Here is a 50056-nt window from a genome sequence, read left to right as displayed (position 1 = left end):
TCAACAAGGGTTAAGAACTCCACTTTTCAGGGGCAACCTCACTTTTCGGGTTGACCGCCAGGTTGCAGTGCACGCCGGCTGTCACGCTGTGCAGCTTGGGCGTGCCGTCTTTGACGGACGCCTCGACCACATAGGCCACCACCGACTCGAACGACTCGTGCACCGCCACGCCCCAGGCGCGGCCTGCGGCCAGCTTCTTCTTGCCGTAGCCCGACTGGGCCACGGCCAGTTGCAGGGCGGCCTTGTGGCGCGGGTGCTTGTCGCCTATCAGGGCCAGGCGGTAGGCCACCGGGTCTTGTTTCGTGGTGCGGGCCACTTCGTCGATCAAGGTCTCCATGGCGTAGGCCGTGTGGGTGGAGCCCACGCTGCGCCACCACAGCACGGGCACATTCACATCAGGGTGGTGCACCGACAGCTTCATGGGCACGTCGTAGGGCTCCTTCATGCCCTCGGTGGTCGTGGCGTCGATGCCGTTCTTGACCATGAAGGCCTCGAACGGCGAGCCCTTGGTGATGGACTGGCCGACGATGGTGTGGTCCCACGCCAGGATTTTGCCCTGTGCGTCAAAGCCGATCTCGGCACGGTGCACATGCATGGGGCGGTAGTAGCCGCCCTTGATATCGTCCTCGCGGCTCCACAGCGTGCGCACCGGGGCGTTGATGCCCGCCGTGCGCGCCGCCTTGGCCACGCCGCAGGCCTCCACCACATAGTCGCTGGTGGGAATGGCGCGGCGGCCAAAGCCACCACCGGCCATCTGGACGTGTACCTTCACGTTCTGCGGCTGCAAGCCCAGCGTCTTGGCGGCGGCCATGGCGTCCAAGCCCGGCATCTGGGTGCCCACCCACAGCTCGGCCTGGTCACCATCGAGTTTGACGGTGCAGTTCAGCGGCTCCATGGGCGCGTGCGCCAGATAAGGGAACACGAACTCGGCGCTGATCTTGTGGGCAGCGCCCGCCAGCGGCGCCATGTCGGCCTGCATGGCCACGTTGCCGGGCTTGGCGGCCAGCTCGCGGAACTGCGCCAGCAGCGCGGTGGAGTCGGGCTTGGAGACCGCGCTGGTGTCCCATTCCACCTTGAGCGCATCACGCCCCTGCTTGGCAGGCCAGTAGCCGTCGGCCACGATGGCGACGCCCTCGCCGCCCCGGTCGGTGGGCACGCGCAGCACGGCTTTCACGCCCTTGATGGCTTTGGCGGCACTGTCATCCAGCGACTTCAGCTTGGCGCCGAACACCGGCGGGTGCGCCACTACAGCCGTCAGCATGCCGGGCAGGCGCACGTCAATGCCAAAGGCCTGCTGGCCGCTTGACTTGGCCTTGGCATCGAGCCGGCCCGTGGGCTTGCCGATCAGCCGGAACTGCTTGGGGTCCTTGAGCGTGACCTTTTCGGGAACGGGCTGCTTCATGGCGGCTTCGGCCAGCGCGCCGTAGCCCAGCTTTTTGCCACCGGGGCCGACGACGAAGCCCTTGCTGGTGCGCAGCGCCGATGCGTCCACGCCCCACTGCGCGGCAGCCGCCGCCACCAGCATGGCGCGGGTGCGGGCGCCCAGCTCGCGGTATTGGGTGTAGGAGTTTTTGATGGAGTTGGAGCCACCGGTGAGGTGCATGCCAAACGCAGGATCGACATAGGCCGGCGTGGCATCGCCGTGCACGCTGCGCACCTTGCTCCAGTCGGCATCCAGCTCTTCGGCCAGGATCATGGGCAGGCCGGTTTGCACGCCCTGGCCAAACTCCAGCCGGTTGATGGTGACGGTGACCGTGCCATCGGCGTCAACGCGCACAAAGGCCGAGGGCTGCTCAAACGGCTTGAGACCTGCGGGCGCAGTGGTTGCCGCAGCGCTCTGCGCGCCAGCCACCAGTGGAAACGCGCCCAGCGCAAAGCCCGACGCTGCCGACAGCTTGAGAAAGGTGCGGCGTGCCACGCCGTCTGGCGCATCGAACGCTCCTGAATCAGTAGCGCCTTGCGCTTTCTCCATAAGCGCTTGAAGGTGTTTTGGCATGAAGCGGTGTGCCTGACCGTGCAGGGCGTTGGAATCGAAGTGCATGGTTTTCTCCTTCAAGCCAGGGTTTTGGCAGCGTCGTGGATGGCGGCGCGGATGCGCACATAGGTGCCGCAGCGGCACACGTTGCCCGCCATGGCGGCGTCAATGTCGGCGTCGGTGGGCTTCTTTTGGCCTTTGAGCAGCGCGGTGGCGCTCATGATCTGGCCGCTTTGGCAGTAGCCGCACTGCGCCACATCGTGCTTCACCCAGGCTGCGTGCACGGCCTGGCCCACCTTGTCCTGGGCCACGGCCTCGATGGTGGTGATCTTCTGGCCCGCCGCCGCCGAGATGGGCGTGATGCACGAGCGCACCGGCGCGCCGTTCAGGTGCACCGTGCAGGCGCCGCACAAGGCCTGGCCGCAGCCAAACTTGGTGCCAGTCATGCCCAACGTGTCGCGCAAGGCCCAGAGGATGGGGGTGGATTCATCGGCGTCCACAGCCGTGTCTTTGCCGTTGATATTGAGGGTGGGCATCGTGGGTTCCCCTGGGGGAAAGAGGTAATTCATGGGGTGCACGCAGGGGCGCGCATTCAGCCAGCATGGCACATTACGCCTTTTGTGCATCCCTGCGCTCGCAGAAGGTTACTTGGTGCATCGGCTGGGCCGCCTGCCTGCACATGGGCGTGCACAATCGTGCCAATGACCACTTCCATTGCCGACCTTCGCAAGAGCTACGAGCGCGCCGAACTCAACGAAGACGCCTCGCACGCCGCCCCCCTGCAGCAGTTTGACCAGTGGCTGAAAGAAGCCATTGCATCCGAAGTGCCCGAGCCCAACGCCATGACCGTGGCCACCGTGGGCAGCGACCTGCGCCCGAGCACCCGCGTGGTGCTGATCAAGGGTTATGACGAGAGCGGCATCGTCTGGTTCACCAACTACGACAGCCGCAAGGGCCGCCAGATTGCCGGCAACCCGTATGTGGCGCTGCAGTTCCACTGGGTGGAGCTCGAACGCGTGGTGCGCATCGAAGGCCTTGTGGAAAAGGTCAGTGACGAAGAAAGCGACGACTACTTTGCCAGCCGCCCGCTGGACTCGCGCATCGGCGCCTGGGCCAGCCCGCAAAGCCAGGTGATCGCTGGCCGGGGTGTGCTGGTGGCCAACGCGGCCAAATATGGCGCGCAATTCATGCTCAAGCCGCCCCGTCCGCCGCATTGGGGTGGCTACCGCCTGAAGCCCGACCAATGGGAGTTCTGGCAAGGCCGCAAAAGCCGCCTGCACGACCGACTGCGCTACCGCCAGGAAGGCGACGCCTGGGTGCGCGAGCGCCTGGCGCCCTGAACCACATCACAGCCGGGCCGCCAGCAGCAGCGCCACCGGCACCGTGACCAGCGCCAGCGCGGTGGACACGGCAATGCTGGCGGTGACCTCGTCCTGCGCCACCCCGTAGCGCTGGGCGAACAGGAACACATTGGCGCCCACCGGCAGCGCCGCCGTGGCCACCATCACGGCCAGCGACAGCCCCGACAGGCCCAACGCCCACCCCAATGCGCCCAGCAGCAGCGGGTGCACGATGTTCTTGACCAGCGCAATGCGCAGCGCGGCCTTGAAATGCGTGCCCACGGTGCTGAAGGCCAACGTCACCCCCACCAGCAGCAGCGCCAGCGGCCCCAGTGCCTGGCCCAGCAGTTGCAGCGGCTTGCCAATCACCTCGGGCACCACCAGCCCGGTCTGGGCAAACAGCAGGCCCACAATGATGGGCAGCGGCACCGGGTGCACGATGCCACTGCCGATGGCCTGCAACACCGTGCGCAGCATCGAATGCTGCGGGCCTTCGCCCGATCGGGCGCGTTCGCGCGCCTGCGCCAGCTCGAACACCACCGTGGCGGCCGTCAGCAAAATCAGCGAGTGCACCGAAATCAGCGTGAACAGCGTCACCAGCCCCGCCTGGCCAAACACCAGCCCCACCAGCGGCACGCCGATCATGATGGTGTTGCTGAAGGTATTGGCCAGCCCCCGCGCTGCCGCCAGACTGCTGAAACCCAGCACCCCCAGCGTGGCGACAAAGATCAGCCCGGCGGCGGCGAAGTAAACGGCCACGGGGCCAAAGTCGAGGTCTTGCACCCGCACCGTGCTCATGGTGCGAAACAGCAGCGCGGGCGTGAGCACCATGAACACCAGGTTGGACAAGTCCTTGACCGATGTGGCCCGGATCCAGCCGCGCCGCCCCACAAAAAAGCCCAGCGCAATGAACAAAATGACCGGGATCAGGGACGCAAAGACGGGAGAGTTCACGGTGTAGCGGGCGCGGTGCGCTGAAAACGACGGGATCAGCCCGGCACCCTGCGTGTGCCGTAACTATTGTTTTGATAGCTGGTAGCGCTTATCCATCAAGCGCTAGAGGCTATTTTGACTCAAAATTCACAACCACGCGGCCAACACGGCGCCGCCCACACCGCAGACCAGCACCACCGCCCAGGGCGGCGCGCGCCAGAACACCAGCGCCACAAACGCGGCCAGCGCCAGGCCAAAATCACCGCCGCTGTGGATGGCGCTGGTCCACACCGGGTTGTAGAGCGCCGCCAGCAGCAGCCCCACCACCGCCGCGTTCACGCCCCCCAGCACCGCCTGCGCATGCGGGCTGCGCCGCAGGGGCGCCCAAAACGGCAGGGCCCCGACCACCAGCAAAAATGACGGCACAAAAATCGCCACCAGGCACACCACCGCCCCCAGCCAGCCGCCCGGCCAGACCTGCATGGACGCGCCCAGAAACGCCGCAAACGTGAACAGCGGCCCCGGCACCGCCTGCGTGGCGCCATAGCCGGCCAAAAACGCATCGGCCGACACCCAGCCCGGCCCCACCACCTCGGCCTGCAGCAGCGGCAGCACCACATGGCCGCCGCCAAACACCAGTGCGCCCACGCGGAAAAACGCATCCACCATGGCCAGCAGCGAACCAGGCCACAGGCGCACGGCCAGCGGCAGCAGCACCAGCAAGGCGGCAAACACCACCAGCAGCGCGGCCCCCGTGCGGCGGTGCAGCGGCACCAGCAGGCCATCCGGCACGTTGATGGCCGTTTCTGGCGTTGCCGCCCTGCCCCGCCCAAACAGCCACCACCCAGCCACGCCCGCTGCCAGCATCACGCCCACCTGGCCCCACACACCGGGCACCAGCAGCACCGCGCAGCAGGCCAGCGCCATTAGCGTGACCCGCGCGCGCCCCACGCACAGGCTGCGTGCCATGCCCCACACCGCCTGCGCCACCACGGCCACCGCCACCACCTTGAGCCCATGGATGGCGCCTGCGGGCAAAACGGCATGCCCGCCCGCCAGCCCCAGGCCGAACAAGGCCAGCACCAGCGCCGACGGCAGCGTGAACCCCAGCCATGCGGCCAGCGCCCCCGGCATACCCGCCCGCATCAGCCCCAGCGCCATGCCCACCTGGCTGCTGGCGGGGCCAGGCAAAAATTGGCACAGCGCCACCAGGTCGGCATAACTGTGCTCGGTCAGCCACTGGCGGCGTTGCACGAACTCATCACGAAAGTAGCCCAGATGCGCCACCGGACCGCCAAACGACGTGAGGCCCAGGCGCAAGAAAATCCAGAACACCTGCCAGGCACCGGTGTGGACAGGGGGCGTGGCGGCCGTTGCCGGCGGGTGTTGAGGCATGGTGGTCAATCAGAACCCTACCAATGCGCAATGCGCCGAGGGGGACACACGCCCATCGCACCCAGCATGGGCTGGGCCAGCGCGGTCAAGCCGCCACCTGAACCGTTTCGATCCGGTTTCTGCCGTTTTTCTTGGCCGCATAGAGTTGCTGATCCACGGCCTCGATGAAGCTGGAGGGTTTCATGTGGGCGCCTGGCGTGACGGTGCCAACGCCGATGCTGACGGTGATGCGCTGATCCAGCGGCGATTGCGCGTGGGTGATGGCTTGCTTTTGAATCAGCCGCTGGCAGCGTTCGGCAACTTTCAGTGCCACCGAGGCATCCGCTTGCGGCAACAGCACAACAAACTCTTCGCCGCCAAAACGCGCAACCAGGTCGCGCGGACCATCGAGCGCCAGGCTCAGCGTTTGCGCAATCTCGATCAGGGCTTTGTCGCCGCGCACATGCCCGTAAAGATCGTTGTATTGCTTGAAGAAATCGATGTCGAACAAGAGGATGGACAGCGGCTGCCCGTTGCTGCGTGCGCTTTCCCATTCCACTTCGAGACTGGCATCCAACCTGCGCCGGTTGGCAATGTTCGTCAACCCGTCCTTGAATGAAAGCGCCTCCAGCTCTTTTTGCAGAACGAGCAACTTTTCTTCGGTCTTTTTGCGTTCGCTGATGTCAAACATGAAGCCAATCAGCGCGTCGGGTTCACCGTTTTCATTGCGCACCACATGCACCACATCACGCAGCCACACGTAGCCGTTGTCCTTGGTCAACGCCCGATAGTCGGCTTCATGATCGATACCGGCCTGGGATTGCGCTACGCAGAAATTCACCACGTAATCGCGGTCCTCGGGGTGCATGCGGGTCGCCCAGTCTTCTACGGTCAGCCAACTTTCGGGGCTCCAGCCCAGCAGCGCTTCGATCTGGGGGCCGATGTAGGCAAACTTTTTGGTAGCCCAATCAATCTTCCACGGGATGGCCTTGGTCGATTCCAGAAGGGTTCGGTAAACCGCATCGTCTTTGCTGAGATCGCTCACGTCGGACATGTTCAATCCATCCTGGTCAATAAGGCTGAAATTATTACTTACATTTTGTCGGGTATCACAGAACGTCTGCTCCTCTCGATTTCAGGGATTCAGGGGACTGGCCCCCAGCCACACGCCGCTGCGCAAGCCCTCGGGCAACTGCGGTGACCACACCTGCGCGCTGGAATCCCAGGTTTCCTGCTGCACATTGAGTCCGGCATACACGCCGTAGCCATGGCCCGCGCGGATGTCTTCGCCCGCACACAGGCTTTCGCCGGCCTTGATGGCGCCCTGGGTGTGAATGCATTCGCCCGCCTTGATGCCCCAGCCCGCCTCCAGGTGCGCCACGCCGGTAATGGCACCGCCCACCACAATGCCCTGCCCTGCCCGCAGGCTCTCGGCCCCTGTCAGGTGGCCGCCCACGCGCAGGCCCTTGCCGCACTCCACCAAACCATCCACGATGAAGTCTTGCCCCACAAAGGCGCCGCCTTTCAGCGACAGCTTGCCGTGGCACACCACATCCCAGGCGGCGCGCAGGTCGCCCGCGCAGGTAATGTTGCCCCCAACCTCCACGCCCCAGTCTGCGCGCACGTCGCCGCCCGCCTGCAGCGTGCCCTGGCTGATGATGCTGCCCGCCACGCGGATGTCCTCGCCCGCCACGATGGCGCGCCCCGCCCGCAGGCCACCGCCCGCGCGGATCGACCGCCCGGTCTGAATCACTGTGGTCACGTCGATGGAGCCACGCACTTCCACCGTGCCGGCAAACACGATGGCCTCGGCCTCCAGTGCATCCACCGCCAGCACTGCATTGGTGGGGCCAAACTGGCCCAGCAGCCAGCAGGCGTCTTCTACGCGCCCGGCATTGACCAGCGTGTCCAGCGCCTCCTGGTAGCCGCTGCCGTCCGCCACATGGCGGCTGAACCAGCGAAAGCCGTCCGCACACGGGCTCTTGGCCCGCAGAAACTTCTTGGTGAATTCCATGGCCATCACTCCGTGCGCAGCGCGGCGGCGGCTACGAAAAACTGGACGCACGAAGCGAATAAGGCGCAGATGGGCGTGGTGCCACCAGCAAGGTCTTGGGGGTACATGAGAACGCATCTCCTGAAGGAGCGGCCCGGCGTGCGCTACAAAGCCACCGGCCGCCATCGCGCTGGGCTGGTGCCCGGCGATGGATGTTCTGCGCAAATGTGAGGGAAAGAAGGTTTATCGCCGGGCTGAGGAATGTGCGACCGGCTTGTAGGGCCAGATCTCACGCACCACGGCGCCCCCGCCCACACACAGCCAGCCGCGCAGGGGGCCTGACTGGAACAACGCGGGGGAGTGGGAAAGCATGGGGTTGGATGGTATCAGCGCATAGGTATCGCACTGGATTGGGTGGGTTATTTAGAAATGATTGAAAGCATGCGAGGTGGTTGCGAATGGCATCGGCCAAGAATTCAGTCGAGCCCTAGCCAAAGTGACGGCATTTTTTACAGTCAGGTTGCCGAAAAGTCTTTTTTTGTGGTTGCGTTCATTCAACTCGTTGATTTTATTGATTTATTTTAATGTGGAACGTTTGTTGCTTGATCAGCACACGTTGTCAATAAATATTCGACTGAGCCCAGCGGAGTTGATCATCCAGCGAGGGTGAGGGTAATTTTTCACCCGAAATTCTTTGGCAATGGCGCGTTGTGTTCTTTTATGAGGCGACCAAAATCATGAAAAATTTTACGAACGTAGCTACTAGGTTTACAGCTCTAACGAATCACCACGAACTCCGGCTGAGTGGTGCTTTCCGGAAGATCGTTGGGTATTTGGTCGCTTTACTTTCTTTACTTTGGCTCGCAGCCCTGCCCATCGGGGCGTCAGCAGCAGTTGTTTCTTTTACGCCATCCCCCGTGGGAGGAAACCAATGGATGTATGCCTATTCGGTCACCGTTGCCCTTGGTGAGCCCCGTGTTGAGGAATTTACTATTTTTTTTGACTCAACGCTCTATCAAAATCTCGTTGTTTCGGCAGCGCCTCAGGATTGGGATCCATTGGTCATTCAGCCCGATTCCGGGATACCGTCAAACGGTTTTTTCGATGCGCTGGCGTTGATCGATGGCATCAGCCCCGCAACCTCATTGGGCGGATTCGCCGTTTTATTTGATTTCCTGGGCACGGGATCACCGGGAGCACAACGGTTTGACATCGTCGATCCCACGACATTCGTAACACTGCAGACTGGATTTACCTCTGCAGCGTCGGTCGTACCGCCAACTTCCGATGTGTCAGAACCCAGCGCGCTGGCGTTGGCCGGTCTTGCGCTTGCTTTGCTACTGGGTTTTCGAAGTCGTTTTACGTCAAACCGCAGTCAGCGAGCCTGTTAATTGGCGTCAAATTCCTGAGGAGATGAAAAATGCAATCCCTTACATCAGCTACGCCAGCGCGCCTTGACCGCTGGGTGCATAGAGTCGCCACGCTCTGTCTCTCTTTAGCCCTTGCTGCGTGCGGCGGCGGTGACAGTGAAGAACTAAAGGATGTTGTCTCAGTTTCGGTGAAGAGCGCAACAGCATCGACCATGGCCGCGCCGGATGTCACCCTGACAAGCATTACAAAATTGAGTGAGACCCGCGTTAGCAGGACGGTGTTTGATTATGTTTTTCAAATCAGTGTCAAGAACAATGGAACTCAAGCTCTCAGCGGTGTTACCGCAACCCTGAAAGGCGTTGGAGCAGGCACGACCATTGTCGATGGCACCGTTCAATTGGGTAATCTGGCGGCGGGAGTTACCGTCACACCACAAGACACGATCACTTTGCGGCAGGATCGGACGGTGGCTTTTAGTCCAGGCGCTCTGAGCTGGACAATCGTGGCCGCTGGACCCGTTGGCGCTGCTTGGGCTGGCATCCGTGAGGACGGCGCGCCAAAACCCGGAAGCGATACCGCCTATGCGGTAGCGACCGACGCATCCGGCAATGTCTTTGTCGCAGGCAAGAGTGAAGGCGTCCTGCCGGGCTCGACCGGCAGCGGGCTGCCCGATCCGTTCGTCGCCAAGTACAGTGCCAGTGGCGATCTGCTATGGATCCGCTCGATTCTGACCCTGCGAAGCGGACTGGGCACCACCGATTCGGCCTATGGTGTGGCCACTGACAGCATCGGCAATGTCTACGTCACGGGCGACACCGTCGATACGCTCCCGGGCGAGACGAAGGCGGGCGGGCGCGATGCCTTCATCGCCAAGTTCGACGGCAATGGCAATCGGCTCTGGGCGCATCTGCTCGGTACGACGGGAACGGACCAGGCGCGAGCCATCGCGGTCGATGGCAGCGGCAACGCCTACATCGTCGGCGCGTCGGACGGACGACTGCCGCTGCAGCCACCAGGAGTCGGCGAACTTTTCATCGCCAAGTTTGACACCAACGGGAGTCGTCAGTGGATTCATCAGTGGGGTTCCGGCGGGGACGGAGCCAACCGGGATGCCAGTAACGGTGTCGCCGTCGACGCGGCGGGCAACGCTTATATGACGGGCTACATCCCGTTCAACTATGCCGGGACTACTCCAGGCGGAAGCGGCGATGCATTCGCCGCGAAATACGACAGCAATGGCAACCAGGTCTGGTTTTCGAGATTCAAAGGCATGGGAAACGACCAGAGCAACGCGATCGCCGTCGCTGGCGACGGCAACACGATATACCTCACCGGACGCACCAACAGCGACTTCGACCTGCCAGGCTTCCCGGCTCAGACGATTTTCTGCTGCGGCACGCCAGATGCATTCATCGCCCGGCTTGACGGAAACGGTAGTTTGCAGTGGATACATAACCTGTCGTCGCCAAGCAGTGGGCCTACCCACTTCGACGACCGTGGTTTTGGTGTTGCGACCGACGCAACCGGCAGCGTGGCATTTATCGCTGGCTACACCAATGGCGCCATGCCGGGTGAGACGTCCAAGGGCTTCTATGACCCGTTCGTCGCGCGCTATGAAGGCAACGGGACTCGCACCTGGGTTCGACAGTTTGGCTCATCGCTGCCGTCCACCGCCGGGATCATGAACCTGTGGGACCACGCCTTCGGCATCGCGCTCGACCCGGCCGGTGACCTGTTTGTAGTGGGGGACAGCATAGGCACGTTCGGTGCACCGAACCCGAGTACCGGCCACGCTGATTGGTTTGTCATGAAGCTGCGGCCTGCAGACGGCACGCTCTACTGAGGCGCCTCGGCATGCAGAGGCCGCTGCAAACGACAAGTCTTTCACAAGCTAACTGAAGGGATCATGGCGACCGCGATCGTCTGCCGGTAAGTTATTCAAGCGATAAAGGCAACCCATGAACGCTTTCTGTTCTTCCCTTTTTCGATTATGGACATCGGCAATTGTCACTGTGGTGCTGGCAATCACATCGCAGGATGTGCATTCGGCAGAGGCACAGGCACAGGCGACGTCGGGATTCTTGACGGGGTTCGCCTGGCACGGCAGGAGTGCGAAGCAGAACTACACACTGCTAACTCATGTGGCTTACGATCCAGACCCTGGCAAGCCGGGCGGTACCGCGTCTTTCGGCATCCTTGAGGGCGGCTTGGTCATGCTCCTGACGCATGCCCGATACGTGCCAACACTCGTGCCCGCTGGTGCTCGTCGCAAGGTCATGACAGCCAAGCCACCGCTGGACGCAAAGCAGTTGCCGCGTTTCATCATGGTCTGTGCCTGGCCAGTGGACGGCGACAAGCCGGGCAAAGCGGTGGCTGGCTATGCCGAGCGTGACGACGCGAATCTGGTCGTACTACCAGAGAAATACGCAGTCGGCTTGACGGTCCAGTGGGTCTCGATTCCGGCCAATCGCGCGCCTGCAGCGTTCACCCAACGCGACTTCTGCGACGAGATCGCAAAAACAGGCAAATCATCGGCTCCGCTGTGGCTACTTGATCACCTATCTAAATAGTTCAAGTCAGACGGAGTTTTCATGAGATCAACGTATCAACTCAGGTATGACATGCGCCTCTCGGCCGCAGTCACAATCTTGTTTTTCCTTCTTGGCTGCGGTCATCTGGCCAGAGCATCGGAATGTCGGACGATCAGATTCAACCCGGGCGCTACCTCGGCAAAAATTCAAGGCGCGGTGCAGCCAGAAGATCAGCAGTGCTTTCGATTTGGCACCGGCAAGGGCCAATCGGTGCGTCTTGCCGTTCAATCCAAAAGCGGGAATGTGGCGTTTACGATCAATGACGTCGCCGACAATAGGGATCGCATCGAGTTCACCAGCGAGAAGAAAGTTTACGAGTTGATCGTGTATCAGAATCTCAGGTCGGTCACACCAGATGACTTCACTTTATCGCTGTCAATCAGGTAGGAAGCGCAAGGAAGTGCGAACGGTTCAAAATACACCGGATTCTCTCAATCGCGCTTCAGATACCACGCAAACGTCTTGCGAAATTTCTCCACCTTCGGCCCCACCACAAACGCGCAATACCCGGCGTTGGGATTGTTCGCAAAATAGTCCTGGTGGTAGGCCTCGGCCGCGCTGTAGTTGGCCAGGGGCTGCACTTCGGTGGTGATGGGCGCGCCAAACAGCTTGTCTTGTGACATCTGGCGAATCATGTCGTTGGCAATGTCGCCGTGCTCGGGGTTCTCAAAATAGATGCCGCTGCGGTATTGCGCGCCCACGTCGTTGCCCTGGCGGTTGAGGGTGGTGGGGTCGTGGGTGTGGAAGAAGATTTCCAGAATCTCCTGCAGGCTGATTTCATCGGCATCGAAGGTCAGCCGCACCACTTCGGCGTGGCCCGTGTCGCCGCCGCACACCTGCTCATAGGTTGGGCGCAGCACATGGCCGTTGCAGTAGCCGCTTTCCACATCGGTGATGCCGCGCACGCGGTCAAAAACCGCTTCGGTGCACCAGAAGCAGCCGCCTCCCAGGGTGATGGTTTGCTGTGTCATGGACGTTTCCTTGCCAAGGTGGATGTGCAGCGCTGCATTATGAATTGACGACGCTGAAGGCGCTCGCTACATTACTAACCAGTCAGTCATTAAAAATGCAAGTACCAACCTCTCCTCCTCCCACCACTGCGGCCAAGCGCGAACGGCGCAAGGAGGCGCGCCCCGGCGAACTCATCGAAGCCGCGTTGGAGTTGTTTGTCGAGAAGGGCTTTGCAGCCACCCGGGTGGATGAGGTGGCGGCGCGTGCGGGGGTGTCCAAAGGCACGCTGTTTCTGTATTTTTCCAGCAAGGAAGAGCTGTTCAAGGCCGTGGTGCGCGAAAACATCGCGGGCCGGTTTGCCGAATGGACGCTGGAGCTGGACGCTTTTGAGGGCAGCACGGACGACTTGCTGCGCACTTGCTACAAAGTGTGGTTGGAGCGCATTGGCAACACCAAGGCTTCGGGCATCACCAAGCTCATGCTGAGCGAAGCGCACCACTTCCCCGAGATTACCCAGTTCTACCAGCGCGAAGTGATGCGCCCTGGCCAGGCGCTGATTCGCCGCATCCTGCAGCGGGGCGTGGACCGCAAGGAGATTCGCCCCCTCGACATGGACTATGCGGTGTATCTGGTGCTCGCCCCGTTGATGTTTCTGATGCTGTGGAAACACTCCATGGGCGCCTGCGTGCCGGACGCCCTCGCCCTGGACCCCGAAAAATACCTGGCCATGCAAGCAGACAACATCCTGCACGGCCTGCATGGGGCGGTGCCCTCCCCTGCCACACCACCGGCCTGACACCATGAAACGCTGGATTCTCTGGGTGACCATCTGCATCGCTGTCGTGCTGGTGGGCGGCGGCGTCTGGCGCGCGCTGGCCGCGCGGCAGGCGCAGCAAAAGGCACTGGCCGAGTCCAGCGCGCAACGCAAAGAAGCCACCCTGGACCTGGCGCCCGGTGAAATGGTCACGGTGCAGCGGCAGCGCATTGCGCTGGGGGTGCCAGTGTCTGGCGCGCTGCGCGCTGTCGAATCGGCCATGGTCAAGGCCCGTGCCGCCGGCGAACTGCAGGGCCTGACCCTGCGCGAGGGCGACAGCGTGCGCGCCGGGCAAGAAATCGCCCGCATCGACAGCACCGAGGCGCGTGCCCGCCTGCGCCAGGCCCAGCAGCAGGCCGATGCGGCAAAGGCCCAGGTGGACATCAGCCAGCGCCAGTTCACCAACAACCGCGCGCTGGTGGACCAGGGATTCATTTCTGCTACGGCACTGGCCACCTCGCAGGCCAGCCTGGAGGCCGCGCAATCGACTTACCAGGCGGCGCTGGCCGCTGCCGATGTGGCGCGCAAGTCGCTGGACGACACCGTGCTGCGCAGCCCGCTGGCGGGCCAGGTGTCGCAGCGGTTCGTGCAGCCCGGTGAGCGCGTAGCCCTTGACGCCCGCATCGTCGAGGTGGTGGACCTGTCCCGGCTGGAGCTTGAAGCATTGCTGAGCCCGGCCGATTCGTTGGCCGTGCGTGTGGGCCAGAAGGCCCGCCTGCAGATCGAGGGTGTGGCCGCCCCCATCGAGGCCACGGTGGCCCGCATCAACCCCAGTGCCCAGGCCGGCAGCCGCACCGTGCCGGTGTACCTTGTCATCGAGCAAGGCGCAGCGACATCGGTGCTGCGCCAGGGCCTGTTTGTGCAGGGCACGCTCGACACCGGCCACGCCGATGTGTTGGCCTTGCCGCTGGATGCCGTGCGCACCGACAAGCCAGCGCCCTATATGCAGGCGGTGCAGAACGGCCGTGTGGTGTATTTGCCGGTGAAAACCGGCGCCCGTGCCGTGGTGGCAAGCGACACGCTGGTGGCCATAGAGGGCGTGCCTGAAGGCACGGCAGTGGTGACCGGGCGCATGGGTTCGCTGCGCGAGGGCACGCCGGTACGCATCCAGAACAGCGTGCCAGCCATGCCTGCCGCAGCCGCAACCCCTGCAGCATCGCGCACTGCGCCCTAGCCCGCCATGTGGTTCACCCAGGTCAGCCTGAAGAACCCAGTGTTCGCCACCATGGTGATGCTCGCCATCGTGGTGCTGGGGTTGTTTTCGTACCAGCGCCTGAAGGTGGACCAGTTTCCCGACATCGATTTTCCGGTGGTGGTGGTCACGGTGGACTATCCCGGCGCCTCGCCGGAAATCGTTGAAAGCGAAGTCACCAAGAAGATCGAGGAAGGCGTCAACTCCATTGCCGGCATCAACGCCCTCACCTCGCGCAGCTACGAGGGCACCGCCGTCGTCATCATCGAGTTTCAGCTGCACATTGACGGACGCAAGGCGGCCGAGGATGTGCGCGAGAAGGTGGCGATTGTTCGCCCCACTCTGCGCACCGAGGTGAAAGAGCCGCGCGTGCTGCGCTTTGACCCGGCCAGCCGTGCTGTGTGGTCGCTGGCCGTGCTGCCCGACGACAAGGCCGGTACATCTATACGAAGCGCCGTGGAGCTGACCACCTGGGCCGAGCAGATTCTTAAAAAACGCCTGGAAAACGTGCGCGGCGTGGGCGCCGTCAACCTGGTGGGCGCCACCAAGCGCGAGATCAACATCTACCTGAACCCGCAGGCGCTCGAAGCGTTTGGCGTGACCCCCGACCAGGTGGTCGCTGCCGTGCGCAACGAGAACCAGGATTTGCCGGTGGGCGCCATCCGCTCGCTGGCGCAGGACCGCGTGGTGCAGATCGATGCGCGCATGCAGCGGCCCGAAGACTTTGGCCGCATCATCGTGGCGCGCAAGGGCACCGGAACCGCAGGCCAGGCCAGCGCGGGCGCGCCCGTGCGGGTGGAGCAACTGGCCCGCGTGCAAGATGGCGCGCAAGAGGTCGAGAGCCTGGCGCTGTACAACGGCGAACGCACGCTGCTGCTGTCGGTGCAGAAATCGCAGGGCGAAAACACCATCGAGGTGGTGGATGGGCTCAACGCCGCAGTCGTCGAGCTGCGCAACCAGTTGCCGCCCGGCGTGCGCCTGGAAACCATTGGCGACAGTGCCCGCCCCATTCGCGTGGCCGTGAACAACGTGCGCCAGACCCTGATCGAAGGCGCTTTGCTCACGGTGCTGATTGTTTTTCTGTTTCTGAACTCGTGGCGCTCCACCGTCATCACGGGGCTGACGCTGCCCATTGCGCTGATCGGCACGTTTTTGTTCATGAACATGTTTGGCTTCACCATCAACATGATCACGCTGATGGCGCTCTCCTTGTGTGTGGGCCTGCTGATCGACGATGCCATCGTGGTGCGCGAGAACATCGTGCGCCATGTGCAGATGGGCAAAAGCGCCTATCAGGCGGCGATGGACGGCACGCAGGAGATCGGCCTGGCCGTGCTGGCCACCACGCTGTCGATCGTGGCGGTGTTCATGCCCATTGGTTTCATGGGCGGCATCATCGGCAAGTTTTTTCACGAGTTCGGGGTCACCATCGTGGCGGCGGTGATGATCTCGATGTTTGTCAGCTTCACGCTCGACCCCATGCTGTCGAGCATCTGGCACGACCCCAGCATCCATGCGCACGGCCAAAAGACGGCGCCTGTCACCTTCTACGACAAGACGATCGGCCGTGTCACCGGCTGGTTTGACCGCGCCACCGATGCCCTAGCCGAGGCCTACCAGGGCATCCTGCGCTGGTCGCTGGTGCACAAGCTGGCCACCCTGGGCATTGCGCTGGCCATATTTGTGCTGAGCGTGTTCATGGTGCCGCTGCTGGGCACCGAGTTCGTGCCCAAGGCGGATTTTTCTGAAACCACCGTCAACTTCTACACGCCTGTGGGTTCGTCGCTGGAAGCCACCGAGGCCAAGGCGGGCCAGGTGGAAGGCATCCTGCGCGAGTTTCCCGAGGTGCGCTACACGCTGTCGACCATCAACACCGGCAACGCGCAGGGCAAGATGTACGCCAGCATCTATGTGCGCCTGGTGGACCGCAAGGACCGCAGCCGCAGCGTGGACGCCATGTCGGGCGTGCTGCGCGAGCGCCTCAAACAGGTGCCGGGCATCACCGTCACCCACGTTGGCCTGCTCGACCCGGTGGGTGGCCAAAAACAGGTGGAGTTTTCGCTGCAGGGGCCTGATCTGCAGGAGCTGGAGCGCCTGACCAAAACGGTTTCCGAAAAAATCCACGGCATTCCGGGCCTGGTGGACCTCGACACCAGCGCCAAGCCCGACAAGCCCGTGATCGCGCTTGATGTGCAGCGCGATGCGGCGTCGGACCTGGGGGTGTCGGTCGCGCAGCTGGCCGCCTCGCTGCGCACGCTGGTGGCCGGCACCACGGTGGGCAACTGGCGCGCGCCCGATGACCAGACCTATGACGTCAATGTGCGCCTGGCCCCAGAAGCCCGCACCACTCCAGAGGACCTGGAACGCCTGCCCTTTGCCTTGGCGGCAGCCGATGGCAGCACCCGCATCGTGCGCCTGAACCAGGTGGCCCGCGTGACCGAATCCACCGGCGCCAACCAGATCAACCGCCGCGACCTCACGCGGGAGGTGGCCGTCACGGCCAACGTGGCCGACCGTTCGGCGGGCGAGGTATCGAACGACATCAAGAAGGCGCTCGACAGCGTGGCCTTTCCACCCGGCTACCGCTACCAGTTTGGTGGCTCCACCAAGAACATGGCCGAGTCGTTTGGCTACGCCATCTCGGCGCTGGTGCTGGCCATCGTGTTTATCTACATGATCCTGGCCAGCCAATTCAAGAGCTTCTTGCAGCCGCTGGCGCTGATGACCTCGTTGCCGCTCACGCTGATCGGCGTGGTGCTGGCGCTCCTGATGTTCCGCTCCACGCTGTCGATGTTTTCCATCATCGGCGTGGTGATGCTGATGGGCCTGGTCACCAAGAATGCCATCTTGCTGGTGGACTTTGCCATCCGCGCCCGTGAAGAACACATCGACGAGGCCGGCCACACCGTGCCCGGCCTGCCCCGCGCCGAGGCCCTGCTGCTGGCGGCCCGCGTGCGGCTACGCCCCATCGTCATGACCACGCTGGCCATGATCTTCGGCATGGTGCCGCTGGCCTTTGCACTGTCCGAGGGCTCGGAGCAGCGGGCGCCCATGGGCCAGGCGGTGATCGGCGGCGTCATCACGTCTTCGCTTTTGACGCTGGTGGTGGTTCCTGTGGTGTATTGCTACATGGACGATCTGGCCCGCTGGGCACTTGCCCGCATGGGCCGCGGCCAGCCTGCCCCCGTGCAGCCTAAAATCAAGGGTTTGTCCTGACCCGCCTTCCCCGGAGAGATTCCATGAACATGCCTCTGAACACGTCTGCCAACATCAGCGACCCTATTGAACAGGCCCGCTTCAACATGATTGAGCAGCAGATCCGCCCCTGGAATGTGCTGGACGCCGACGTGCTGGACCTGCTGGCTGCCGTGCGCCGCGAAGACTTCGTGCCACCAGCCTGCCGCAGCATGGCGTTCATGGACATCGAGGTCCCCCTGCTGGGCAGCGATGCCGAAGAGGCTGTGCGCCTGGGCCACAGCATGCTGCAGCCCCGCGTGGAGGCCCGCATGCTGCAAGACCTGAAGATCGTGCCAACCGACCGCGTGCTTGAAATCGGCGCGGGCTCGGGCTACATGGCGGCGCTGCTGGCCCACCGCGCACAAAGCGTGGTCTCGCTCGAAATCGTGCCCGCACTGGCCGACATGGCGCGCGACAACCTGCAGCGTGCCGGCATCACCAACGCCCATGTGCGTGTGTCCGACGGCTCCCGCGATGCCGTGCCGGAAGGCCCGTTCGACGTGATCGTGCTCAGCGGCTCCGTGGCCAGCATTCCGCAAAACCTGCTGGCGCAATTGCGCGAAGGCGGTCGCCTGGGCGCCATCGTGGGCCAGGACCCCGTCATGCGCTTTACCCTGGTGCGCCGCACCGGTGACCGTTTTGAAACCACCCAGCCCTGGGACACCATGGCGCCGCGCCTGGTCGGTTTTGCCGAACCCTCGGGCTTTTCCTTCTGATTTGGCACCACGGAGTTCTGCATGATCGACCACGTCCGCCCCGCACAGCTGTCCGCCTGGTTTGCGGATGCATCGGCCGAAGGCCAGCCCCTGGTTCTGGACGTGCGCGAGCCCTGGGAGCTACAGACCGCCAGCGTGCGGGCAGACGGGTTTGAACTGGTGGCGATTCCCATGGGTGAGCTGCCCGGCCGGCTGAGCGAACTGGACCCGTCGCGCCCCCTGGCCTGCCTGTGCCACCACGGCGCCCGCAGCCTGCGCGTGGCGGCTTTCCTTGCGCAGCAAGGTTTTGGAACGCTGGCCAACATCACGGGCGGCATCGATGCCTGGTCCCGCGAACACGATCCCCGCGTGCCACGGTACTGAACCGAAGCCGACCGCCGTGTTCCTCCCCCCCTTGCGCGCTGAACGACCTGAAGGACCACCATGACCCCGCTTCGGCTGCTTCCCCTGACCCTGGCACTCACTGCCGCCCTCTGCGCGCCGGCGCAGGCCCAAAGCCTGTCGCAACTGGTGGAAGCAGCGCGCAGCTACGACACGGTCTGGCAGGCGGCCAGGCTCCAGCTGGATGCGGCCTCCAGCCGCGCCGAGCAGGCCCGCGCAGGGCTGCTGCCCAGTGCCGGGCTGACAGCCGGCGTGTCCCGATCCAACACCGAAGTCACCCGCCCCCGGTGGACTTCAACGGCAGCACGCAAAGCGTGGGCGTCAGCGCCTCGCAACCGCTGTACCGCCCGGCCAACCGCATCAATTATCAGCAAGGCCAGCGCGGCATCGACGTGGCCCGCGCCCAGCTGGACGCCGCCACGCAAGACCTGCTGGTGCGCGTCAGCCAGGCTTACTTTGACGTGCTGGTAGCCCAGGACACACTGAGCTTTGTGCAGGCGCAAAAAACGGCGGTCTCCGAGCAACTGGCCTTTGCCAAGCGCAACTTCGAGGTGGGCACCTCCACCGTCACCGACCAGCGCGAGGCCCAGGCCCGCTACGACCTGGTCATCGCCCAGGAAATTGCCGCCGAGAACGACCTGCGCGTGAAAAAGCTGGCGCTCGACCAGCTGGTGGGCATCACCGGCACCCAGCCCCTGCCGCTGGCCCAGCCGGTGCAGTTGCCCGCCGTGCAGCCCGACGACGTGGCCGCCTGGGTGCAAACGGCGCAAGACCAGCAGCCCGGCGTGCGGCAGGCCCAAATCGCGCTCGACATTGCGCGCCTGGAAACCCAGAAGGCCAACACCGGCCACTTGCCCACGGTGGACCTGCAGGCCGGCTACAACATTGCGCGCAACCCTAGCGGCACCGTCACCGCGCCCGGCATGAACAGCCGCACCAACAACGCCAGCGTGGGCGTGGCATTCAACCTGCCGCTGTTTGCCGGCTTTGCCGTGCAAAACCGCATCAAGGAAACGCTGGCTCTCGAAGAAAAAGCCCAGGCCGACCTGGAAACCACGCGTCGCAACGTCGCACAGACCACGCGGTCGGCTTTCTTTGGCGTGCAGTCCGGCCAGGGCCAGGTGCGCGCCCTGGAGGCCGCCGAAGCCTCCAGCCAGAGCGCGCTCGACGCCAACAAGCTCGGCTACCAGGTGGGTGTGCGCATCAACATCGACGTGCTCAACGCCCAAAGCCAGCTCTACCAGACCAAGCGCGACCTGGCGCAGGCGCGCTACAACGTGCTGCTGGGCAGCCTGAAACTGCGCCAGGCGGCGGGGGTGTTGACGGATGAGGATGTGGGGGCGGTGAATGGGTTGCTACGGCAGCAGTAAGAGCGTTGGTATGGTGGGGATCGGAATCCGGGAAATTGGAATCTGACCCCAATTACTCCAGGGCAGGCGCCCGGCGTATCCCACCGAGACATGGTGCGAATATTGATGTAGTTTGCGGCTGCATCCGCGTTTTTCATTATGCCCTCTTCACCCTCCGAATTTTCCCCTTCGTCGTCCCGCCCACCATTGGCTGCGCGCCTGGCCGAATGGCTCCGGCATTTCTGGCCCGCCCCACTGGGCATCGATGGCAAAGAGCACCTGCGCTTTGCGGTTGGCACAGTGATTGGTGTGCTGCTCACGGCATGGCTCAGTCGATGGTGGGCCGAGGGCACTGGCACCGGCCCGTGGATGGTGGCGTCGTTGGGGGCCAGTGCCGTGCTGGTGTTCGGCATGCCCTCCAGCCCGCTGGCCCAGCCCTGGCCCGTGTTGGGTGGCAGCACCCTGTCGGCGCTGGTGGGCGCTGTCTGTTCTGCGGTGATTTCGGACAAGGCCTTGGCGGGTGCCATTGCCGTGGGCCTGGCCATTGCGTTGATGGTGCCGCTGCGTTGCCTGCATCCTCCGGGTGGGGCCATGGCGTTGTACGTAGTGCTGACCTCAGGCGATGGGTGGCACCTCGCGGCCTTCCCGGTATTGTTCAACGTGGTGCTATTGTTGATCGCCGCAGTGGTCTACAACGGTCTGACGGGCCGACGCTACCCACACCCTCAGCGCGTCGCGTCGCGGGTGGCAACCAGCCAGGGCGCTTTCACTGCATCGGACGTGGATGCGGCGCTGGCCCACTACAACCAGGTGCTCGACGTGAGCCGGGCGGATCTGGAGGGGCTGCTGCACCTGGCGGGCCGCGCGGCATTCCAGCGGACCCTGGGAGAGTTGCGCTGCGTGGACATCATGTCCAGCCCGCCTTACGCTGTGGAGGCCGGAGTGTCGCTCAAGGAGGCTTGGGCATTGATGCGGCTGCAGCAAATCAAGGCGCTGCCGGTGGTGGATGCCCAGCGCCAGGTCATCGGAATCGTGACGATGGCCGACTTCATGCGGCTGGCCAATCTGGACACCCACGAAGGGCTGGGGCAGCGATTGCGCACCCTGGTCATGGGGCGGCGCGGCGGGCAACCCCAGGCAGTGGGCGAGATCATGTCCCACCCCGTTCAAGTGGCGCGTTCGGCGCAGCATGCGATGGACCTGGTGCCGCTCTTTTCACAGGGCGGGCACCATCACATTCCTATCGTGGATGACGTGGATCACCTCGTGGGCATCATCACCCAGACCGACCTGGTGCGCATCCTGGCCTCGGCGGTGCACTCTGGCAGCTCTGCTGGGCCGAGGGGGGGATCTGGTTGAGCAGGGTGCCGTGCACAACCCGTGCGTACTGGCCAACATCCACCGTAACCGCGACGCCATCCATGCAGCCTGACCCGCGCGCCTTTTTTGTGGGATGTGCGCGAGTCCGCACATTTGATAGCAGTCAACGCTTGCTGCATAAGCGCGAGCGGCTGATTTCCTCAAGACAACCGAGTTATTCCATTTCTCAATCACCCATGTCGTTGTTGCTTCGCCTTGTCGTGCTGCACAGCACTGCCTGCGGCTTTGCGCCTGGACACGAATGATTTGGAAACTGAACTACAGCGTTTGCGTGACCAGCCTGAAATCTGCGTCTTCCGGATAAGGCTTGATCACAAAGCCCAGGCTGCGCATCAGCTTGAGCATGTTGGGGTTATTGGCCAGCACCAGGCCTTCCATCTCGGCCAGGCCTTTGTCGCGGGCCGCGTCCATGATGCTGAGCATCAGGCGCGAGCCCAGGCCCTTGCCGTTGAAATCGTCGGCCACCACCAGCGCAAACTCGCAGCTCGACTGGTCGGGGTTGGTGACATAGCGCGACACGCCCACGATGCGCTCGGTTTCCGTCACCTCGCCGTCGGCACCCACGGTGCGCTCGCGGAACACGGCCACCAGCGCCATTTCGCGGTCATAGTCGATCAGGGTGAAGCGGGCCAGCATCGAGGCCGGCAGTTCGACCATGGATGAGATGAAGCGGAAATACCGGCTTTCGGGCGACAGGTGCTGCACCAGCCCCTGCAGCATCTGCGCGTCGTCGGGGTGGATCGGGCGCACCAGGTATTCGCCGCCCCCGCGCATGGGCCACAGCTGCTCGTAGCGTGCGGGATACGGCAGGATGGCCAGGTGGCTGAAGCTGTCGGCCCGCCCGCCCGAGGTGTTGGCCGCGTGGTCGATGGCAATGCGCGCATCCACCGCCACGGCGCCGTGCTCGTCCACGATGAGCGGGTTGATGTCCATCTCGCGCAGCTGGGGCAAGGCGCACACCATTTCCGACACGCGCAGCAGCACCTGTTCCAGCGCATCGTGGTTGACCGCGCTGGCGCCACGCCACTCCCCCAGCGTTTCGGCCACGCGCGAGCGCTCGATCAGCTGGCGTGCCAGAAACTGGTTGAGCGGGGGCAGTTCCATGGCGCGGTCGTTGATGAGCTCGATCATGGTGCCGCCCGCACCGAAGGTGATCACCGGGCCGAACGGGGCGTCGGTCACAAGGCCGATGCAGATCTCGCGCCCGCGCCGGGCGCCCGCCATGTTCTGCACCGTCACCCCGTTGATGTGCGCATCCGGTTGCAGGCGCGCCACGCGCTGGACCATATCGGTGTAGGCGTCGCGGGCCGCGGTGCCGCTGTGGATGTTGAGGACCACGCCGCCCACGTCGGACTTGTGGCTGATGTCGGGCGAGTCGATCTTGAGCGCCACCGGAAAACCCATCTGCGTGGCGATCATCATGGCCTCGTGCGCATTGCGCGCAAGGATGGTCTTGGTGACCGGGATATGGAACGCCGCCAGCAGCGTTTTGGACTCCATTTCGGTGAGCACCTTGCGCCGCTCGGCCAGCACGCTTTCGATGACCAGGCGCGCGCCTTCGATGTCGGGCTTGGCCAGCGTGGACAGCGGCGGTGGCGTTTGCTGCAACAGCTGCTGGTTCTGGTAGAACGAAGCGATGTTGCCAAAGGCGCCCACGGCCGCCTCGGGCGTGCGAAAGCTCGGGATGGCGGCGTCGCGCAAAATGGCGCGCGCCGGCACCACCGAGGCGTCCCCCATCCAGCAGGCCAGCAGCGGCTTGCCCATGCGCTGCTTCACCTCGGCCAGCACGGTGGCCACGGCACAGGAGTCCGCGCCGACTTTGGGTGAAAAGATGGCCAGAACACCATCCACCTGCCGGTCTTTGCTGGCCGCCTCGATGGCCAGGCGATAGTGCTCGGGGCCCGCGTCTTCCGACAGGTCGATCAGGTCCGACAGCGACGCCAGGGGCGGCAATTGGGGCGCCAGCGCGCTCGCCGAATCGGGCGACAGCTTGCCCAGGTTGAGCAAAATTTCATTGACCCAGTCGGCCGCCAGCACACCGGGGCCGCCGCCGTTGGTGACGATGGCCAGGCGCTTGCCCACCGGCCGGTAGCGTGACGCCAGGCACTTGGCGGCCGAGAACAATTCGACAAACGAGCGCACGCGCACCGCGCCCGCCCGGCGCAGGGCCGAGTCGAACACGTCGTCGCTGCCCACGATGGTGCCGCTGTGCGTCTGGGCGGCCTCGTTGCCTGCGGGCTTGCGCCCCGCCTTGAGCACCACAACCGGCTTGGCGTTGGCGGCCGAGCGCAGCGCACTCATGAAGCGGCGCGCGTTGGAGATGCCCTCCATATAGACGACGATGCTTTGTGTGCGCGCATCGTGGGCCAGAAAATCGAGCACCTGGGCAATGTCCACGTCCGTGTTCGGCCCCAGCGACACCACCGCAGAAAAACCCACGGCGTTGTTGCGCGCCCAGTCCAGGATCGACGCCGTGAGCGCGCCCGACTGGCACACCAGCGCCAGCGAGCCATCGCGGGCCAGCGGGCCGGCCGCACTGGCATTGAGCTGCAGGTGCGGGCGCTGAAACCCCAGCGAGTTGGGGCCCAGCAAATGCAGCCCCTCGCGGCGCGCTATTTTTTTGAGGTGGGCTGCCTGGTCGGCGTCCATGCCGCTCGACAGCACGAGTGCTGCACGGCAGCCAATGCGCCCCGCCACCTCCAGCGCGGCGGGCACTTCGGCGGGCGGCAGCGCGATGATGGCCAGATCAGACTTTCGCTGCGCCAGATCGGCCAGCGTGCCGCTGGTGTGCGTGTCCACAAACTGCAGGCTGCCGGCAAAGCGCTGCGCCCGCAGGGCCGGATGCAGGGCTTGCGCATACGCGGTCAGCGTTTCGGGTTCATCGGCCTGGCCCGCCAGAACAGCAATGGAGGCAGGCGCAAAAAGCGGCGTGAGGTAGTGTTTGTCCATGGGCTTGCAGCGGCGCGGGACCGCCCATCAATGATTAACCAGCAGATGGGTGTGACTGTGGCACAGCTCGGGGGCCATCGCAAAAAAGCCAAGTACCTGAGGTGACATTGTCAGCGCGGAACCGGAATGGGGCCCGGGCGCGGGCCTGAAATTTGCGCCCCTGCGGGGCCCGTTCAGGGCGCAGCGGCCATGCCCAGCAGCGCCGCGATGGCGGCTGCAGTCTGCCGCGCGGCGCCCCGGTGCTGCTGCATGAACGCCTGGGTCAAGCCACGGGCGGCGGCCAGCCTGGGCGTGTCGGTTGCCAGATCGCAGGCCCGTTTCAGCCCCTGCCCGATATCGGCCACGCGGTGGGCCACGCCCTGCTCGCACGCCAGCGCGGCCGCCTCGGCAAAATTGAAGGTGTGTGGCCCCAGCACCACCGGGCAGCCACAGGCAATGGCCTCGATCAGGTTCTGCCCGCCCAGCGGGGCAAAGCTGCCGCCCAGCAAGGCCACGTCGGCCAGGCCGTAATACAGCACCATCTCGCCCAGCGAGTCGCCCAGCCAGACATCGGCGGGCTCGGGGCCGTCGGCCCACTGGCTGCGGCTCGATACGGTCAGGCCGGCGCTGCGCAGCAGTTGCTGCACTTCGCCAAAACGCTGGGGGTGGCGCGGCACCACCAGCCACTGTACGGGGCCATCCGTTGAAATTGCTTCATTATTGATAGCTGCTTGCGCTTTTCCATCAAGCGCTACAGGGCTTTTTGGCTTCAAGGCAGCCAGCCACATCGCCTCTTCACCTTCGCGGCTGCTGGCGAGCATCACCACCGGCCGGGTGCTGCCTGCGCGCCATGTGCGCCCGCGCGCCAGCTGCGCGGCATCGGGCACCACGTCGAACTTGAGGTTGCCCAACACGCCCCGCACCGGCGCGCCGATGGATCGCAGGCGCTCGGCATCGGCCTGGGTCTGCGCCCAGACGGCTGTCAGGCCGCCATAGGCCGGGCGGGCCAGCGCGGCCAGGCGCTGGGATTTGCGCAGTGATTTTTCATTGAACCTGGCATTGGCCAGCACCAGCGGTATGCCGCGCTGCCGGCAAGCGGCCACCAGATTGGGCCAGACCTCGGTTTCCATCAGGATGCCGATGGCGGGGCGAAACTGGCGCAAAAAACGGCGCACCGCGCCCGGTGTATCCCAGGGCTGCCACACCTGCACATCGCCCGGTATCAGCAGTTTTTCGCCCTCGGCCCGGCCCGTGGCGGTGCCGTGGGTGAGCAGCAGGCGCATGCCGGGCAGCTGCTGGCGCAACGCGGCCAGCAAAATGGCGGCGGCCCGGGTTTCGCCCAGTGATACGGCGTGTATCCAGACAAAGCTGCCCAGCGGGTCCGTGCTGCTTGGGGGGATCAGGCTGTCCAGGGGCCGCGCGTAGTGGCCAAAACGCTCGCCCACCGCGTGGGCATAGCCAGGCTCGGCCAGCGCGCGGCGGCGCAGCTTGCGCAGCAGCAGCGGCTGGGCGGCCCAGGTCAGGGCGGAATACAGCCAGAGTGCGGCATGTGCCATGGGCAGCTAAAAGCGGCGCTCAGTGTGCTGCGCTGCCCACCTGGGCGTCGGGCTTCACGCGGTGCAACAGGGCCAGCATGGCCGCCTCGATGCGCTCCAGCGCCTCGGGCGTGTGGCCTTCAAAGCGCAGCACCAGCACGGGCGTGGTGTTGCTGGCGCGGATCAGGCCAAAGCCGTCGGGCCAGTCCACGCGCAGGCCGTCGATGGTGTTGATCTGCGCCGGGGCGGCAAAGGTGTCTGCCGCCAGGGCCTGCAGCTCGGCCGTGAGGCGGTGCGGCTCGCCCTCGGCACAGGCGACGTTGAGTTCAGGCGTGCTGAAGCTGGTGGGCAGGCCGTTGAGCACGGCGCCGGGGTCGGCGCTGCGGCTCAGGATTTCGAGCAAGCGGCAGCCGGCGTAGGTGCCGTCGTCAAAGCCGAACCAGCGCTCCTTGAAGAAGATGTGGCCGCTCATCTCGCCGCCCAGGGGCGAATCAAGCTCTTTCATGCGCGCCTTGATGAGCGAGTGGCCGGTTTTGTACATCACCGGCTGGCCGCCCGCCGCCGCAATGGCCGGCGCCAGGCGCTGGGTGCATTTCACGTCGAACAGGATGGGCGCGCCCGGCACGCGGCTGAGCACGTCCTGCGCAAACAGCATCATCTGGCGGTCGGGGAAGATGTTGGTGCCATCGCGCGTGACGATGCCCAGGCGGTCGCCGTCGCCATCAAAGGCCAGGCCCAGCTCGGCGTCGCTGGCCTGCAGGGCGGCAATCAGGTCGCGCAGGTTTTCGGGTTTGCTGGGGTCGGGATGGTGGTTGGGGAAGTTGCCGTCCACCTCGGAAAACAGCTCGATCACCTCGCAGCCCAGCGCGCGGAAGATGGCCGGGGCCGATGCGCCGGCAATGCCGTTGCCGCAATCGACCACGATTTTCATGGGGCGGGCCAGCTTGACGTCGCCGGTGATGCGCTGCGCATAGGCGGGCAGCACATCCACCGTGCGCACGCTGCCGCCGGGCAGCAGCTGCCAGCTTTCGGCCTCCATGGTGCGGCGCAGGGCCTGGATTTCGTCGCCGTAGATGGCACGGCCGTTCAGCACCATCTTGAAGCCGTTGTAATCGCGCGGGTTGTGGCTGCCTGTGACCTGGATGCCGCTGGCGCACAGCGTGCTGGCCGCGAAATACAGCAAGGGCGTGGTGACCAGGCCCACGTCGATCACCTCGATGCCCGCTTCAATCAGGCCCTGCACCAGGGCGCTGCTGATGGCGGGGCCGGACAGCCGGCCATCGCGCCCCACCGCCACGGTGGTCTGGCCTTCGGCGCGGGCTGCCGTGCCAAAGGCCCGGCCCAGGCCCAGGGCCACGGCTTCGTTCAGGGTGGACGGCACAATGCCGCGGATGTCGTAGGCCTTGAAAATAGCGGGTGTGGTTTGCACGGAAAGGTCTTTCGCGGGGAAGAAGGGCAAATATCCGCTGCATTGTAGGGGGCGCTCCAGCCCCACCGCAGGGCACAGGCACAGGTCCGAAAACGGCCAGTGCGGCGGCACCGGCGGCCTATCATGCATGCCATGACGCCGCGCAACTCGCCTTCTGCTGCACCGGACGACCTTTCATCCGACGACGGCTGTTACCGCGCCCTGCAGGCCCGGGATGCGCGTTTTGACGGGCGGTTTTTCACCGGCGTCACCTCCACCGGCATCTATTGCCGCCCAGTGTGTGCGGTGCGCACGCCCCGGCGCGAGAACTGCCGGTTCTTCACGCTGGCCGCGCAGGCCGAGGGCGCGGGCTTTCGGCCCTGCCTGCGCTGCCGGCCCGAGCTGGCGCCGCAGGCACTGGTGTGGTCGGTGCAGGACGCCAGCGGCATTCTGGTGCAGCAGGCCGTGCGGCTGCTCGACGCCCCCGATGCGTGGTGCACCGGCGACGAACGCACGGCCACGGTGGCCCGGCTGGCGGCTCGTCTGGGCGTGAGCGACCGGCACCTGCGCCGCATCTTCGAGGCGGCACTGGGGGTGTCGCCGCTGCAATACCTGCAGACCCGGCGGTTGTTGACCGCCAAGCAGTTGCTGACCGACACGCCCATGCCCGTCACGCAGGTGGCCCTGGTCAGCGGTTTTGCCAGCGTGCGCCGCTTCAACGCCGCTTTTGCCCAGCACTATGGCCTGAACCCGACCCAGCTGCGCCGTGGGGGCGAAACGCCCGCCGGTGCTCAGGCGGCCACGCTGCGGCTGGCTTACCGGCCGCCGCTGGACGTGCCCGCCTTGCTGGCCTTTTTTGCCCGCCGCCAGTTCCATGGCGTGGAGTGGGCGGGCGATGCCGCCACCCCTGCCCTGCGCCGCACGGTGCGCCTGCAAAGCCCGGGGGCTGCCGGGCCGCAAGATCACACCGGTTGGCTGAGCGCGCGCTTTGATCCCACCCGCCACCAGGTGCTGGTGCAGACCAGCGACAGCCTGTACCCCGTGCTGCCGCAGGTGATTCGCCGCGTGCGCGCCATGCTGGATCTGGACGCCGACCCGGCGGCCATCAATGCCGTGCTCCACCCCAGTTTTCCCGAGGGCGATGGCCTGCGTGTGCCCGGCGCTTTCGATGGCTTTGAGCTGGCCGTGCGTGCCGTGCTGGGCCAGCAGATCACCGTGGCGGCCGCACGCACCCTGGGGCAGCGGCTGGTGGAGCGCTTTGGCGAGCCCATCGCCACGCCCTGGCCCGAACTCACGCGGCTGTTTCCCGCACCGGCCGTGCTGGCGCAGGTGCCGGGCGAAGCGCTGGGGCAGCTGGGCATCGTGCGCCAGCGCCAGGCGGCCATCGTGGCGCTGGCGCGAGCGGTGGATGCGGGCCAGTTGCCGCTGCAGGCGGGCGCGGACGTAACCGCCACCACGGCGGCGCTGTGCGCCCTGCCCGGCATTGGCGACTGGACGGCGCAGTACATCGCCATGCGCGTGCTGCGCTGGCCAGATGCGTTTCCGGCCGGTGACGTGGCTTTGCAAAAGGCCCTGGGCGTGCAGGCGCAGCCCCATCCTGCCCGTGCGGCCACCGAAGCCTCGCGGGCCTGGCAACCCTGGCGCAGCTATGCCGTGGTGCGCGCCTGGGCGGCGGGCAGCACGGCCGACACCGGCCAAGGAGCGGCTGTGCATCAGCTATTAAAAAAATAGCTGCTTGCGCTTGTCCATCAAGCGCTAAAAGCCAATTTCATCTAATATTCTCTGACCATGCAATACCACCCTTCCACCGTACAGACAAGCACCTCGACCCACCTGGGCACCGTGCGACTGGCCGCTTCTCCACGGGGTCTGGCCGGCCTGTGGTTTGACGGCCAGCGCCATTTGCCCGCGCAACTCGACGGGCCCCATGCCTGGCCGCACGACCCGCAGCACCCGGTGCTGGTTGCCGCCGTCGGGCAACTGCAGCAATACCTGCGCGGCGAGCGCACCCGGTTCGAGCTGCCGCTGGACCTGGCGGGCGGCACGCCGTTCCAACAGGACGTGTGGCGTGCGCTGCTGTCCATTGGTTGCGGCCACACCACCAGCTATGGGGCGCTGGGCCAGCAACTGGGCCGCCCGACGGCCGTGCGCGCCGTGGGGGCCGCCGTGGGGCACAACCCGATCAGCGTGGTCGTGCCCTGCCACCGCGTGCTGGGCAAGGATGGCGCCCTGACGGGCTACGCCGGCGGCCTGGAGCGCAAAAGCGCGCTGCTGCAACTGGAAGGCGCTGCGCTGCGCCCGGCGCGGGCACAGGCACAGGGCGAGGTGGGCGCATGAACGCCCCCGCGCCCCAACCCGTGCCGGCCTGGCTGGGCGAGTTTGTGCTGCTGGCAGCCCTGTGGGGCGCATCTTTTTTGTTCATGCGGCTGGGGGCCGCCGAGTTCGGGCCGCTGCCCACGGCCGGGCTGCGGGTGGCGCTGGCCACGCTGTTCCTGTGGCCCATCCTGCTGCAACAAGGGCAGTGGCCGGCGCTGCGCAAGCACTGGAAGCCAGCGCTGCTGTCGGGCGTGGTGAATTCAGCCATTCCATTCGCCCTGTATTCCTGGGCTGTACTGCACATCACCACAGGTCTGGCTTCCATCCTTAACGCCACGGTGCCCCTGTTCGGCGCCCTCGTAGCCTGGGTGTGGCTGGGCGACCGCATCAACCGCCTGCGCTGGCTGGGCTTGGGCATAGGCTTCGTGGGCGTGGCGCTGCTGGCCTGGCGTGCACCGGGGGGCGCGGGCCTCCAATCGGATGACGCGCCCTGGGCTATCGCTGCCTGCCTGGGGGCCACCACCTGCTATGCCATCGCAGCCAGCTTTGCCCGGCGCAACCTGGTGGGAGTGCCGCCGCTGGCCGCCGCCACGGGTAGCCAATTGGGTGCAGCGCTGGGTTTGTTCGTACCCATGCTGTGGTTCTGGCCCGCGGTCATGCCGGGGCCGCGCGCCTGGGCGGCCATCGTGGCCATTGCCATCCTCTGTACGGGCATTGCCTACATCCTCTACTTTCGCCTGATTGCCCACGCCGGCCCCAGCCGCGCCCTGGCGGTGACGTTTCTGGCGCCGGTGTTTGCCCTGCTGTATGGCGCGGTGTTTTTGCACGAGGCCATCACGCCGTGGATGATCGGCTGCGGGCTCATCATCGTGTGCGGAACGATGTTGTCAACAGGACTTATCGGGACGTCGCCCACTCGGCGGTGAGTCACGGAACGGGCCTAAACTCGGCGCATGGATCTTGTGCCGGACCTCAGAAATCACCTCGCCGCCGAGCAGCAGGCCAACCGTGATTTGCGCCAGCGCGATCAGCAAATGCGCCTGGCGCTCGATGCCCTGGGCGGCGGGCGCTGGGAATGGGACATTTCGCGCCAGAAGCTGGCATGCCATGGCCGCTTTTATGCCGCCTTCGGCATGGAAGCCGCCGACACAGAGGACGCCTGGGAACGCTGGCACACGCGCAAGCATCCGGCCGATGCCGCACGCCTTGCCGACAAGATGGATCGCGCCATGCGCGGGCAGCTCGACACCTACGAAGCCGAGTTCCGCATTCTGGACACGGCGGGCCGCTGGCGCTGGGTGATATCGCGCGGGCTGGTGGACGAGCGCGATGCCGACGGGCGCCCGCTGACGCTGCTGGGCATGGACGTGGACATCACGGCCCAGCGCGAGGTCGAGGAGGCGCTGCGGGCCTCGGAAGCCAAATACACCACCATCTACCAGACGCTGCCCGACCCCGCGGGCATTTCGCGGATATCGGACGGGCGCTATCTCGACGTGAACCCGGCCTTTTGCGAGTTGCTGGGTGAAGGGCGCGACGCCGTGCTGGGACGCACATCCACAGAACTCAACATCTGGGCATCGCCCACTGAGCGCGCACGCATGCTCGAAACCTACCAGCGCGAAGGCCGGGTGGACCGCCTGCCCATGGTGGCGCAGCGCAACGGGGAGCGCGTACCGGGCCTGATGTCGGCGCGCCGCATCGTGGTGGAGGGGGAAGACTGTTTCTTGTTCGTCTTTCACGACATGACCGAGGCGCAGCGCATCAGCGACGAGTTGCGGGCTCTGAACAACCTGCTGCAGCAGGCCGGTCGCATGGCGCGTCTGGGCGCATGGGAGAGTTCGCGCACACCGGGCATGGTGTACTGGTCGGATGTCTGCTATGACATCCACGGCCTGCCCCCAGGTGCCCCGCTGGCGGGTGACTACATCGAACGTTTCGTGGCGCCCGCGTGGCAGGACGCGGTGCACCGCGCATCGCACAACTGCATCCACCGCCGAGAGGAATGGAGCCTGGAGGTCGAAATCGTCCGCACCGATGGCCGCCACGCCTGGGTGCGCACAAGCGGCGCGCCGGTGCTGCAGGACGGCGCCGTCACCGGCATGCGCGGCGTGCTGCAAGACATTGACGAGGCCAAGCGCTCCGCGCAACGGTTGCTCCAGTCGGAAGACCGGTTTTCGCGCATCTTCCACCTGATGCCCTACCCCATGGGCATGACGCGGCAAAGCGACGGTGCCTATGTGGAAGTGAACCCCGCGTGGGAGCAAGTGCTGGGCTTCACGCGCGAACAAGCGGTGGGCAGCTCAGCCATCAAACTGGGTATTTTTGAGGCGCCCGATCGTGCCCGCCTCATTGACGTGGCCCGGCAGGACGGCCAGCTCGACGCCTACGAGGTTCCGATCATCACGCGCAGCGGCGAAGAGCGCACCGTGCTGCAATCCATGCGCGCCACGGAGTTCGATGGCGAAGCGTGCTGGCTCTTCGCGCTGCAGGACATCACCGACCGCAAGCGCAGCGAAGAGCAGGTGCGCGAGCGCGAAGCGCTGCTGTCGCTCACCATTTCGGCCGCCGCGCTGGGGCTTTGGGACTGGGATCTGCAAACCGGCATGGTCCATGGCGATGCGCGCTGGCGCACCCTGCGTGGCGCAGGCACCGACGATGCGGCCGCGCCCGCCGTGCACTGGACGACCGGGGTGGCCGCCGACACGCTGCCCGGCATTTCAGCGGAAGTCGCGCGCCACAGCGCCCATCCTGCCACCCCGTTCGACGCTACCTGGAAAGTGACGCTGCCCCAGGAAGGGACCCGATGGATTCGCAACCTGGGCAAGATCATCGGCCACAACGGCGCCGGCCAGCCCACGCGCATGCTGGGCGTGGCCATTGACGTCACGCCGCAGCGCGAGCAGGAAGAGCTGCTGCAAAAACTGGCCCATTACGACGCACTGACGGGCCTGCCCAATCGCGTGCTGCTGGCCCACCGGCTGCAGGACGGCATGGCCCTGGCCCGCGCCCAAGGCACCCAGCTGGGCGTGGCCTACCTGGACCTTGATGGCTTCAAGCCCGTCAACGACCGCCTGGGCCACGGCGCGGGCGACCGGCTGCTGGTGGTGGTGGCGGGCCGGCTTTCACGCTCGTTGCGCCCGCAAGACTGCGTGGCCCGCCTGGGCGGCGACGAGTTCGTGATCCTCATGCCCGGCCTGGCCACGCACGCCGATGGCGAACGCCTGCTGCAACGCGTGATGGAGAGCATTTCTGCGCCCTACACGCTGGACACCGAGCGCGTGGCGGTGACGGCCAGCATCGGCTACACGGTGTTCCCCGCGGACGACGCGGACGCCGACACCCTGCTGCGCCACGCAGACCAGGCCATGTATGCCGCCAAGCAGGCAGGACGCAACCGGTTTCACCAGTTTGACGCTGCGCAAGAGCGCGCCCAGCGCGCGCAACGCGAACAGGGCCTGCGCCTGCGCGAGGCCCTGGCGCAGGCGCAGTTCGTGCTGTTTCTGCAGCCCAAGGTGGTCATGCAAACAGGTCAGGTGGTGGGGGCCGAGGCGCTGGCACGCTGGCAGCACCCCGAGCGCGGTCTGCTGCCACCGGGCGCTTTTTTGCAGCTGCTGGACGGCACCGAGCTGGAGATTATTTTTGGCCAATGGGTGGTCGAAGCCGCACTGGCACAGCTCGAGCAATTGCTGGATGCAGGGCTGAACCTGCCTGTGAGCGTCAACATCTCGGCCCAGCAACTTCAGCAACCCGGTTTTGCCGCGTGGATGGTGCAGTGCCTGGCCCGCCACCCTCGGGTGGCGCCCTGCCTGCTGGAGCTGGAAATCACCGAAAGCGCGGCGTTGTACAACCTGGCGGCGGTCGCCGAGACACTGGCCACGCTGCGCGCGCTGGGCGTGGTGGTTTCGCTTGATGATTTTGGCACCGGCTATTCATCGCTCACCTACCTGCGCCGCCTGCCGATGGACACGCTCAAGATCGACCAGAGCTTCGTGCAGGGCATGATGGCCGACCCGGGAGACCGGGCCATCGTGCAAGGGGTGATCGGGCTGGCGCAGTCGTTTGGCTACCAGGTGATTGCCGAGGGCGTGGAAACCATCGAACAAGGGCAATTGCTGCTGCAGCTCGGTTGCGCCAAGGCCCAGGGCTATTGCATTGCGCGGCCCATGCCCCTCGGTGCCTTCATCGACTGGACCCGCCACTGGCGACAACCCACGGCGTGGCAGCACCAGCACGTCGCAGAATATTTGATCTAAAAACGGCTGCAGCGCTTATCCATAAAGCGCGAGCAGCTATTGTTTTTGACACGGCTTGTGCCGCGTCGAGCCCGGCGGTCAGGGGCCGACCAGATCTTTGACCTGCTGCAGCGCGGCCGGGTCGTCCATGGTGGTCAGATCGCCCGGATCGCGGCGCTCGGCCACGGCCTGCAGGGCGCGGCGCAGCAGCTTGCCGCTGCGCGTCTTGGGCAGCACGGTCACAAAGTACACGCGCGAGGGCCGGGCCACGGCGCCGAGCTGGCTGTCCACCTGCTTCATCACCTCGCCTTCGAGCTTCAGGCGCGCGGCGTCGTCGGTCAGGCCCGAGGCATCGCGCGGCACGGCAAAGGCCATGGCCACCTGGCCCTTCAAGCTGTCGGCCACGCCCACCACGGCCACCTCGGCGATGTTGGGGTGGGACGAGATGGACTCCTCGATCTCGCGGGTGCCCAGGCGGTGGCCGGCCACGTTGATCACGTCGTCGGTGCGGCCCAGGATGAAGTGGTAGCCGTCGGCATCGCGAATGCCCCAGTCAAACGTGCTGTAGATCAGGCGGCCGGGAATGCTCTTCCAGTAGGTGTTGACAAAGCGGTCGTCGTCGCGCCACACGGTTTGCATGCAGCCGGGGGGCAGCGGCCCTTCGATGGCCACCACGCCCTTTTGGTTGGGTACCGTCAGTTCTTCGCCGTTGCTCTCATCGATCAGCTTGACGTGGTAGCCATACATGGCCTTGCCAGGGCTGCCAAAGCGCGTGGTTTGCTGCTCCACGCCGTTGGCCAGCGTGAGGATGGGCCAGCCGGTCTCGGTCTGCCAGTAGTTGTCGATGATGGGCACCTGCAGGGCGTCGCTGATCCACTGCGCGGTGGGTTCATCGAGCGGCTCGCCGGCCAGCCACAGCGCCTTGAGGGTGGAAACGTTGTACTTCTTGAGCCAGCTGGCGTCCTGCTTTTTGAGCACCCGCACCGCCGTGGGCGCCGAGAACATGTGGGTGACCTGGTATTTCTCGACAATGCTCCACCACACGCCCGCGTCGGGCCGCGTGGGCAGGCCTTCGTACATGATGGTGGTCATGCCGGCGATCAGCGGGCCATAGATGATGTAGCTGTGCCCCACCACCCAGCCGATGTCGCTGGTGGCAAAAAAGACCCCCACGCTCCGCCGCTCGCGCGGGTCGCTGCCCCCCGGGGGGGCCGCGTTTTCACCTTGGGGCGGCCCGGCGGTGAAAACCTCATCGCCCGCCTTGGCGTCAAAGATGTGCTTCATGCTCGCCGCCAGCGCCACGGTGTAGCCCCCCGTGTCGCGCTGCACGCCCTTGGGTTTGCCGGTGGTGCCGCTGGTGTAGAGCGTGTAGCTGGGGTGCGTTGATTCGACCCATTCGCAGGGCACGGTGGTGTTCAGGTGCTTCTCGCGCAGCGCGGCCCAGTCGTGGTCGCGGCCGGCGCGCATGGCCATGGGCGCCAGGCCCCGATCCACCATGAGCACGGCGGCAGGCTTGTGTTTGGACAGCACAATTGCTTCATCCAGCAGCGGCTTGTAGGGCACGCTTTTGCCGCCACGCGAGCCAGCATCGGCGCTGACGATGGCCACGGGCTCGGCATCCTCGATGCGCGAGGCCAGCGAGCCCGAGGCAAAGCCGCCAAACACCACCGAATGCAGCGCGCCAATGCGCACACAGGCCAGCATGGCAAAGGCGGCCTCGGCGATCATGGGCATGTAGATGAGCACGCGGTCGCCCTTCTTCACCCCCAGGCTTTGCAGCACGGCGGCCATGCGCTGCACTTCGGCGTGCAGTTCGGCAAAGCTGTAGCTGCGCTCGGTGTCGGTTTCGGTGGAGATGGCGACCAGCGCCGGCTGGCTGGCGCGGTCTTTCAGGTGGCGGTCGATCGCGTTGTGGCACAGGTTGGTGGTGCCGCCGACAAACCACTTCGCAAACGGCGGGTTGCTGTAGTCGCAGATCTGCTGGGGTTGCGTTTTCCAGTCAATCAGCTGGGCCTGCTCGGCCCAGAAGGCGTCGCGTTGGTCGATGGACTGGCGATAAAAGTCGGCGTAATTGGGCATGGAGCGTCTCCTCGGCATCTCTTGTCCTGCAGGGGATGCAGGTTTTGAATTCATAATTATTCATAACGGGCTTGCGGCAAGCTGACGCACCGAAGTATTCGCTATGCTATTTATTCAATAGCTACCAACGCTTTATAAATAAGCGCTAGAGGCCAAAAAGACCCAAAATCACCAAAAAACCAGCGGCGCTATTTCACCAGCGCCAGAACGTCCTTGAACACCGGGTTTTCGCAGGTGCGCAGCCATTCAAACGCCACCATCTCGGTGGTCACCAGTTCGGCCCCCGCTCCGGCCAGGCGGTCGAAGGCGGCATCGCGGTTGCGTTCGGTGCGCGAGCTGCAGGCGTCGGTCACCACCCACACCTCGAACTCGTCTTCAATCAAGTCGAGCGCGGTCTGCAGCAGGCATACATGGGCTTCGCAGCCAGCAATCACGATGGTGCCGCGCTCGGGGGCCTGCTGGGCGGGCTTTTGCAGGTGCTTGGGCAGGCTGCGGGCATTGCCGCCCTGCTGGGGTTTGGCGGGCGGGCGCAGCCATTCACCCAGGCCTTCCTCGGCGGCGCTGAAATGCATCTTGGCCAGGGTGTTGTGGCACAGGGCGCGCAGCGCGGCATCGTTGCCCCCCAGGCGCGAGGGGTTTTGCTCGGTACCCCATACAGGCACCTCCATGAGCTGGGCAATCTTAGCCAGGCGCAGCGCATTGGCCAGCACGGCAGGGCCCTCAAAGATGGCGGGCATCAGGCGTTCCTGGTAGTCCACCAGAACGAGTTGGGATTCAGAGGCGTCGAGCAGCATGGTGTCTTTCGAAAGCGGTCAGTGGCACGCGGAAGGCACTGATTGTCGCAGCCCAAGTCATGCAGGCAACAGCGAACGAAGCGCACCCGCCAGGGGTTCCGCCATGGGCACGGCGTTGCTGGCGTGGGGAATGCAATCGGTGCTCCACACCTCGCCCACCCCGGCATCGTGCAGGGCCTGCAAGGCATCGCCGGCAAACAGCGCATGGGTGACGGCCACGTCCACCGACGCCGCGCCCGCCGCCCGCAGCAGCCGGGCCGCCTGGGCCAGCGTGCGGCCGGTGCTGGCCATGTCGTCGAGCAGCACCACGGTGCGCCCCTGGGCGTTGATCGGCGGCAACTCGATGGTCACATCGCGGTCGCCGTGGCGCACCTTAGTGCACACGGCACGGTCAAAACCATGGCGTGCGGCCGCCTGGGCAATCCACTGGGCCGACTCGCCATCGGGCCCCACCAGCAAGGCACCCGGGCGCCGCTGCGCAATCAGGTCGGCCAGCGGCTCGGCACCGCTGAGCACGATGGCCTGCGGCACGGCAATCGCCTCTTTCAGCGACGCCACGCGGTGCAGGTGCGGGTCCACCGTGATGACGGCATCGACCAACCCGGCCAGAAACCCGCCAATCACCTGCTGGCTGACCACTTCGCCCGGCGTGAAGGCCATGTCTTGCCGCATGTAAGCCATATAGGGCGCCACCAGCGTGATGTGCCGTGCACCCAGGGTGCGGGCGGTGCGAGCCGCCAGCAGCAACTCCACCAGCTTTTCGTTGGGCTCGTGCAGGCTGCGCAGCAGCACCACATGGGGTGGCAGGCGCCCTGCCCCATCCACCGGCAGCCGCAGCTTGAGCTCGCCATCGGGGAAACGGTGGCGGTCGATCGTCTTCACGGGCAACTGCGCGGCCTGCCCGAGCCGCCGGGCGGCATCGGTCTCGTCCGCAAAATGCAGCAGGCAGGCCTGCGGGGGAGCGAGTTGCATGGTCAGAACTCCACAAACACCTGGGGCACGGCGTCGGCAGCACCCAGGCGATAGCCGATGTCGCGCGCACTGGCCTGCCGGGCAAATTCGAGGTCGGCGGGGTAGCCGGCGTGCACGCGGTACAGCACATCACCCTGCGCCACCGTGGCGCCCAGCTTGTGCATGAGGTCAACGCCCGCGCCCTGCACCTTGGGCGCCCCGGCCAGGCGCGCCACGCGGGCAATCTGGAAATTGTCGATGCCCACCACGGTGCCGCTCTCCGGTGCGCAGACCTCAAAGGTCAGCGGGCCCAGTTGCGGGTGCAGGTGATCGAACCCCTTGCTGCCCTGCGCGTTGATGATGTCTTCCATGCGCCGCAGCGCCCGGCCCGAGTCGAGAATGTCGCGCGCAATGGCATAGCCGTCGCCACCGCGCACGTCGGGGTCGCATTCAATCAGGCGGCCCGCCAGTCGCAAGGCCTTCTGGCGCAGGTCGTTGGGCGCGTCTGGGTCGTTTTGCAGCACGCGCATCACGTCACGCGCCTCCAGCACCGGGCCAATGCCGTTGCCCACGGGCTGGCGGCCATCGGTAATGACCACGTCCAGCGACAGGCCCATGCGCCGCGCCACATATTCAAACAACCGGCGCAGGCGCTGGGCTTCTGGCATGGACCGCACCTTGGCCGTGGGGCCGATGGGGATGTCGAGCACCAGATGGGTGGCGCCGGCAGCCACCTTTTTTGACAGGATGGAAGCCACCATCTGCCCGGGCGAGTCGATCGACAGCGGGCGCTCCACCGAAATCAGCACATCGTCGGCGGGCGACAGATTGGCCGCGCCGCCCCAGGCGAGGCAGCCGCGGTAGTCGCGCACGATGTCGGCCAGCTGCTCGAAGGGCAGCTCCACATTGGCCAGCACCTCCATGGTGTCGGCCGTGCCTGCCGGCGAGGTGATGGCGCGCGACGATGTCTTGGGGCACAGCATGCCGTGCGCTGCCACGATGGGCACCACCAGCATGGTCGTGCGGTTGCCAGGAATGCCGCCGATGCAGTGTTTATCGACCACCAGCGGCTCGTGCCAATCGAGCCGTCGACCGCTGGCCACCATGGCGTCGGTCAGGAAGAACACTTCTTCGCGGTCAAGCTCGTCGCGGTTGCAGGCAACGACAAAAGCCGTCAGCTCGATCTTGGAATAGTGGTGGCCGGCAATGTCGCGCACGATGGCGGCGTAGTCCGCCCGTGTCAGGCGCTCGCCGGCAATTTTGCGAAACAGCGCGCCCATGGATTCGGGTGGCTCTGCCTGCGTTACCGAGACGGTGTGGCCGTTTTCCACATCGAGCTGGGCAAAGGCGTCTTCCGACAGCCCCAGTTCGTTGCAGCCGACGATGGCGGCGTCGTCCACCACATTCACGGTGGCCAGGATATGACGCCCATTGGCGCGCACCTCGATCTTGGAAAGCGCCTGAAAGCCCTCGGCCCGGTACACCGCGCAGTCGCGGTGCAGGTAGGCGACGTTTTCGCGCCAGGTGTCGATGGCGACACGGCGCAGCGCCAGTTGCGAGGGGATCTGATTGGAAACGGGTGCAGGGGGAAAGTCCCGGGGTTCGCTGGTCTCAATGTGCATGGGCAGCAGACTACACCGAAAATCCCCCTGCTAAAACCGTAAAGCGATTCAAATCAATGACTTGCGCAGAACACCGGATTCCGGGCGTGTAAGAAAAGCGTGTTAGTCTCCGCACCCATGTCCCGTTGGTTCATTGCCTTACTCCTCACCTGCGCCTCTGCCGCCCAAGCTGCCCCTTCAGCGGCATCCCCCGAGGACATCGAGCGTTTTCTGGCCGACAAAGGCTTGATAACCCAGCTTGATGAAGTGCGCCATTCCGTCGCAGACAAAGCCCATGTGGTCGCAGACCGTACCGCGGATCTGATCGGCAACGCCATGGGTTTCATCGGCGTGCCCTACCGCCGGGGCGGCACCAGTGCCACCACCGGGTTTGATTGCAGCGGCTTCGTGCGCGCTGTGTACGAAAAAACCGTGGGTATGGTCCTGCCCCGCAAGGCCGACCAGCAAGCCGCCAGCACCGAGGTCATTGACAAGAAAGAGCTGCAACCCGGCGATCTGGTGTTCTTCAACACCATGCGCCGCGCCTTCAGCCATGTCGGTATCTACGTAGGCGACGGCAAATTCATCCATTCACCGCGCACAGGCAGTGAGGTGCGGGTGGAGGACATGCGCCAGTCGTACTGGCAGCGCCGCTTTGACGGTGCCCGCCGTGTGACGGTGGAAGCCAAGGCCCAGCCCTGAAATTGCGCCAGCAGCGCCGCCGTCTCGTGCAGCGCCGCCCAAACCGGTCATGGTGTGACCGTCGTCACTGTTTCAGTGCTTCGTATCGGACCACCCGTGATATTCACGGGGCCTAGATGGGGGTTGGTGCGCATGGCGCGTGCATTGGCCATGTCCTGCTGGTAGCGAGACCGGGCATCCGCCTCACAACCCTTGCGTTCCTTGCCCTGGGGCATGGCCCGGCACTCCTCCAGGCTAATTTTCAGCCCGCCTCCCGCCTCGCGGATGGCTGACTGGTAGCGTTGCTGGGCGGTGGTGTCCGGAATAGCACCACGCGTCAGCGATGCTTCTTCGCCGCCCTGGGCAAAAGCGGGCGCCGAAAATACACCTGCCACCACCCACGCCACGGCGGCCAACAGGCCAGAAGCCGAAAAGTTCTTCATGCGATTTCCTTAAGAGTCCATCAGTAGCTGAAACTTTAGGCGCGCGGCAGGGTTGCACCCATAGTCCCGCTCCCACGCAATGCGCAGGCGCGCAGCGCGCTGGCATGTCGGACAAGGCCGATATGCATTTCTCTTGCCGTCCGCGCCATGCCGCGGCAGCCATCCTTAAAAAAATCTTCCCGTCCGAATGCACAAGGCCTTGTCTGACACACGCGTCTGGTGAATTTGCCATACAGTGGCACCCATCTTTGTTCTTACCAGGTGTACCCATGCTCTCAATCCTCGGAACCCTCATCGTCGGACTCATCGTTGGCTTCATTGCACGGGCAATCAAACCGGGCGACGACAAGATGGGCTGGATCATGACGGCTTTGCTCGGCGTGGCGGGCTCGTTTTTGGCGAGCTACGTGGGGGCTGCCATGGGCTGGTACACCCAAGGCGCACCGGCAGGATGGATCGCCTCGGTGGTCGGCGCCGTGATCTTGCTGGCAATTTACAGCCTGGTCAAAAGCAAGACCTGATCGCCGACACCCTCACAGCACTGCAGGCAAGGCGCCGCACCCATGCCATCCGCCCGGCAAATGGCCGCTGATCACCCGGAGCTGGCTGCGGCCGTGCAGCGCAGCCGCCGCCTGCTGCACCGGCGCGCCTTGGTGGCGGCGGCGGCCAGCGCGGTGCCCGTGCCAGGGTTGGACTGGGCGGTCGATGCCGCCCTGCTCTCGCGCCTGCTGCCGCAAATCAATGCCCAGTTTGGCCTTACCCCCGAGCAACTCGACCAGCTCGACCCCCAAAAGCGCGAGCAGGTGCAAAAAGCGGTCGCGCTCGTCGGCTCGGTGCTGATCGGCAAGTTCATCACCAAGGAACTCGTGCTGCGCGCCACCCGCACGGTGGGCCTGCGCCTGACCACCAGGCAGCTGGCCAAATACGTGCCACTGGCAGGCCAGGTGGTGGCGGCAACGGTCGGCTATGCCACCTTGCGCTATCTGGGTGAACAGCATCTGCGCGACTGCGTGCAAGTTGTGCAACAGGCCCGGTTGCGTTTGCCGGCCCCGCCAGAACGCTCCTAAAAAAATAGCTATCCCCGCTGATGGCATAAGCGCGGAACGCGGTTTTCTCTATATACACGGCGCATTCCAGGTTGGCGCCCGGCGTTTTACCCGCACCGCCAACTGGCAATATCCGGCACCCGGCCGCAAGGCAAAATTGCAGCCCATGGCTACCGCTGGCAACAACGCCCCTTTCTCCCCCGGCCCCTATCCTGCGGCGCGCGAAAAGGCCGTGGCGATGTGGCTTCAGGCACTGCGCAGCCATGCCGATGCCGCCACCCTGAAAACGCTCACACCGCTGTCGGGCGCGGAAGCCGCCCGCGTCATGGCCTTGCTGCGCGAGGAAACGCCGCAAGCGGCGCTGCCTGCCCTTGCGCCAGAGCCCACCGCCACGCCCGCGCTGGCGCACGGGAGGTTCTGCCCCCGCATCACCCTCATGACCCTGGGCCGTGGCGATGGCCTGCTGGGCCTGCAACCGCAAGGTAAGCTGGGCCCGCGCGGCGACAGCGTGACGCTGGTGCGGATCGACTGGACCTACCGCACCGACAGTGGTGCCACCTGGCAGACGCCCGCCCCCGCCTCCATCCTCAACGCGCGCCCGGCCCCGGTGCAAGACCTGTTCGACACCGGCGGTCCCGTGGTGCGCATGCAGCGCAATCTGGCGGCTGAATCCGACGCCATGGACCGCATGTGGGACCTGGGCCTGATCCCCGTGGACGCCACCAAGCTGCAATGGCGCCACCGCGCTGCCGCCGCCACGCTGGGCCCCGTGTGGACGCTGGCGCAGGAGGCGCACTTTGGCGACTTCTGGGCCGAGCAGATCCCGCAGCTGCGCGCCGAGGGCTGGAGCGTGGTGGTGCACCCCGGCTTTGCGCACGAAAGCGTGCCCGTACAGCGCTGGAAGCTGCTGATCGCCCCCGACACCGGTGAGCTGCTGGGCAAGGAAGTAGATGGACCCTTGGCCGCACGCGAACGCCCCGTGCAAAAGCTCATGCTGCCCGAGCGCGAAGGCGCCTGGCTGCTGAGCCTGGGGATCGAGATCGACGGCCAGACGTTGGACCTGGCCCCCATGCTGGCCGACCTGCTGCGCCGCGACGCCCGCTGGCTCAACGCCCAGCAAATGGCCGCCATTGACGACATCGCCATCATTTCTCTGCGCGCCCCGGGCGGCAAACGCATCGAAGCACCCGCCGGCCCGCTCAAGGCCATCGTGGGCGCCATGGTGGATCTGCTGACCGACCCGACACGGAATCAGCGCAAAGACGGCGACCCGCTGCACCTGGGCGCCTGGGAAGCCCGCCGCATCGAAGCCCTGCGTGCCGGGCTGGTGCAGGCCCACCGCGTGGGCACGGTCAACGGCTGGAACAACGACTGGCAATTGCAGGGCGACGCGGGCCTGGCGCAGCTCGCCCAGCGCCTGCGCACCATCGGCACCCCGCAGCCGGTGGCCGCACCGCAGGGCCTGCAGGTGCAGCTGCGCCCGTACCAGCTCGAAGGCCTGGCCTGGCTGCAATACCTGCGCGAGCAGGGCCTGGGCGGCATCCTGGCCGACGACATGGGGCTGGGCAAAACCGCGCAGGCCCTGGCCCATGTGCTGGCAGAGAAGGAGGCCGGGCGCCTGAAGCGCCCCGCCCTGGTGGTGCTGCCCACCTCGCTGCTCTTCAACTGGCAGGCCGAGGCAGCGCGCATGGCTCCCGGACTGCGCGTGCTCGCGCTGCATGGCGCAGACCGTGGCAAACGCTACCTGCAGGTGGCCGACCACGACCTGGTGCTGACCACCTACCCGCTGCTCTGGCGCGATGTGGAGGCACTGGCCGCGCAGCCGTTTCACCTGCTGATCCTGGACGAAGCGCAGATGGTGAAAAACGCCGGCAGCCGCAGCGCCCGCGCCCTGCGCAAGCTGCAGGCACCGCACCTGCTGTGCCTGACCGGCACGCCGCTCGAAAACCACCTGGGCGAGTTGTGGGCGCAGTTCGACTTTTTGATGCCCGGCTTTCTGGGCGACGTGCGCAGCTTCAACGCCCGCTGGCGCAAGCCCATCGAGGAGAACGGCGAAACCCTGCGCGCCCAGTTGCTGGCGCAGCGCGTGCGCCCTTTCATCCTGCGCCGCCGCAAACAGGACGTGGCCACCGAACTGCCGCCGCGCACCGAAACCATCTTGCGCGTGCAGTTGCAGGGCAAACAGCGCGAGTTGTACGAGGCCGTGCGCACCACCGCCGACAAGCAGGTGCGCCGCGCGCTGGAGCGGCAAGGCTTCGAAGGCTCGCAAATCGCCATCCTGGACGCCCTGCTCAAGCTGCGCCAAGTCTGCTGCGACCCCCGATTGGTGAAAGGAACCACGAAGACGGCCCACACCATGGAACGCGCCAAGCTGGAATTGCTGGCCGACCTGTTGCCCGCGCTGGTCGATGAAGGCCGCCGCGTGCTGGTGTTTTCGCAGTTCACCGAAATGCTGGCGCTGGCGGCCGAATTGCTCGACACCCTGGCCCTGCCCTACCTCACGCTCACCGGCCAGACGCCGCCCCGCCAGCGCGGTGCAGTCGTCAAAAGTTTTCAGGCGCAGGACGAAACGAGTGCCCCTATCCTGCTGGTGAGCCTCAAGGCCGGTGGCCTGGGCCTGAACCTCACCGCCGCCGACACCGTGATCCACCTCGACCCCTGGTGGAACCCCGCCGTCGAAGAGCAGGCCACCGCCCGCGCCCACCGCATCGGGCAGGACCAGCCCGTGTTTGTCTACAAACTGGTGGTGGAAGGCAGCATCGAAGAACGCATGCTGGAGCTGCAGGCCCGCAAGGCCGCGCTGGCCCAGGGCGTGCTGGGCCACGACACCGAGGGTGCGGTCAAATTCAGCGAGGCCGACCTGCACGCACTGCTCGCACCACTGACCGAGCCAGCCAACAACCCGCTGGGCATACCGGGCGAAGACGCGCTGCGCTGGGGCGGCACGGGCAAACGGCGGCCAAGGCCATTGCACGCCCCCGAGGTTTGAGGGCGATTTTGGCCTGTAGCGCCCGCCAGATAAGCGCTTACAGCTATTAAATTAAAAGCAACTCGCGAAATGGCGCACCCTGCCACCGGGCAGTGCTTCCTTCACCCGCCCTGGCCGGGCAGCTCAGGCGCCTGGTACACCAGCACCTTTAGCGCCCTGCCCTCGTCCACATCGGCAAACACGGGCGGGTTGGCCACGCGCTCCACAAAGCGCAGTTCGGGCGCCAGCTCGCGCATCTGGTCTTGCAAAAAGGCCAGGCCCAGCTCGGGCGCATTGAGGCACAGCAGTGCGTGGCCGCCGGGCGCCAGCAGGTCGAGCAGACGGCGCATCAGGCGGGCGTAGTCCTTGGTGGCGACAAAGCTGCCCTTTTGGTAGCTGGGCGGGTCCACAATGACCAGGCCGTAGGGGCCGCTGCGGTTGATCTTGCCCCAGCTGCTGAAGATGTCGTGCGGCAAAAAGGCGGCACCCGTGGCAATGCCGTTGAGCTGGTGGTTCTGCTGCCCGATGGCGATGGCGCCGTGGCTCATGTCCACATTGACCACCTGTTTGGCCCCCGCCTGCAGCGCCACCACCGAAAACGCGCAGGTGTAGGCAAACAGGTTCAGCACCTTCAGGCCATAGCGGTCGGCGCGGCGCGCGGCAGCGTAGTCATGCACCCAGCGGCGGCCCGCCGCCATGTCCAGGAACAGGCCGTGGTTCTGGCCGCGCAGCACATGCACCTTGAACTGGGCGCCGTGCTCTGTCACGACATGCGGGTCGGGCACGCTGCCGGCCATCAAGCGCGTTTCGGTGCGGCCCTGGGTGCGCAGCGCCTCGTTGCGGCACTGGAACACCCAGTTCAGTGGCTGCCCTGGCGCCAAGGCCTCCCACCGCTGGGCCAGTGCGGCGCCGATGGCGGCCAGTTGCGCCTCTGTCTCGTCGCCCGCAGGCAAAAAACTGGTGAGCACGAAAACGGGCGGGTAGGCATCAAGCGTCCACTGCTCACAGCCAGGAAAGCGCCCGCCACGGCCATGAAAAATGCGCCTTGCATCGGTGGGCAAAGGCATGGCGGCTATGGCGTCAAGGAGGGCTTGCATGCAAAAAGGCTTCCGACAAGAAAATCAGAGTGAAAACAACAGAACGCGCTTGTCAATCATGGCCGAGCAGCTATTGATTCAATAGCACGAGGGAATGATCGCTGGCGGTACAGCGCAGCGCGGATGTGCGCCCATGCTGGGCACACCACAAAAAAAGCCCGCTCACGGCGGGCTCTGGTTCGGGCGCAGGAAGCCGCAAAGCGCTGCCCCGCCACGCTCGCGTCAGACACTCGGAACCGGCGTCCCCGAGTTGACGCACAGCGCCATGTTCAGCGCCTTGATGGCGGTCTTGTAGTCTTCGCGCTCGATCACGAACTGCATGTTCACCTGGCGCAGGGTTTGCGACACGCAGTTCACATTGACATGGACATCGGCCAGCGCCTGCGCGGCCTTGGCCAGCACGCCGGGAATGCCGATGTTGGAGCCAATGGTGCAAACAATTGCGCTGGGCTTGATCGTCACGACCTGGTAGGCGTCTTGCAGCTCCGCCACCAGCTCGGGCGTGACCTGGTTGTCCCACACCAGGTGGGCGATGGAGTTGGCGTTGGTCGCCTTCAGGATGTAGCTCACGTCGTGCTTGCAGAACACGTTCATCAGGCCCGCATCAAAGCCCACGGTGCCCACCATGCTGGGGTCGTGAATCTCGATCAGCGTGACCTTGTCGGTGCCGGTGACGATTTCCACACGGGCGCGCTCGCCCACAAAGTCCTTCGTGATGAGTGTGCCGGGGTGGTTGGGCTCAAAGGTGTTCTTCAGGCGGATGGGAATGCCGGCCAGTTCCATCGGCTTGGCGGCCTTCGGGTGGATGGCTTCCATGCCCACGTCGGCCAGCTGGTCGGCCACGTCGTAGTTGGTGGCGCCCACCACGATGGCGTTTTCCAGGCCCACCAGGTTGGGGTCGGCGGACGACAGGTGGAATTCCTTGTGGATCACGGCCTCGGCGGGGCGCACTTCCACGGCGATCTTGCTGAAAGTCACCTCGGAATAGCCCCGGTCAAACTCGCGCATGATGCCTTCGGTGCCCTTGGTGTAGCCAGTGGCCACCACGACCTTGTCGCTCAGGTCCAGGTCCTTGAAGCTGTGGGCAATGCGCTCGTCAATCGTCCATGCTTCGCTGTCGTTGAAACCGGCCAGGTCCATCAGGATGGCATTGACGCCATTGGCCTTGAGGATCTCGACCGAATTGAACGCGCTGTGCGACTCGCCAATGGAGGCCAGCACTTCGCGCGCCGCCAGCAGCACATCCTTGCGGCTGAGGTAACCGCTGGCCAGCACATGCTGCATGGCGTTCAGGTATTCGCGCGCCTGGCCGATACGCTGGTCGATGAAGGCATCGGCCACATTGAGCGGCAAACCCAGGTCGGCGTAACCCGCGTTCAGCTTTTTCAGGCTGGCGGCCAGTTGGGTCAAGGCGTCCTGGTAGCCCTTGCCTTCAGCAAACAGGGCGTAGATGCCGCGCTCGCCCGTCTTCTTGTGCTCCAGCAGCTGGTTGGTCACCCCAGAGTAGGCGGACACCACATAGATCCGGCCGTAAATGCGTTGGGGATCGTGCAGCATGATGTGGCGCAGCACATCGCCAAAGGCGGTCATGGAAGTGCCGCCGATCTTCTCGACAGAGATCTTGGAGTTTTGAACGTCTTGCATGGACAGGCTCAGGGGAGCAAAAAGGTGGAAAACCGGGGCGGGTGCAGCACCCCAAGGGGCGGCAGCAAGCCCGCTATTTTCCACGAGTTTTTGAAGGTGCTTTTCACCTTGTTTGCTGAGACGCGCACTCAGGCCAATCGCGACTCAATAAAACTATCAAATTGAACTCCGGGCACCTTGGCTCGCACAATGTTCCAGAAGTCTGGCGTGTGATTCGACTCCAACAGATGCGCCAACTCATGCACGATGACGTAGTCAATCACCGACAAAGCGTCTTTCACCTTCGGTGATTTGGCCTCTACCACCACCACCGGGATACCGTTCACAAACAGCACTACGTCGGGAACGATGTGGTGCTCTGTGCCCAAAATACGCACCTTGAACTGGCACACCGCAATGAAACGGTTGTTGCTCACCTTGTCAAAATCGATGAACCGCACCGTGGAGCTTTTTTCGCCCGTCGCGCGGTTTTCACTCACGCTGGTGCCATCAGTCAGCAGGCGAAACACATGCGCTCGTCGAGTTTGATTTGTTGCTGGCTCAGCTTGCTCATGGCCTGTCCTTGTTAAGCCACTGTCTCCCTAGGGCAGTCAATTGGTATTTTTGGAGCCGACTGTTCGGCTTCTCTGGCACGGTCATTTGCACAAGCCCAGCACCCAACGCGGGCCGCACATACAGCGCCATAAAGTTGGGTCGGTGCACCAAGCCCAATGCCTGCATCAGCGCTTGCAAGCTCAGTGTTTGATCGCCCAGCACATTCATCAGGCGCTCGACTTGTTCGGTGACTTGTTCGGTGACTTGTTCGGTGACTTGTTCGGTGACTTCGGGGGCAACCAGGACTTCGACTTGTTCGGCCTGCTTTTGCCCAGCCCGCAGCACCTTCAAATACGCCGGGTCAAACGCAAACTCCAGCCACATATCGTTGGGCTCATAGCGCAGCACCGGCTTGGGCGACCCCGCTGCTTCGCAGGCCGCAAAAATCCGCTCCACGCCACGGCCCCAGGCCTCAATCTCGCCCGCCCTGAAAAAAGCATTCGCCAGCGCCGGGTTGTAGGGGCTGGACGAATGCGCGCCCAGCAGCGTGTCCATCGTCCAGCCCTCGGGCAGCACCGCCGGGTTCCATAGGCGCAAGCGGTCTTCGTACACCCGAATTTGCACCGGTGCGGTCACCGCGTAGTCGCGGTGCACCAGCGCGTTCAGCACCGCCTCGCGCAGCGCGGCACGCGGCACGGGGAAGGTCTCCACACGCACAATGCCCTCGTATGAAATCACAGCCTTCAGGTACTTGGTCAGCAGCAAATCCAGCGTGGTCTGGGCCTGGTGGAACAGATCGCCCTCCACCTCGTCGTGGTACAGCAGCTCGGTCTCGGTCTGGAAATACCCTACCTTCACAAACGCCCCAGTCACAAAGCGCTGCGGGTCAGCCGCAAACAGCAAAGCGGTAGCGCGTTTGAAATAAGCGCCGTCTTTCAGGCGCAACTTGTCCAGCAAATTAGCATCGCTCTCGGCCAGCGTCTCGGCATCCAGCCGCCCACTGCGCTGGGCCAGCTGGCGAAACCGCGCCATGGCAGAGGGCGACACATCGGCCAGGCTGAACTGGGGCAGCGGCACACCATCCCAGGTGCGGCCTTGGCGGCCCAACAAAAAGCGGTCTAGCGCCGCGCCTTTAAGTTCTTGCAGCGTGCTGCCGCTGCGCATGTAGTAGTGGCCCCGGTAGCTGATGGGGTTGGGGTAGGCCTGCACCACCAGCTCCAGATACGGCAAGTCGCCTTCTCCACCTTCTTCGTGCAGGTTCACATCCACCACCATGCCCAGCAGGTCGCGCACCTTGTTAGGCAGGTCTTCCAGCAACTTGGCCGCATCGGGCAGGCCGACCACCTGGCCCTTGTCATTCACCCCCAGCAGCAAGCGCCCGCCTTGCGCATTGGCAAAGCCACACACCCAGCGCAAATAGTCGTCGCGCCACGTTTCTTTCCATTCGGTGTGTTGGGATTCTTGGTGGCGCATGGGCGTGTTCTCGGGGGTCAGGCGGCAGCGGGTTCCAGTAGGTCGGTAAAGGGTGATTTTTATGGGGGTCATTGCGCGCGCCGAAATAGCCCAAAAGTATGCCACGGCAGGTCCCACGAGCCACGGTAGCAAACCATAAAAGAAAAAGCCGCGCAGCCCTTGCAGAGCTTGCGCGGCTAGCTACTGAATCAGTAGCATTTTCAGAGCCTCATTGGCTCACTTCTTTTGCGGCGGCACGTCAGTGCAACTGCCATGCGCAATCTCCGCCGCCATGCCAATGCTTTCGCCCAGCGTGGGGTGCGGGTGGATGGTCTTGCCGATGTCCACAGCGTCGGCGCCCATTTCGATGGCCAGGGCGATCTCGCCAATCATGTCGCCCGCGTGGGTGCCCACGATGCCGCCGCCCAGGATCTTGCCGTGGCCATGGGCCTCGGGCGAGTCGTCGAACAGCAGTTTGGTCACGCCTTCGTCGCGGCCGTTGGCAATGGCGCGGCCCGAGGCCGTCCAGGGGAACAGGCCCTTCTTGACCTTGATGCCTTGGGCCTTGGCCTGGTCTTCCGTCAGGCCCACCCAGGCCACTTCGGGGTCGGTGTAGGCCACACTGGGAATAACGCGGGCGTTGAAGGCGGCGGCTGCCAGTTCCTTGTTGCCCTGCAGTTCACCCGCGATGACTTCTGCCGCCACGTGTGCCTCATGCACCGCCTTGTGCGCCAGCATGGGCTGGCC

38 protein-coding genes and 2 pseudogenes are annotated in these 50056 nt (G+C 65.0%); 20 read left to right on the top strand and 20 right to left on the bottom strand.

Annotated elements, in window-relative coordinates; genetic code table 11:
* Positions 1-10 precede the first annotated feature (10 nt).
* Complete coding sequence (locus tag J8G26_RS15770; protein ID WP_246881432.1) at positions 11-2041, bottom strand: molybdopterin cofactor-binding domain-containing protein; 2031 nt, start codon at positions 2039-2041, stop codon at positions 11-13.
* Between the two features lie 11 nt (positions 2042-2052).
* Positions 2053-2511: a (2Fe-2S)-binding protein gene (locus tag J8G26_RS15765; RefSeq protein ID WP_087745854.1), complete on the bottom strand. Its 459-nt coding sequence runs from the start codon at positions 2509-2511 to the stop codon at positions 2053-2055.
* A gap of 165 nt (positions 2512-2676) precedes the next feature.
* On the opposite strand from J8G26_RS15765, the gene pdxH reads away from it, so the two are divergent.
* Positions 2677-3315 carry a pyridoxamine 5'-phosphate oxidase gene (gene pdxH / locus J8G26_RS15760; RefSeq protein WP_087745856.1) on the top strand — a complete coding sequence of 213 codons (639 nt, stop codon included), beginning with the start codon at positions 2677-2679 and terminating at the stop codon, positions 3313-3315.
* A 6-nt stretch (positions 3316-3321) separates the two neighbouring features.
* Here pdxH and J8G26_RS15755 read toward each other — a convergent pair whose 3' ends face one another.
* The 4 genes from J8G26_RS15755 to J8G26_RS15740 all read right to left on the bottom strand — a co-directional run bounded on the left by J8G26_RS15755 (position 3322) and on the right by J8G26_RS15740 (position 7636).
* Positions 3322-4269, bottom strand: a complete 948-nt coding sequence (locus J8G26_RS15755; protein ID WP_087745858.1) for an AEC family transporter — start codon at positions 4267-4269, stop codon at positions 3322-3324.
* A 126-nt stretch (positions 4270-4395) separates the two neighbouring features.
* Positions 4396-5643: a chromate efflux transporter gene (chrA, locus tag J8G26_RS15750; RefSeq protein WP_210570064.1), complete on the bottom strand. Its 1248-nt coding sequence runs from the start codon at positions 5641-5643 to the stop codon at positions 4396-4398.
* A gap of 85 nt (positions 5644-5728) precedes the next feature.
* Complete coding sequence (locus J8G26_RS15745; RefSeq protein ID WP_210570062.1) at positions 5729-6676, bottom strand: sensor domain-containing diguanylate cyclase; 948 nt, start codon at positions 6674-6676, stop codon at positions 5729-5731.
* Between the two features lie 81 nt (positions 6677-6757).
* Positions 6758-7636 carry a hypothetical protein gene (locus J8G26_RS15740; protein ID WP_210570060.1) on the bottom strand — a complete coding sequence of 293 codons (879 nt, stop codon included), beginning with the start codon at positions 7634-7636 and terminating at the stop codon, positions 6758-6760.
* Between the two features lie 716 nt (positions 7637-8352).
* Here J8G26_RS15740 and J8G26_RS15735 point away from each other — a divergent pair.
* The 4 genes from J8G26_RS15735 (at position 8353) to J8G26_RS15720 (ending at position 11964) form a co-directional block, all read left to right on the top strand.
* Positions 8353-9006, top strand: a complete 654-nt coding sequence (locus tag J8G26_RS15735; RefSeq protein ID WP_210570059.1) for a hypothetical protein — start codon at positions 8353-8355, stop codon at positions 9004-9006.
* Between the two features lie 29 nt (positions 9007-9035).
* The gene (locus tag J8G26_RS15730; protein ID WP_210570058.1) at positions 9036-10829 is read left to right on the top strand and encodes an SBBP repeat-containing protein; all 1794 of its coding nucleotides are present in this window, start codon (positions 9036-9038) and stop codon (positions 10827-10829) included.
* Positions 10830-10944: 115 nt separating this feature from the next.
* On the top strand, positions 10945-11556 hold the full coding sequence (locus tag J8G26_RS15725; RefSeq protein WP_210570057.1) for a hypothetical protein: 612 nt from the start codon (positions 10945-10947) through the stop codon (positions 11554-11556).
* Positions 11557-11607: 51 nt separating this feature from the next.
* Entirely contained in the window at positions 11608-11964 is a 357-nt protein-coding gene (locus J8G26_RS15720) for a hypothetical protein (protein ID WP_210570056.1), read from the top strand.
* A gap of 44 nt (positions 11965-12008) precedes the next feature.
* Here J8G26_RS15720 and msrA read toward each other — a convergent pair whose 3' ends face one another.
* A complete protein-coding gene (gene msrA / locus J8G26_RS15715; protein ID WP_210570054.1) occupies positions 12009-12548 on the bottom strand; it encodes a peptide-methionine (S)-S-oxide reductase MsrA in 540 nt (179 codons plus the stop codon).
* A gap of 95 nt (positions 12549-12643) precedes the next feature.
* Here msrA and J8G26_RS15710 point away from each other — a divergent pair, with 95 nt between their 5' ends.
* The 7 genes and pseudogenes from J8G26_RS15710 (at position 12644) to J8G26_RS15680 (ending at position 21576) form a co-directional block, all read left to right on the top strand.
* Complete coding sequence (locus J8G26_RS15710; RefSeq protein ID WP_210570053.1) at positions 12644-13324, top strand: TetR/AcrR family transcriptional regulator; 681 nt, start codon at positions 12644-12646, stop codon at positions 13322-13324.
* Between the two features lie 4 nt (positions 13325-13328).
* The gene (locus J8G26_RS15705) at positions 13329-14516 is read left to right on the top strand and encodes an efflux RND transporter periplasmic adaptor subunit (protein WP_210570050.1); all 1188 of its coding nucleotides are present in this window, start codon (positions 13329-13331) and stop codon (positions 14514-14516) included.
* 6 nt (positions 14517-14522) lie between these two features.
* On the top strand, positions 14523-17750 hold the full coding sequence (locus tag J8G26_RS15700) for an efflux RND transporter permease subunit (RefSeq protein WP_210570048.1): 3228 nt from the start codon (positions 14523-14525) through the stop codon (positions 17748-17750).
* Positions 17751-17773: 23 nt separating this feature from the next.
* On the top strand, positions 17774-18487 hold the full coding sequence (locus J8G26_RS15695; RefSeq protein ID WP_210570046.1) for a protein-L-isoaspartate O-methyltransferase: 714 nt from the start codon (positions 17774-17776) through the stop codon (positions 18485-18487).
* 21 nt (positions 18488-18508) lie between these two features.
* Positions 18509-18850, top strand: coding sequence for a rhodanese-like domain-containing protein (locus tag J8G26_RS15690; protein WP_087745875.1), 342 nt, complete (start codon positions 18509-18511; stop codon positions 18848-18850).
* Between the two features lie 60 nt (positions 18851-18910).
* Positions 18911-20238, top strand: a pseudogene (locus J8G26_RS15685) (TolC family outer membrane protein).
* A gap of 138 nt (positions 20239-20376) precedes the next feature.
* Positions 20377-21576, top strand: coding sequence for an HPP family protein (locus tag J8G26_RS15680; protein WP_210570044.1), 1200 nt, complete (start codon positions 20377-20379; stop codon positions 21574-21576).
* 279 nt (positions 21577-21855) lie between these two features.
* Here J8G26_RS15680 and J8G26_RS15675 read toward each other — a convergent pair whose 3' ends face one another.
* From J8G26_RS15675 to J8G26_RS15665, 3 genes are all read right to left on the bottom strand, one after another.
* Positions 21856-24546 (bottom strand): bifunctional acetate--CoA ligase family protein/GNAT family N-acetyltransferase, encoded by a 2691-nt coding sequence (locus tag J8G26_RS15675; protein WP_087745881.1) that lies wholly within the window; start codon positions 24544-24546, stop codon positions 21856-21858.
* A gap of 173 nt (positions 24547-24719) precedes the next feature.
* A complete protein-coding gene (locus tag J8G26_RS15670; protein WP_210570039.1) occupies positions 24720-26081 on the bottom strand; it encodes a 3-deoxy-D-manno-octulosonic acid transferase in 1362 nt (453 codons plus the stop codon).
* Positions 26082-26100: 19 nt separating this feature from the next.
* A complete protein-coding gene (locus J8G26_RS15665; RefSeq protein WP_087745885.1) occupies positions 26101-27489 on the bottom strand; it encodes a phosphomannomutase/phosphoglucomutase in 1389 nt (462 codons plus the stop codon).
* 123 nt (positions 27490-27612) lie between these two features.
* Here J8G26_RS15665 and J8G26_RS15660 point away from each other — a divergent pair, with 123 nt between their 5' ends.
* From J8G26_RS15660 to J8G26_RS15645, 4 genes are read left to right on the top strand one after another with little or no spacing between them, the layout of a single operon-like run.
* Positions 27613-29199, top strand: a complete 1587-nt coding sequence (locus J8G26_RS15660; protein ID WP_210570038.1) for a DNA-3-methyladenine glycosylase 2 family protein — start codon at positions 27613-27615, stop codon at positions 29197-29199.
* A gap of 57 nt (positions 29200-29256) precedes the next feature.
* Positions 29257-29805, top strand: coding sequence for a methylated-DNA--[protein]-cysteine S-methyltransferase (locus tag J8G26_RS15655; protein WP_087745889.1), 549 nt, complete (start codon positions 29257-29259; stop codon positions 29803-29805).
* Positions 29802-30710 carry a DMT family transporter gene (locus tag J8G26_RS15650; protein WP_087745891.1) on the top strand — a complete coding sequence of 303 codons (909 nt, stop codon included), beginning with the start codon at positions 29802-29804 and terminating at the stop codon, positions 30708-30710. Before J8G26_RS15655 ends, J8G26_RS15650 begins: the two co-directional genes overlap by 4 nt.
* A 27-nt stretch (positions 30711-30737) precedes the next feature.
* The gene (locus J8G26_RS15645) at positions 30738-34040 is read left to right on the top strand and encodes an EAL domain-containing protein (protein WP_210570036.1); all 3303 of its coding nucleotides are present in this window, start codon (positions 30738-30740) and stop codon (positions 34038-34040) included.
* Positions 34041-34118: 78 nt separating this feature from the next.
* Here the strand turns inward: J8G26_RS15645 and J8G26_RS15640 are convergent, their stop codons facing one another.
* The 4 genes from J8G26_RS15640 to J8G26_RS15625 all read right to left on the bottom strand — a co-directional run bounded on the left by J8G26_RS15640 (position 34119) and on the right by J8G26_RS15625 (position 39465).
* On the bottom strand, positions 34119-36098 hold the full coding sequence (locus J8G26_RS15640; RefSeq protein ID WP_210570035.1) for a propionate--CoA ligase: 1980 nt from the start codon (positions 36096-36098) through the stop codon (positions 34119-34121).
* A 188-nt stretch (positions 36099-36286) separates the two neighbouring features.
* Entirely contained in the window at positions 36287-36892 is a 606-nt protein-coding gene (locus J8G26_RS15635) for an isochorismatase family protein (RefSeq protein ID WP_210570033.1), read from the bottom strand.
* Positions 36893-36949: 57 nt separating this feature from the next.
* Positions 36950-37864: a ribose-phosphate diphosphokinase gene (locus J8G26_RS15630; protein WP_210570032.1), complete on the bottom strand. Its 915-nt coding sequence runs from the start codon at positions 37862-37864 to the stop codon at positions 36950-36952.
* 2 nt (positions 37865-37866) lie between these two features.
* Positions 37867-39465 (bottom strand): thymidine phosphorylase family protein, encoded by a 1599-nt coding sequence (locus J8G26_RS15625; RefSeq protein WP_246881430.1) that lies wholly within the window; start codon positions 39463-39465, stop codon positions 37867-37869.
* A 117-nt stretch (positions 39466-39582) separates the two neighbouring features.
* On the opposite strand from J8G26_RS15625, the gene J8G26_RS15620 reads away from it, so the two are divergent.
* Positions 39583-40146 carry a C40 family peptidase gene (locus J8G26_RS15620; protein WP_210570031.1) on the top strand — a complete coding sequence of 188 codons (564 nt, stop codon included), beginning with the start codon at positions 39583-39585 and terminating at the stop codon, positions 40144-40146.
* Positions 40147-40193: 47 nt separating this feature from the next.
* Here the strand turns inward: J8G26_RS15620 and J8G26_RS15615 are convergent, their stop codons facing one another.
* Positions 40194-40568: a hypothetical protein gene (locus J8G26_RS15615; protein WP_087745901.1), complete on the bottom strand. Its 375-nt coding sequence runs from the start codon at positions 40566-40568 to the stop codon at positions 40194-40196.
* Between the two features lie 269 nt (positions 40569-40837).
* On the opposite strand from J8G26_RS15615, the gene J8G26_RS15610 reads away from it, so the two are divergent.
* From J8G26_RS15610 to J8G26_RS15600, 3 genes are all read left to right on the top strand, one after another.
* Positions 40838-41089: a GlsB/YeaQ/YmgE family stress response membrane protein gene (locus tag J8G26_RS15610; RefSeq protein ID WP_087745903.1), complete on the top strand. Its 252-nt coding sequence runs from the start codon at positions 40838-40840 to the stop codon at positions 41087-41089.
* A 42-nt stretch (positions 41090-41131) separates the two neighbouring features.
* Positions 41132-41635, top strand: coding sequence for a hypothetical protein (locus J8G26_RS15605; RefSeq protein ID WP_087745905.1), 504 nt, complete (start codon positions 41132-41134; stop codon positions 41633-41635).
* A 217-nt stretch (positions 41636-41852) separates the two neighbouring features.
* Positions 41853-44603 (top strand): DEAD/DEAH box helicase, encoded by a 2751-nt coding sequence (locus tag J8G26_RS15600; protein ID WP_246881434.1) that lies wholly within the window; start codon positions 41853-41855, stop codon positions 44601-44603.
* Positions 44604-44704: 101 nt separating this feature from the next.
* Here J8G26_RS15600 and J8G26_RS15595 read toward each other — a convergent pair whose 3' ends face one another.
* The 5 genes and pseudogenes from J8G26_RS15595 to J8G26_RS15575 all read right to left on the bottom strand — a co-directional run.
* The gene (locus tag J8G26_RS15595; RefSeq protein WP_210570030.1) at positions 44705-45679 is read right to left on the bottom strand and encodes a class I SAM-dependent methyltransferase; all 975 of its coding nucleotides are present in this window, start codon (positions 45677-45679) and stop codon (positions 44705-44707) included.
* Positions 45680-45901: 222 nt separating this feature from the next.
* Complete coding sequence (locus tag J8G26_RS15590) at positions 45902-47323, bottom strand: aspartate kinase (protein ID WP_210570029.1); 1422 nt, start codon at positions 47321-47323, stop codon at positions 45902-45904.
* 128 nt (positions 47324-47451) lie between these two features.
* Positions 47452-47832, bottom strand: coding sequence for a type I restriction endonuclease (locus tag J8G26_RS19645; protein ID WP_143218392.1), 381 nt, complete (start codon positions 47830-47832; stop codon positions 47452-47454).
* 40 nt (positions 47833-47872) lie between these two features.
* The gene (locus J8G26_RS15580; protein ID WP_210570028.1) at positions 47873-49330 is read right to left on the bottom strand and encodes a Fic family protein; all 1458 of its coding nucleotides are present in this window, start codon (positions 49328-49330) and stop codon (positions 47873-47875) included.
* Positions 49331-49546: 216 nt separating this feature from the next.
* A pseudogene (locus J8G26_RS15575) lies at positions 49547-50056 on the bottom strand (dihydrolipoyl dehydrogenase); the annotation flags it as partial.

The organism is Acidovorax sp. JG5, assembly GCF_017939685.1.
Taxonomy (GTDB): Bacteria; Pseudomonadota; Gammaproteobacteria; order Burkholderiales; family Burkholderiaceae_C; genus Acidovorax.
Note: the sequence above shows the minus strand (reverse complement) of the source record. Positions and strands in the feature narration are given on the sequence as shown.

Excerpts from the sequence above, each read along its gene's own strand:
- J8G26_RS15595 (WP_210570030.1), bottom strand. The coding sequence starts at position 45,679 with ATGCAAGCCCTCCTTGACGCCATAGCCGCCATGCCTTTGCCCACCGAT.
- J8G26_RS15605 (WP_087745905.1), top strand. The coding sequence starts at position 41,132 with ATGCCATCCGCCCGGCAAATGGCCGCTGATCACCCGGAGCTGGCTGCG.
- J8G26_RS15645 (WP_210570036.1), top strand. The coding sequence starts at position 30,738 with ATGGATCTTGTGCCGGACCTCAGAAATCACCTCGCCGCCGAGCAGCAG.
- J8G26_RS15635 (WP_210570033.1), bottom strand. The coding sequence starts at position 36,892 with ATGCTGCTCGACGCCTCTGAATCCCAACTCGTTCTGGTGGACTACCAG.
- J8G26_RS15650 (WP_087745891.1), top strand. The coding sequence starts at position 29,802 with ATGAACGCCCCCGCGCCCCAACCCGTGCCGGCCTGGCTGGGCGAGTTT.
- J8G26_RS15730 (WP_210570058.1), top strand. The coding sequence starts at position 9,036 with ATGCAATCCCTTACATCAGCTACGCCAGCGCGCCTTGACCGCTGGGTG.
- J8G26_RS15610 (WP_087745903.1), top strand. The coding sequence starts at position 40,838 with ATGCTCTCAATCCTCGGAACCCTCATCGTCGGACTCATCGTTGGCTTC.
- J8G26_RS15615 (WP_087745901.1), bottom strand. The coding sequence starts at position 40,568 with ATGAAGAACTTTTCGGCTTCTGGCCTGTTGGCCGCCGTGGCGTGGGTG.
- J8G26_RS15695 (WP_210570046.1), top strand. The coding sequence starts at position 17,774 with ATGAACATGCCTCTGAACACGTCTGCCAACATCAGCGACCCTATTGAA.
- J8G26_RS15670 (WP_210570039.1), bottom strand. The coding sequence starts at position 26,081 with ATGGCACATGCCGCACTCTGGCTGTATTCCGCCCTGACCTGGGCCGCC.
- J8G26_RS15660 (WP_210570038.1), top strand. The coding sequence starts at position 27,613 with ATGCATGCCATGACGCCGCGCAACTCGCCTTCTGCTGCACCGGACGAC.
- J8G26_RS15765 (WP_087745854.1), bottom strand. The coding sequence starts at position 2,511 with ATGCCCACCCTCAATATCAACGGCAAAGACACGGCTGTGGACGCCGAT.
- J8G26_RS15590 (WP_210570029.1), bottom strand. The coding sequence starts at position 47,323 with ATGCAAGACGTTCAAAACTCCAAGATCTCTGTCGAGAAGATCGGCGGC.
- J8G26_RS15630 (WP_210570032.1), bottom strand. The coding sequence starts at position 37,864 with ATGCAACTCGCTCCCCCGCAGGCCTGCCTGCTGCATTTTGCGGACGAG.
- J8G26_RS15740 (WP_210570060.1), bottom strand. The coding sequence starts at position 7,636 with ATGGAATTCACCAAGAAGTTTCTGCGGGCCAAGAGCCCGTGTGCGGAC.
- J8G26_RS15710 (WP_210570053.1), top strand. The coding sequence starts at position 12,644 with ATGCAAGTACCAACCTCTCCTCCTCCCACCACTGCGGCCAAGCGCGAA.
- J8G26_RS15705 (WP_210570050.1), top strand. The coding sequence starts at position 13,329 with ATGAAACGCTGGATTCTCTGGGTGACCATCTGCATCGCTGTCGTGCTG.
- msrA (WP_210570054.1), bottom strand. The coding sequence starts at position 12,548 with ATGACACAGCAAACCATCACCCTGGGAGGCGGCTGCTTCTGGTGCACC.
- J8G26_RS15735 (WP_210570059.1), top strand. The coding sequence starts at position 8,353 with ATGAAAAATTTTACGAACGTAGCTACTAGGTTTACAGCTCTAACGAAT.
- J8G26_RS15700 (WP_210570048.1), top strand. The coding sequence starts at position 14,523 with ATGTGGTTCACCCAGGTCAGCCTGAAGAACCCAGTGTTCGCCACCATG.
- J8G26_RS15745 (WP_210570062.1), bottom strand. The coding sequence starts at position 6,676 with ATGTCCGACGTGAGCGATCTCAGCAAAGACGATGCGGTTTACCGAACC.
- J8G26_RS15620 (WP_210570031.1), top strand. The coding sequence starts at position 39,583 with ATGTCCCGTTGGTTCATTGCCTTACTCCTCACCTGCGCCTCTGCCGCC.
- J8G26_RS15770 (WP_246881432.1), bottom strand. The coding sequence starts at position 2,041 with ATGCACTTCGATTCCAACGCCCTGCACGGTCAGGCACACCGCTTCATG.
- J8G26_RS15580 (WP_210570028.1), bottom strand. The coding sequence starts at position 49,330 with ATGCGCCACCAAGAATCCCAACACACCGAATGGAAAGAAACGTGGCGC.
- J8G26_RS15720 (WP_210570056.1), top strand. The coding sequence starts at position 11,608 with ATGCGCCTCTCGGCCGCAGTCACAATCTTGTTTTTCCTTCTTGGCTGC.
- J8G26_RS15725 (WP_210570057.1), top strand. The coding sequence starts at position 10,945 with ATGAACGCTTTCTGTTCTTCCCTTTTTCGATTATGGACATCGGCAATT.
- chrA (WP_210570064.1), bottom strand. The coding sequence starts at position 5,643 with ATGCCTCAACACCCGCCGGCAACGGCCGCCACGCCCCCTGTCCACACC.
- J8G26_RS15600 (WP_246881434.1), top strand. The coding sequence starts at position 41,853 with ATGTGGCTTCAGGCACTGCGCAGCCATGCCGATGCCGCCACCCTGAAA.
- pdxH (WP_087745856.1), top strand. The coding sequence starts at position 2,677 with ATGACCACTTCCATTGCCGACCTTCGCAAGAGCTACGAGCGCGCCGAA.
- J8G26_RS15690 (WP_087745875.1), top strand. The coding sequence starts at position 18,509 with ATGATCGACCACGTCCGCCCCGCACAGCTGTCCGCCTGGTTTGCGGAT.
- J8G26_RS15675 (WP_087745881.1), bottom strand. The coding sequence starts at position 24,546 with ATGGACAAACACTACCTCACGCCGCTTTTTGCGCCTGCCTCCATTGCT.
- J8G26_RS15625 (WP_246881430.1), bottom strand. The coding sequence starts at position 39,465 with ATGCACATTGAGACCAGCGAACCCCGGGACTTTCCCCCTGCACCCGTT.
- J8G26_RS15655 (WP_087745889.1), top strand. The coding sequence starts at position 29,257 with ATGCAATACCACCCTTCCACCGTACAGACAAGCACCTCGACCCACCTG.
- J8G26_RS15680 (WP_210570044.1), top strand. The coding sequence starts at position 20,377 with ATGCCCTCTTCACCCTCCGAATTTTCCCCTTCGTCGTCCCGCCCACCA.
- J8G26_RS15640 (WP_210570035.1), bottom strand. The coding sequence starts at position 36,098 with ATGCCCAATTACGCCGACTTTTATCGCCAGTCCATCGACCAACGCGAC.